General features: G+C 71.5%; 58 protein-coding genes (2 of these 58 running past the window's edge). 39 read left to right on the top strand and 19 right to left on the bottom strand.

Going from position 1 to position 55,707, the window contains the following annotated elements; all coding sequences use genetic code 11:
* Positions 1-1,415, top strand: partial view of an ATP-dependent chaperone ClpB gene (gene clpB / locus IE325_RS36100; RefSeq protein ID WP_190074373.1) — the 3' portion only. It extends 1,183 nt beyond the left edge of the window; the window shows 1,415 of its 2,598 coding nt (coding positions 1,184-2,598); its start codon lies off the left edge, out of view; it ends in the stop codon at positions 1,413-1,415.
* Between the two features lie 185 nt (positions 1,416-1,600).
* A complete protein-coding gene (locus tag IE325_RS36095; RefSeq protein WP_190074372.1) occupies positions 1,601-2,128 on the top strand; it encodes a YbjN domain-containing protein in 528 nt (175 codons plus the stop codon).
* A gap of 97 nt (positions 2,129-2,225) precedes the next feature.
* On the opposite strand, the gene IE325_RS36090 is transcribed toward IE325_RS36095, so the two are convergent.
* The gene (locus tag IE325_RS36090) at positions 2,226-3,419 is read right to left on the bottom strand and encodes a pyridoxal phosphate-dependent aminotransferase (protein ID WP_190074371.1); all 1,194 of its coding nucleotides are present in this window, start codon (positions 3,417-3,419) and stop codon (positions 2,226-2,228) included.
* 140 nt (positions 3,420-3,559) lie between these two features.
* Between IE325_RS36090 and IE325_RS36085 the strand changes: the two genes are divergently transcribed.
* From IE325_RS36085 to kynU, 11 genes are all read left to right on the top strand, one after another.
* Positions 3,560-3,805 carry a hypothetical protein gene (locus IE325_RS36085; RefSeq protein WP_190074370.1) on the top strand — a complete coding sequence of 82 codons (246 nt, stop codon included), beginning with the start codon at positions 3,560-3,562 and terminating at the stop codon, positions 3,803-3,805.
* Positions 3,806-4,179: 374 nt separating this feature from the next.
* Positions 4,180-4,737, top strand: a complete 558-nt coding sequence (locus IE325_RS36080) for a DUF2617 family protein (RefSeq protein WP_190074369.1) — start codon at positions 4,180-4,182, stop codon at positions 4,735-4,737.
* A gap of 77 nt (positions 4,738-4,814) precedes the next feature.
* Positions 4,815-6,458, top strand: a complete 1,644-nt coding sequence (locus IE325_RS36075) for a polyamine aminopropyltransferase (RefSeq protein WP_190074368.1) — start codon at positions 4,815-4,817, stop codon at positions 6,456-6,458.
* Between the two features lie 101 nt (positions 6,459-6,559).
* On the top strand, positions 6,560-7,405 hold the full coding sequence (locus IE325_RS36070; protein ID WP_190074367.1) for an SRPBCC family protein: 846 nt from the start codon (positions 6,560-6,562) through the stop codon (positions 7,403-7,405).
* Between the two features lie 177 nt (positions 7,406-7,582).
* Complete coding sequence (locus IE325_RS36065) at positions 7,583-8,377, top strand: aldose epimerase family protein (RefSeq protein WP_190074366.1); 795 nt, start codon at positions 7,583-7,585, stop codon at positions 8,375-8,377.
* 10 nt (positions 8,378-8,387) lie between these two features.
* Complete coding sequence (gene pyrE / locus IE325_RS36060) at positions 8,388-8,936, top strand: orotate phosphoribosyltransferase (protein WP_190074365.1); 549 nt, start codon at positions 8,388-8,390, stop codon at positions 8,934-8,936.
* 140 nt (positions 8,937-9,076) lie between these two features.
* Positions 9,077-10,099, top strand: coding sequence for a class II fructose-bisphosphate aldolase (gene fbaA / locus IE325_RS36055; RefSeq protein ID WP_190074364.1), 1,023 nt, complete (start codon positions 9,077-9,079; stop codon positions 10,097-10,099).
* Positions 10,100-10,156: 57 nt separating this feature from the next.
* The gene (locus IE325_RS36050) at positions 10,157-11,623 is read left to right on the top strand and encodes an MFS transporter (protein ID WP_190074363.1); all 1,467 of its coding nucleotides are present in this window, start codon (positions 10,157-10,159) and stop codon (positions 11,621-11,623) included.
* Positions 11,624-11,775: 152 nt separating this feature from the next.
* The gene (locus IE325_RS36045; protein WP_190074362.1) at positions 11,776-12,189 is read left to right on the top strand and encodes a DUF3151 domain-containing protein; all 414 of its coding nucleotides are present in this window, start codon (positions 11,776-11,778) and stop codon (positions 12,187-12,189) included.
* Between the two features lie 148 nt (positions 12,190-12,337).
* A complete protein-coding gene (locus IE325_RS36040) occupies positions 12,338-13,198 on the top strand; it encodes a tryptophan 2,3-dioxygenase family protein (RefSeq protein ID WP_190074361.1) in 861 nt (286 codons plus the stop codon).
* Entirely contained in the window at positions 13,191-14,378 is a 1,188-nt protein-coding gene (gene kynU / locus IE325_RS36035; protein WP_190074360.1) for a kynureninase, read from the top strand. Before IE325_RS36040 ends, kynU begins: the two co-directional genes overlap by 8 nt.
* A gap of 157 nt (positions 14,379-14,535) precedes the next feature.
* On the opposite strand, the gene IE325_RS36030 is transcribed toward kynU, so the two are convergent.
* The gene (locus IE325_RS36030) at positions 14,536-15,138 is read right to left on the bottom strand and encodes a TetR/AcrR family transcriptional regulator (protein WP_190074359.1); all 603 of its coding nucleotides are present in this window, start codon (positions 15,136-15,138) and stop codon (positions 14,536-14,538) included.
* Between the two features lie 219 nt (positions 15,139-15,357).
* Here IE325_RS36030 and IE325_RS36025 point away from each other — a divergent pair, with 219 nt between their 5' ends.
* The 9 genes from IE325_RS36025 (at position 15,358) to IE325_RS35985 (ending at position 24,632) form a co-directional block, all read left to right on the top strand.
* Entirely contained in the window at positions 15,358-16,242 is an 885-nt protein-coding gene (locus IE325_RS36025; RefSeq protein ID WP_190074358.1) for an alpha/beta hydrolase family protein, read from the top strand.
* A 208-nt stretch (positions 16,243-16,450) separates the two neighbouring features.
* Positions 16,451-17,491: an alpha/beta hydrolase gene (locus tag IE325_RS36020; RefSeq protein WP_190074357.1), complete on the top strand. Its 1,041-nt coding sequence runs from the start codon at positions 16,451-16,453 to the stop codon at positions 17,489-17,491.
* Positions 17,484-18,728, top strand: a complete 1,245-nt coding sequence (locus IE325_RS36015; RefSeq protein WP_190074356.1) for an acyltransferase family protein — start codon at positions 17,484-17,486, stop codon at positions 18,726-18,728. The genes IE325_RS36020 and IE325_RS36015 overlap by 8 nt, the downstream gene beginning before the upstream one ends.
* On the top strand, positions 18,721-20,097 hold the full coding sequence (locus IE325_RS36010) for a sensor histidine kinase (protein WP_190074355.1): 1,377 nt from the start codon (positions 18,721-18,723) through the stop codon (positions 20,095-20,097). The genes IE325_RS36015 and IE325_RS36010 overlap by 8 nt, the downstream gene beginning before the upstream one ends.
* Positions 20,094-20,768 carry a response regulator gene (locus tag IE325_RS36005; protein WP_190074354.1) on the top strand — a complete coding sequence of 225 codons (675 nt, stop codon included), beginning with the start codon at positions 20,094-20,096 and terminating at the stop codon, positions 20,766-20,768. The genes IE325_RS36010 and IE325_RS36005 overlap by 4 nt, the downstream gene beginning before the upstream one ends.
* Positions 20,769-20,902: 134 nt before the next feature.
* Entirely contained in the window at positions 20,903-22,225 is a 1,323-nt protein-coding gene (locus IE325_RS36000; RefSeq protein WP_190074463.1) for a sensor histidine kinase, read from the top strand.
* Positions 22,222-22,887: a response regulator gene (locus IE325_RS35995; RefSeq protein WP_190074353.1), complete on the top strand. Its 666-nt coding sequence runs from the start codon at positions 22,222-22,224 to the stop codon at positions 22,885-22,887. Before IE325_RS36000 ends, IE325_RS35995 begins: the two co-directional genes overlap by 4 nt.
* A gap of 44 nt (positions 22,888-22,931) precedes the next feature.
* Positions 22,932-23,375: a VOC family protein gene (locus IE325_RS35990; RefSeq protein WP_190074352.1), complete on the top strand. Its 444-nt coding sequence runs from the start codon at positions 22,932-22,934 to the stop codon at positions 23,373-23,375.
* 51 nt (positions 23,376-23,426) lie between these two features.
* Complete coding sequence (locus tag IE325_RS35985) at positions 23,427-24,632, top strand: cytochrome P450 (RefSeq protein ID WP_190074351.1); 1,206 nt, start codon at positions 23,427-23,429, stop codon at positions 24,630-24,632.
* Here the strand turns inward: IE325_RS35985 and IE325_RS35980 are convergent.
* Entirely contained in the window at positions 24,614-25,258 is a 645-nt protein-coding gene (locus IE325_RS35980) for a TetR/AcrR family transcriptional regulator (protein ID WP_190074350.1), read from the bottom strand. The two genes, IE325_RS35985 and IE325_RS35980, sit on opposite strands and share 19 nt — an antisense overlap.
* Before the next feature lie 109 nt (positions 25,259-25,367).
* On the opposite strand from IE325_RS35980, the gene IE325_RS35975 reads away from it, so the two are divergent.
* Complete coding sequence (locus IE325_RS35975; RefSeq protein WP_190074349.1) at positions 25,368-26,288, top strand: alpha/beta fold hydrolase; 921 nt, start codon at positions 25,368-25,370, stop codon at positions 26,286-26,288.
* Between the two features lie 12 nt (positions 26,289-26,300).
* Here IE325_RS35975 and IE325_RS35970 read toward each other — a convergent pair whose 3' ends face one another.
* The 3 genes from IE325_RS35970 to IE325_RS35960 form a co-directional block, all read right to left on the bottom strand.
* On the bottom strand, positions 26,301-26,564 hold the full coding sequence (locus IE325_RS35970) for a hypothetical protein (protein ID WP_190074348.1): 264 nt from the start codon (positions 26,562-26,564) through the stop codon (positions 26,301-26,303).
* An 86-nt stretch (positions 26,565-26,650) separates the two neighbouring features.
* Positions 26,651-28,255, bottom strand: a complete 1,605-nt coding sequence (locus tag IE325_RS35965) for an ABC transporter permease (protein WP_190074347.1) — start codon at positions 28,253-28,255, stop codon at positions 26,651-26,653.
* A complete protein-coding gene (locus IE325_RS35960) occupies positions 28,252-29,154 on the bottom strand; it encodes an ABC transporter ATP-binding protein (RefSeq protein ID WP_190074346.1) in 903 nt (300 codons plus the stop codon). Before IE325_RS35960 ends, IE325_RS35965 begins: the two co-directional genes overlap by 4 nt.
* 158 nt (positions 29,155-29,312) lie before the next feature.
* Between IE325_RS35960 and IE325_RS35955 the strand changes: the two genes are divergently transcribed.
* Positions 29,313-29,810: a GbsR/MarR family transcriptional regulator gene (locus IE325_RS35955; RefSeq protein WP_373315281.1), complete on the top strand. Its 498-nt coding sequence runs from the start codon at positions 29,313-29,315 to the stop codon at positions 29,808-29,810.
* Positions 29,811-29,815: 5 nt separating this feature from the next.
* On the opposite strand, the gene IE325_RS35950 is transcribed toward IE325_RS35955, so the two are convergent.
* The gene (locus IE325_RS35950; RefSeq protein WP_190074345.1) at positions 29,816-30,682 is read right to left on the bottom strand and encodes a diacylglycerol kinase family protein; all 867 of its coding nucleotides are present in this window, start codon (positions 30,680-30,682) and stop codon (positions 29,816-29,818) included.
* A 195-nt stretch (positions 30,683-30,877) separates the two neighbouring features.
* Between IE325_RS35950 and IE325_RS35945 the strand changes: the two genes are divergently transcribed.
* Entirely contained in the window at positions 30,878-32,161 is a 1,284-nt protein-coding gene (locus tag IE325_RS35945) for an adenylosuccinate synthase (protein WP_190074344.1), read from the top strand.
* A 79-nt stretch (positions 32,162-32,240) separates the two neighbouring features.
* On the opposite strand, the gene IE325_RS35940 is transcribed toward IE325_RS35945, so the two are convergent.
* Complete coding sequence (locus IE325_RS35940) at positions 32,241-32,615, bottom strand: peptidase inhibitor family I36 protein (protein ID WP_190074343.1); 375 nt, start codon at positions 32,613-32,615, stop codon at positions 32,241-32,243.
* Between the two features lie 231 nt (positions 32,616-32,846).
* Between IE325_RS35940 and IE325_RS35935 the strand changes: the two genes are divergently transcribed.
* Positions 32,847-33,137, top strand: coding sequence for a hypothetical protein (locus tag IE325_RS35935; protein ID WP_190074342.1), 291 nt, complete (start codon positions 32,847-32,849; stop codon positions 33,135-33,137).
* Between the two features lie 16 nt (positions 33,138-33,153).
* Here the strand turns inward: IE325_RS35935 and IE325_RS35930 are convergent, their stop codons facing one another.
* The 5 genes from IE325_RS35930 to IE325_RS35910 all read right to left on the bottom strand — a co-directional run bounded on the left by IE325_RS35930 (position 33,154) and on the right by IE325_RS35910 (position 38,849).
* Complete coding sequence (locus tag IE325_RS35930) at positions 33,154-33,804, bottom strand: putative DNA-mimic protein (protein WP_190074341.1); 651 nt, start codon at positions 33,802-33,804, stop codon at positions 33,154-33,156.
* An 87-nt stretch (positions 33,805-33,891) separates the two neighbouring features.
* The gene (locus tag IE325_RS35925; protein WP_190074340.1) at positions 33,892-36,345 is read right to left on the bottom strand and encodes a dolichyl-phosphate beta-glucosyltransferase; all 2,454 of its coding nucleotides are present in this window, start codon (positions 36,343-36,345) and stop codon (positions 33,892-33,894) included.
* Entirely contained in the window at positions 36,342-37,043 is a 702-nt protein-coding gene (locus IE325_RS35920; protein WP_190074339.1) for a GntR family transcriptional regulator, read from the bottom strand. The genes IE325_RS35925 and IE325_RS35920 overlap by 4 nt, the downstream gene beginning before the upstream one ends.
* Before the next feature lie 129 nt (positions 37,044-37,172).
* On the bottom strand, positions 37,173-38,528 hold the full coding sequence (locus tag IE325_RS35915) for an aspartate aminotransferase family protein (protein WP_190074338.1): 1,356 nt from the start codon (positions 38,526-38,528) through the stop codon (positions 37,173-37,175).
* A 108-nt stretch (positions 38,529-38,636) separates the two neighbouring features.
* Entirely contained in the window at positions 38,637-38,849 is a 213-nt protein-coding gene (locus IE325_RS35910) for a hypothetical protein (RefSeq protein ID WP_190074337.1), read from the bottom strand.
* A gap of 166 nt (positions 38,850-39,015) precedes the next feature.
* On the opposite strand from IE325_RS35910, the gene IE325_RS35905 reads away from it, so the two are divergent.
* From IE325_RS35905 to IE325_RS35885, 5 genes are all read left to right on the top strand, one after another.
* A complete protein-coding gene (locus IE325_RS35905; RefSeq protein WP_190074336.1) occupies positions 39,016-39,624 on the top strand; it encodes a type 1 glutamine amidotransferase family protein in 609 nt (202 codons plus the stop codon).
* The gene (locus IE325_RS35900; RefSeq protein ID WP_190074335.1) at positions 39,621-40,079 is read left to right on the top strand and encodes a MarR family winged helix-turn-helix transcriptional regulator; all 459 of its coding nucleotides are present in this window, start codon (positions 39,621-39,623) and stop codon (positions 40,077-40,079) included. Before IE325_RS35905 ends, IE325_RS35900 begins: the two co-directional genes overlap by 4 nt.
* A gap of 78 nt (positions 40,080-40,157) precedes the next feature.
* The gene (locus tag IE325_RS35895; protein WP_190074334.1) at positions 40,158-42,152 is read left to right on the top strand and encodes a serine/threonine-protein kinase; all 1,995 of its coding nucleotides are present in this window, start codon (positions 40,158-40,160) and stop codon (positions 42,150-42,152) included.
* A 155-nt stretch (positions 42,153-42,307) separates the two neighbouring features.
* The gene (locus IE325_RS35890) at positions 42,308-43,846 is read left to right on the top strand and encodes a PstS family phosphate ABC transporter substrate-binding protein (RefSeq protein ID WP_190074333.1); all 1,539 of its coding nucleotides are present in this window, start codon (positions 42,308-42,310) and stop codon (positions 43,844-43,846) included.
* A gap of 75 nt (positions 43,847-43,921) precedes the next feature.
* Positions 43,922-45,313: a M20/M25/M40 family metallo-hydrolase gene (locus IE325_RS35885; RefSeq protein WP_190074332.1), complete on the top strand. Its 1,392-nt coding sequence runs from the start codon at positions 43,922-43,924 to the stop codon at positions 45,311-45,313.
* Positions 45,314-45,330: 17 nt separating this feature from the next.
* On the opposite strand, the gene IE325_RS35880 is transcribed toward IE325_RS35885, so the two are convergent.
* Positions 45,331-46,083, bottom strand: a complete 753-nt coding sequence (locus IE325_RS35880) for an SLATT domain-containing protein (RefSeq protein ID WP_190074331.1) — start codon at positions 46,081-46,083, stop codon at positions 45,331-45,333.
* 303 nt (positions 46,084-46,386) lie between these two features.
* On the opposite strand from IE325_RS35880, the gene IE325_RS35875 reads away from it, so the two are divergent.
* From IE325_RS35875 to IE325_RS35865, 3 genes are all read left to right on the top strand, one after another.
* On the top strand, positions 46,387-46,731 hold the full coding sequence (locus IE325_RS35875; protein ID WP_190074330.1) for a YbaB/EbfC family nucleoid-associated protein: 345 nt from the start codon (positions 46,387-46,389) through the stop codon (positions 46,729-46,731).
* 82 nt (positions 46,732-46,813) lie between these two features.
* Complete coding sequence (gene recR, locus IE325_RS35870; protein ID WP_030053254.1) at positions 46,814-47,413, top strand: recombination mediator RecR; 600 nt, start codon at positions 46,814-46,816, stop codon at positions 47,411-47,413.
* Positions 47,406-48,068 (top strand): DUF5063 domain-containing protein, encoded by a 663-nt coding sequence (locus IE325_RS35865; RefSeq protein WP_190074329.1) that lies wholly within the window; start codon positions 47,406-47,408, stop codon positions 48,066-48,068. The genes recR and IE325_RS35865 overlap by 8 nt, the downstream gene beginning before the upstream one ends.
* Before the next feature lie 7 nt (positions 48,069-48,075).
* On the opposite strand, the gene IE325_RS35860 is transcribed toward IE325_RS35865, so the two are convergent.
* Positions 48,076-48,915 (bottom strand): PhzF family phenazine biosynthesis protein, encoded by an 840-nt coding sequence (locus IE325_RS35860; protein WP_190074328.1) that lies wholly within the window; start codon positions 48,913-48,915, stop codon positions 48,076-48,078.
* 155 nt (positions 48,916-49,070) lie between these two features.
* On the opposite strand from IE325_RS35860, the gene IE325_RS35855 reads away from it, so the two are divergent.
* From IE325_RS35855 to IE325_RS35840, 4 genes are read left to right on the top strand one after another with little or no spacing between them, the layout of a single operon-like run.
* The gene (locus IE325_RS35855) at positions 49,071-49,487 is read left to right on the top strand and encodes an SsgA family sporulation/cell division regulator (RefSeq protein WP_190074327.1); all 417 of its coding nucleotides are present in this window, start codon (positions 49,071-49,073) and stop codon (positions 49,485-49,487) included.
* 59 nt (positions 49,488-49,546) lie between these two features.
* Positions 49,547-49,948, top strand: a complete 402-nt coding sequence (locus IE325_RS35850; protein WP_229912254.1) for a hypothetical protein — start codon at positions 49,547-49,549, stop codon at positions 49,946-49,948.
* Entirely contained in the window at positions 49,945-50,796 is an 852-nt protein-coding gene (locus IE325_RS35845) for an NB-ARC domain-containing protein (protein ID WP_190074326.1), read from the top strand. The genes IE325_RS35850 and IE325_RS35845 overlap by 4 nt, the downstream gene beginning before the upstream one ends.
* 16 nt (positions 50,797-50,812) lie before the next feature.
* Positions 50,813-51,892, top strand: coding sequence for a DUF7779 domain-containing protein (locus IE325_RS35840; RefSeq protein WP_190074325.1), 1,080 nt, complete (start codon positions 50,813-50,815; stop codon positions 51,890-51,892).
* Between the two features lie 2 nt (positions 51,893-51,894).
* On the opposite strand, the gene IE325_RS35835 is transcribed toward IE325_RS35840, so the two are convergent.
* The gene (locus tag IE325_RS35835; RefSeq protein WP_268256382.1) at positions 51,895-52,617 is read right to left on the bottom strand and encodes a sulfite exporter TauE/SafE family protein; all 723 of its coding nucleotides are present in this window, start codon (positions 52,615-52,617) and stop codon (positions 51,895-51,897) included.
* A gap of 172 nt (positions 52,618-52,789) precedes the next feature.
* Between IE325_RS35835 and IE325_RS35830 the strand changes: the two genes are divergently transcribed.
* Positions 52,790-53,308, top strand: a complete 519-nt coding sequence (locus tag IE325_RS35830; protein ID WP_190074324.1) for an SgcJ/EcaC family oxidoreductase — start codon at positions 52,790-52,792, stop codon at positions 53,306-53,308.
* Here IE325_RS35830 and IE325_RS35825 read toward each other — a convergent pair.
* The 3 genes from IE325_RS35825 to IE325_RS35815 form a co-directional block, all read right to left on the bottom strand.
* A complete protein-coding gene (locus IE325_RS35825) occupies positions 53,274-54,644 on the bottom strand; it encodes a sensor histidine kinase (protein ID WP_190074323.1) in 1,371 nt (456 codons plus the stop codon). The genes IE325_RS35830 and IE325_RS35825 overlap by 35 nt on opposite strands.
* Positions 54,641-55,339 (bottom strand): response regulator transcription factor, encoded by a 699-nt coding sequence (locus IE325_RS35820; RefSeq protein ID WP_190074322.1) that lies wholly within the window; start codon positions 55,337-55,339, stop codon positions 54,641-54,643. The genes IE325_RS35825 and IE325_RS35820 overlap by 4 nt, the downstream gene beginning before the upstream one ends.
* A 79-nt stretch (positions 55,340-55,418) precedes the next feature.
* Positions 55,419-55,707, bottom strand: the 3' portion of a protein-coding gene (locus IE325_RS35815; RefSeq protein WP_190074321.1) for a cytochrome P450. Its footprint extends 899 nt past the window's final position; the window shows 289 of its 1,188 coding nt (coding positions 900-1,188); its start codon lies beyond the right edge, outside the window; it ends in the stop codon at positions 55,419-55,421.

Here is a 55,707-nt window from a genome sequence, read left to right as displayed (position 1 = left end):
TCGTCGACGAGGCCGCCTCCCGGCTCCGTATGGAGATCGACTCCTCGCCGGTCGAGATCGACGAACTCCAGCGCTCCGTCGACCGGTTGCGCATGGAGGAACTCGCCCTCGACAAGGAGACCGACCCCGCCTCCCGCGAGCGCCTGGACAAGCTGCGCCGCGACCTCGCCGACCGGGAGGAGGAGCTGCGGGGCCTCAACGCCCGCTGGGAGAAGGAGAAGCAGTCCCTCAACCGCGTCGGTGAGCTGAAGGAACGGCTGGACGAAACCCGCGGCCTGGCCGAACGCGCCCAGCGCGACGGCGACTTCGACTCCGCCTCCAAGCTGCTGTACGGCGAGATCCCCGCCCTGGAGAAGGAGCTGGAGGCCGCCTCCGCCGCCGAGGAGGAGGTCGCCAAGGGCACCATGGTCAAGGAGGAGGTCGGCTCCGACGACATCGCCGACGTGGTCGGGGCGTGGACCGGCATCCCCGCCGGGCGCCTCCTGGAGGGCGAGACGCAGAAGCTGCTGCGCATGGAGGACGAGCTGGGCAAGCGGCTCATCGGCCAGTCCGAGGCCGTACGGGCCGTCTCCGACGCCGTACGCCGCACCCGCGCGGGCATCGCCGACCCGGACCGCCCCACCGGCTCCTTCCTCTTCCTCGGCCCGACCGGCGTCGGCAAGACCGAGCTCGCCAAGGCCCTCGCCGACTTCCTCTTCGACGACGAGCGGGCGATGGTCCGCATCGACATGAGCGAGTACGGCGAGAAGCACAGCGTGGCCCGACTGGTCGGTGCGCCTCCCGGCTACGTCGGCTACGAGGAGGGCGGCCAGCTGACCGAGGCCGTGCGGCGCAGGCCGTACAGCGTGATCCTGCTGGACGAGGTCGAGAAGGCCCACCCCGAGGTCTTCGACATCCTCCTCCAGGTGCTGGACGACGGACGGCTCACCGACGGCCAGGGCCGCACGGTCGACTTCCGCAACACGATCCTCGTCCTGACCTCCAACCTGGGCAGCCAGTTCCTGGTCGACCCGATCACGAGTGAGGAGGAGAAGAAGGAGCAGGTCCTTGAGGTGGTCCGGACCTCCTTCAAGCCCGAGTTCCTCAATCGTCTGGACGACCTGGTCGTCTTCTCCGCCCTGGACAAGGTCGAGCTGGCCCGGATCGCCCGGCTCCAGATAGACCGCCTCGCGAAGCGGCTCGCCGAGCGCCGGCTGTCCCTTGAGGTCACCGACGAGGCGCTGGCCTGGCTCGCCGACGAGGGCAACGACCCGGCCTACGGCGCCCGCCCCCTGCGCCGCCTCGTCCAGACCGCCATCGGCGACCGGCTGGCCAAGGAGATCCTGGCCGGCGAGATCAAGGACGGCGACACGGTCCGGGTGGACGCCTTCGGCGACGGCCTGATCGTCGGCCCGTCGACGGGCAAGACGCTCTAGCCGCGCGCATGGCCGGGCCCGCCACCACCCCGGTGGCGGGCCCGGCTCAGTTCTGCTGGTCATGACCGTGTCACCGTGCAGTGACCGGATCGAGTCAGCCCAGGGCTGACCGGACCCGTCAGGGCTTGCCACCCCCCTCCCCGCATGGGGGAGGATGGCGGAATCCGTACGAAGGGAAAATCACGGTGAGCATCGACCCGTCCTCGATTCCGAACTTCGGGGGGCAGCAGCCGCAGTCCGGGCCGCCGCCCGGCCCCGTGGTCCCGGATCAGGACCTCGTGAAGCAGCTCCTCGACCAGATGGAGCTGAAGTACGTCGTCGACGACGAGGGTGACCTCGCGGCGCCGTGGGAGCAGTTCCGTACGTACTTCATGTTCCGCGGCGAGGATGACCAGCAGGTCTTCTCGGTGCGGACGTTCTACGACCGGCCCCACAAGATCGACGAGAAGCCTCTGCTCCTGGAGTCGATCGACGACTGGAACCGCCGGACGCTGTGGCCCAAGGTCTACAGCCACACGCACGACGACGGCACCGTCCGCCTCATCGGCGAGGCGCAGATGCTGATCGGCACCGGTGTGAGCCTGGAGCACTTCGTCTCGTCGACGGTCAGCTGGGTGCGGGCCGCCATCGAGTTCGACAAGTGGCTCGTCGAGCAGCTCGGCCTGGAGCAGGAGATCAACGACGCGGACAAGCCCGAGGACGACGAGGAGTAGCCCTCGGCACGGCTCGGACGGAGCCCGACCGGGACACGGCCACCCTGGCCGCGTGCCGGGCGGGCTCCTGCCGTTTCCGCCCGCCCCGTCCCGCTCCTCACATGGCCCGCAGCCGCTTCGCCGCCTCCTCCAGCACCTCCGTGCGCTTGCAGAACGCGAACCGTACGAACGGCGCCCCCTCCTCCCGGTGGTCGTAGAAGACCGCGTTGGGGATGGCGACCACCCCGGCCCGCTCCGGCAGCGCGCGGCAGAAGGCGAAGCCGTCGCTCTCGCCGAGGGGGCGGATGTCGGTGGTGATGAAGTAGGTGCCGGCGGTCCTGAACACCTCGAACCCGGCCTCCGCGAGCCCCGCCGCCAGCACGTCCCGCTTGGCCAGCATGTCCGCGCGGAAGGCCGTGAAGTAGCTGTCGGGCAGGGCGAGCGCCTCGGCGACCGCGTACTGGAACGGGCCCGACGAGACGTACGTCAGGAACTGCTTCGCCGAGCGCACCGCCGTGACCAGGGCGGACGTCGAGGTCACCCAGCCGACCTTCCAGCCGGTGAAGGAGAAGGTCTTCCCCGCCGACCCGATCGTCACCGTCCGCTCGCGCATGCCAGGGAAGGTCGCGAGCGGCAGATGCCCGGCGTCGTCGAAGACCAGGTGCTCGTACACCTCGTCGGTCACCACCAGCAGATCCCGCTCCACCGCCAGCTCGGCGATCGCGGCCAGCTCCGCCCGGGTGAGGACGGTGCCGGTGGGGTTGTGCGGGGTGTTGATCAGCAGCAGCCGGGTACGGTCCGTCACCGCCGCCCGCAGCTCGTCCAGGTCGAGCCGGAAGCTGGCGCCCTCGTCGAAGTGTGGGCGCAGCGTGACCGGCACGCGCGTTCCGCCCGCCATGGCGATACAGGCCGCGTAGGAGTCGTAGTACGGCTCCAGGGCGATGACCTCGTCGCCGGGCTCAAGCAGGGCGAGCAGCGCGGCCGCGATGGCCTCGGTGGCGCCCGCGGTGACCAGGACCTCGGTGTCGGGGTCGTACGCCAGGCCGTAGCGCCGCTCCTGGTGCGCGGCGATCGCGAGGCGCAGCTCGGGGACGCCGGGGCCCGGCGGGTACTGGTTGCCGCGCCCGTCCCGCAGCGCCCGCACGGCCGCCTCACGGACCTCCTCGGGCCCGTCGGTGTCGGGGAAGCCCTGCCCCAGATTGATGGACCCCGTGCTCAGGGCCAGCGCGGACATCTCGGCGAAGATCGTCGTCCCGAACTCGGCGAGCCGGCGGTTGAGCAGCGGGCGGGAGATGGAGGTCATGCGGGTCATCCTGCGCTCAAGCTCTGGAGTTCCTCAACTCTGCTTTGGGCTTCGCAAGGGCCGGGCATCTGACTGCCACGCACCGAGCGGGAGGCGCCCACGGGGGGACGTCTCGGGCCGCTTCGGGGGAACGGAAGGAGGCTGACGCCATGGGTACGTTCTTCGTGGTGGCGCTGGTCGCAGTGGTCGTTGTGGTGATCGTCAAGTCCGCCGCCGGCAGCGGCCGCACCCGCAGGGGGCGTTCGCGCAGCGGCAGCTGGTGGGCCGGCGGGGGCGGTGGATCGTCGTCGTCCTGCGGGGGTGGTGGCTCCTCCTGTGGTGGCGGCTCGTCCTGCGGAGGCGGGTCGTCCTGCGGTGGAGGAGGCGGGGGCGGATGCGGTGGCGGAGGCAGCTGACACGGGGCAGCTGAGCTCCCCGAGCAGGGGGAACCGCATCCATGAGGAGCGGGGCCGGTGTCTGGGACCGGCCCCGCTTTCGTATATCGAGTACGTGCCCCGGCGCACGCCCCGTACCCATCGGCGCACGCCGGAGTTGAACAGTTGAGCTGATAAGCCCTCTGAGGGATGGAAACCCTACGAACTTGGGTAAAAACGCTGTGGCGGCGCCCTAGTTCATGATTCAGTGAAATTCACCAACGCAGCCCCTCGGACGTCCCGCGGACCCCTTCCGACCGGCCGACCCATGGGCTGACCGGGCCGATCCCCCGGTGCCGGCCGGGGCGCGCCGGAGACCCACACCTCCCTTTCTTGCGTGCTTGCGGAGCCGACCCATGCTCACGACCCTGAACACCGCCTATACCGACACGCGCGCGGCCGATCTCGCCTGGGCCCTGGGGCGCGAGCCGCTGCCCGCGCTGGCCACGCTCGACCTCGAACTGACCGGTGCGAAGCTTCAGTTGAGACTGCTCGGCGCGTCCCACCAGGTGCTGCTGGAGGAGCAGCGCGGCATCTGTTCGGAGACGGTGGCCTGTATGCCCGGCAGCAGCACACCCCTGCCGCTCGGAGTGGCCAAGCGGGTGGGCGACTGGGAGTACGAGTTCGCGGCCCGGGTCGAGCTCCTGTCACCGGGTCAGTTCGCGGGCCGCGCCCAGGAGTTGCTCGCCCTGGTCGCCGACCATCCGCACGGCCTCGCCGGCGTCTTCCCCGGCAGCCCGCACGCCTTCACCGCGATGCTGGCCCAGCACCACGAGGGGCAGGTCCACTGGCGCACCTGGCACGCGTACCCGCAGGACGGGCAGTTGGTGGCGACGCGGACCAGGGTGGGAGCGCGGTCCTCGGCGGCCGCCGCCCGGCGCCGGGCGGCGTCATTCAGCCCGACCGGCGTCTGAGAACACAAACGTCCCGCTCCTCAACACCACACGTGTGGGTGACGAAGCGTACCCCGGCAGTGACGTACGGTCGCAGCGTGATCGAACCGCACGCGCCCGCCCCACCCGGCACACCGCCGCCCTGGGGAGGCCCCGCGCGGCTTCCGGTCCGGCCCGGCACCGGCCGGTTCCTGGTCCTCGCGGGCGTCTTCGTCTGCGCGGCCTGCGGACTGGTGTACGAACTCGAACTCGTCGCCCTCGCCGCGTACTTGATGGGCGACTCCGTCACCCAGGCCTCCGTCGTGCTGTCCGTCATGGTGTTCGCGATGGGCATCGGCTCCCTCGCCGCGAAACGCCTGCGCCCGCACGCCGCGGCCGGCTTCGGCGCCATCGAGGCCCTCCTCGCCCTCGTCGGCGGCTGCAGCGCGCTCGCCCTGTACGCCGTCTTCGCCTGGACCGGTGACTGGGGCGGCATGTGGGCCAATGGTCCGCGCGCCCTCCTCGTCGCCTTCTCCCTCACCATCGGCCTGCTCATCGGCGCCGAGGTCCCCCTGCTGATGGAGCTCATCCAGCGCATCCGCCGCCAGGACGCGGGCGGCGCGGTCGCCGACCTCTTCGCCGCGGACTACGTCGGCGCCCTGGTCGGCGGCCTCGCCTTCCCCTTCCTCCTCCTGCCCCTGCTGGGCCAGCTGACCTCCGCCCTGATCACCGGCGCCGTCAACGCCGTCGTGGGCGGCGCGCTCGTCCTCGGCCTGTTCCGGCGCGACCTCACCCGCCGCGCCCGCTGGCTGCTGGTGATCGCCAACGTCACCGTGCTCGGCGTCCTCGCCTCCGCCGCCGTACTCGTCGACGACTTCGAACGCGCCGCGCGGCACGCGGTGTACGGACAGGACGTACGCGTCGCCCTCCAGACCGGGATCCAGGAGGTCGTCATCGCCGGCGGCACCGACGGCCGCCCCCTCGACCTCTTCCTCGACGGACGGCTGCGGGTCAGCGGCCGTGAGGCCCGCCGCTACCACGAGGCGCTGGTCCACCCCGCGATGAGCGGCGAGCACACCCGCGTACTGATCCTCGGCGGCGGCGACGGACTCGCGGCGCGCGAGGTGCTGCGCCATCCCGGGGTGCACCGGGTCGATGTCGTCGAGGTCGACCCCGGCGTGGTGCGGCTGGCCCGCCACGACCCTCCGCTGTCCCGGCTGAACGGGCGTGTGTACGACGACGAGCGCGTCCATGTCATGACGGACGACGCGTTCGGCTGGCTGCGGGCGGTGCCGCCGGACACGTACGACGTCGTCATCTCGGACCTGCCCGACCCCGGCATCACCGCCAGCACCAAGCTGTACTCCCAGGAGTTCTACGGCCTCGCCCGCCGCGCCCTGACACCGGATGGCATCCTCGCCGTGCACGCCGGGCCGGTCTCCTCGCGCCCCCGTGTCTTCTGGACCGTCGACACGACCCTCCGCGCGGCGGGCCTGCGCACCGCGCCCTACCGCGTCCAGGGCCGCGGCTCCGGCTTCACGGCCGGCCCCGACCGCTCGACCGGACCGACCCTGGCCCCCCAGGACTGGGGATTCATCCTGGCGGGGCGGGAGGAGCGGCCCGCGCTGCGGCTCTCGGCGGAGGAGGGGGCGCCCCGGCCGGCGACGCTGACGGAGGAGGGGCTGATCGCGGACTCGTGGGCGCTGGAGGGGAGGCGGATGGTGGGGCTGGGGGCTTCGACGCTGGTGCATCCGCGGTACTGAGGGGGACCGGTGGGGGAGGGTACGCCCGGCAGGCGGGTGTCCGGTGAGAATCCCGGGATGTGTGGGTGCGGTTCTCGCCATGCTGGGTAGGCTCGATCGGCATGGAGCATGAGGTGTTCGTTCCGGTTGCGGCGGAGCAGCTCAGGGAGGTGCTGGCCGATCCCGTACGGGTCGCCCGGGCGGTCCCCGGGCTCCAGCAGGACGCCGGGGCCGAGCCCATCGCCGGACGGCTGAAGGTACGCGTCGGCGGCCACACCATCACCTATCGGGGTGCTGTGCGGGTGACCGCGCGGGAGGACGGTACGTACGCCGTCGAGGGCGACGCGACCGAGGCTCGCGGGAGCGGGTCCGTGAAGCTGACGCTCACCCTGCGTGTCGTGGCGGCCGAGGGCGGGTCCACGGTGGGGTTCGAGGGGACCGCGTCGGCGGACGGGCGGATCGCGGAATTCGATGCGGAGGCTGTGGGGGCGGCTGTTGTTCGGCTGCTGAATCGGTTCGGGGGGCAGTTGGGGGTTGTTGCGAGGGAGGCGGAGGCGGGGGCGGACTCGGGTTCGGACTCTGGCTCTGACTCTGGTTCTGATTCGGTGGAGGCTGTGGAGGAGGCGCTGGCGCCCGGGGAGTTCGAGACGCGGGTGACCAGTGACTTCGAGACGACGCCGGACGCGGACGACGCGGCGGTGCCGGGGGACTCGGAGCCGGCGCCCCGGGCGCGGGAGGGTGCGGGTGGGGAGGAGCCGCCTGTCGCCGAGGCCGCGCATGCCCGGCGGACGATGATCGGGCGCAGCGCGGAGGAAGTGGACCATGCGCCGCCTCGGGGGCGGTATGCGCCTGTTCCGGCGCCGCAGACGGTGGCGCCGAACTCGACGTTGCGGTGGGCTGCGCCCGCGGCGGCGTTGGTGGTGGCTTCGGCGATCGTGGTGGGGCGGATGCTGCGGCGGCGGCGCTGAGTTTTTTTCTCGCCCCCGCCGCCCCTACCCGTCCCATCCCGGGGGCTGCGCCCCCGGACCCCCGCTGCCGGCCCTGAACGGGCCTTGTCCTCAAACGCCGGACGGGCTGAAAGATCGCGGGCCGGCGCTGAGGGGTGTGGCCTTCTGGGGGCATGGGCGTCCCAGTAGGGTCTTCCCGTGAGTAACGAACACATCACGCTGACCGCGGGTGACGCGGAGGTGGACGTGCTGCCGGGGAACGGTGGGCGGGTCGGGGGGCTTCGCGTCGGGGGGACGGAGTTGTTGCGGCAGGGGGAGCGGTTCGGGTGTTTCCCGATGGTTCCCTGGTGCGGGCGGATCCGGGACGGGCGGTTCCTCGATGGGGCCGAGGTGCGGCAGATGCCGCTCAACGCGCCGCCGAACGCCATCCACGGCACCGCCCGCGACGGCGCCTGGAAGGTCGCCCGGGTCACCGGGGACGAGGCCGTCATCACGTACGACCTGGTCGAGCCGTGGCCGTATGCCGGTCGTGTCACGCATGTCGTCGCGCTCACTCCGGACAGTCTCACGCTCACCATGTCCGTCGAGACGCACGGGGCGTCCTTCCCGGCCCAGATCGGCTGGCACCCCTGGTTCAACCGCAGCCTGGGCGACGGCGGTGAGGATGTGCGGCTGGACTTCGCTCCCGCGTGGCAGGAGGAGCGGGGGGACGATCATCTGCCGACCGGCAACCGGATCGAGCCGAAGCCGGGGCCCTGGGACGACTGTTTCGGGATGCCCGGCGGTGTCGACGTCACGCTCACCTGGCCGGAGCGGCTGGAGCTGAAGGTGAGCAGCCGGGAGGAGTGGGTCGTCGTGTACGACGAGCAGGACGCCGCCGTGTGCGTCGAGCCGCAGACCGGCCCGCCCAACGGGCTCAACACCATGCCCCGCCTGGTCACGCCCCTGGAGCCGCTGGAGGCCACGACCCTCTGGAGCTGGCGCCGCCTCTAAGCTGGGCGGCATGACTGACGTACGTGGCGAGCTGTTGCAGCAGATCAAGGACAAGGCCGTGGTGCACGGCAAGGTGACCCTGTCGTCGGGGCTGGAGGCCGACTACTACGTCGACCTTCGCCGCGTCACCCTTGACGGGGAGGCCGCTCCGCTCGTCGGGCAGGTGCTGCTCGATCTGACGGCGGAGCTGGAGTTCGACGCGGTGGGCGGGCTGACCATGGGGGCCGACCCTGTCGCCGGTGCCATGCTGCATGCCGCCGCCGCGCGCGGTAAGCGGCTGGACGCCTTCGTGGTGCGCAAGGCCGCCAAGGCGCACGGCATGCAGCGCCGGGTCGAGGGGCCGGACATCGCGGGGCGGCGCGTGCTCGTCGTCGAGGACACCTCCACCACCGGGGGTTCGCCGCTCACCGCCGTCGAGGCCGTGCGGGAGGCAGGTGCCGAGGTCGTCGGGGTCGCGACGATCGTCGACCGGGCCACCGGCGCCGCCGAGAAGATCCAGGAAGGCGCGGGAGTGCCGTACCTGTTCGCGTACTCCAAGGACGAGCTGGGCCTGGACTGAGACGGCGCTCGGAGCATCCCGGTTCGTCTGGAAAGATGGGGCCGACGACGACGTCACACACCCCCCAAGGTCTAGGTCAGGGCCGTAAGAAACAAGCAGTAACGCTGCACGTCAACCCGCACACTCCAAGGAGCGGACAGATGCCCATCGCAACCCCCGAGGTCTACAACGAGATGCTCGACCGGGCGAAGGCAGGCAAGTTCGCCTACCCGGCCATCAATGTGACCTCGTCCCAGACCCTGCACGCGGCCCTGCGCGGCTTCGCGGAGGCGGAGAGCGACGGCATCATCCAGATCTCCACGGGTGGTGCGGAGTTCCTCGGCGGCCAGCACAGCAAGGACATGGTGACCGGCGCCGTCGCCCTGGCCGAGTTCGCGCACATCGTCGCCAAGAAGTACGACATCACCGTCGCCCTGCACACCGACCACTGCCCGAAGGACAAGCTCGACGGGTACGTACGTCCGCTGCTCGCCGTGTCCGAGGAGCGGGTCGCGCGCGGTGAGAACCCGCTCTTCCAGTCGCACATGTGGGACGGCTCGGCCGAGACCCTCGCCGACAACCTCTCCATCGCGCAGGAGCTCCTTGAGCGCGCCCGCGCCGCGAAGATCATCCTTGAGGTCGAGATCACTCCGACCGGCGGCGAGGAGGACGGCGTCTCGCACGAGATCAACGACTCGCTGTACACGACCGTCGATGACGCGATTCGTACCGTCGAGGCCCTGGGCCTTGGCGAGAAGGGGCGCTACCTGCTCGCCGCCTCCTTCGGCAACGTCCACGGTGTGTACAAGCCGGGCAACGTCGTGCTCCGCCCCGAGCTGCTCAAGGAGCTCAACGAGGGCGTGGGCGCCAAGTACGGCAAGGCGTCCCCGTTCGACTTCGTCTTCCACGGCGGCTCCGGCTCCTCCGAGCAGGAGATCGCGACCGCGCTGGAGAACGGCGTCGTCAAGATGAACATCGACACCGACACCCAGTACGCCTTCACGCGTCCGGTGGCGGCCCACATGTTCCAGAACTACGACGGTGTCCTCAAGGTCGACGGCGAGGTCGGCAACAAGAAGACTTACGACCCGCGCACCTGGGGCAAGCTCGCCGAGGCGAGCATGGCCGCGCGTGTGACGGAGGCCTGCGGCAACCTGCGTTCCACGGGTACGAAGATCAAGTAGAGCGAGATCCACGACGAGCCCGGTGCTACGGCACCGGGCTCGTTGTATATGTGGGTCATGCCCGATGTCAGGTTGGCCTCGCCGCAAGGCAAGTGGATCCTGCTCACCACCGTCCTCGGCTCCAGCATGGCGATGCTGGACTCGACCGTCGTCAATGTCGCCCTCCCCCGGATCGGCGAGGACCTCGACGCCGACCTGGCGGCGCTCCAGTGGACCGTCAACGCGTACATGCTGACGCTGGCCGGGCTGATCCTGCTCGGCGGTTCGCTGGGGGACCGGTACGGGCGGCGCAAGATCTTCGTGGTGGGTGTGGTGTGGTTCGCCGTGGCCTCCCTGCTCTGCGGCCTCGCGCCGAACGTCGGCGTGCTGATCGCCGCACGGGCCCTGCAAGGAATCGGCGGCGCGCTGCTGACGCCCGGCTCCCTGGCCCTGATCCAGGCGTCCTTCCATCCCGACGACCGGGCCCGGGCGGTCGGTCTGTGGTCCGGGTTCGGGGGCATCGGGGCCGCAGTGGGCCCGTTCCTGGGCGGCTGGCTGGTGGACGGGCCGGGCTGGCGCTGGGTGTTCCTCCTCAACGTCCCGCTGGCGCTGCTGTGCGCGCCGATCGCCGTACGGCACGTCCCCGAGTCCGGCGACGGAACGAAGCACGGCCGGTTCGACGTGCTCGGCGCGTTCCTCGGCGCCGCGGCCCTCGCCCTGGTGACCTATGCGCTGATCGAGGCGCGGGACGGCTCGCTGCTCGTGGTCCTCAGCGCGGTCGGCGGTGTCGCGGCCGGGGTCGCCTTCGTGTACGTCGAGCGTCGCCGCCCCGACCCGATGATGCCGCTGGACATCTTCGGATCCCGCCAGTTCACAGCCGTCAACCTCGTCACGCTCTGCGTCTACGCGGCCTTCGGCGGCTTCTTCTTCCTCGCCGCCCTCCAGCTCCAGGTCGTGGCCGGCTACTCGGCCCTCGGCGCCGGTACGGCGCTGCTGCCGACGACCGCCCTGATGCTGCTGTTCTCGGCCCGCTCGGGTGCCCTCGCCGACCGGATCGGCCCGCGCATCCCGCTGACGGTCGGCCCACTGCTGTGCGCGGCCGGGATGCTGCTGATGCTGCGGGTCGGCCCCGACGCCTCCTACCTCGCCGACGTCCTCCCCGCCCTGCTGATCCTCGGCCTCGGCATGGTCACCCTGGTGGCGCCCCTGACGGCGACGGTCCTCGCCTCCGTCGACACCGCCCGCGCGGGGCTGGCCAGCGGCGTCAACAACGCGGCGGCGCGGGCGGCGGGGCTGGTGGCGGTGGCCGCGCTGCCGCTGCTGGCCGGGATGGGCGAGGAGGCGTATCGGTCGGCCGGGGCCTTCGACGACGCGTTCGGGCGGGCGATGGTGATCTGTGCGGGAGTGCTGGTGGTGGGGGCGGGGGTCGCCTTCGCGACGGTGCGGCCGCTGCCGCCGGGGTGCCGGCGTCCGGAGTGCCTGCATCACGGGAGTGTGATGGCGCCGCCGTTGGAGGGGGAGCGGAGCCGGGGGCGGTTGGGGTAGGGGGGTGGGTGCGGGCCGTACGGGTTTCGCCCCCGCCGCCCTTACCAGCTGAAAGATCCAGCCCCGCCGTCGGCACCTGAAACTCAGGCCGTCGCCCCCCCGGACCCGGCCACCACCCCGCCGTACCCACCCCATGGGCCAGACTGGACCCCATGGCCATTCACGAAGACCTTCTCGGGGGCCCGCCCCCGACCCACCTCCCCGACGACCCCGAGCCGCGTGAGCTGCTCGCCGGTGGCACCGCTCCCGCGGACGTCGCCGCGAAGTACCCGACCTCCTCCCTGGCCTGGGCCCAGCTGGCCGACGAGGCCTTCGAGCGGGGCAGCGTCGTGGAGTCGTACGCCTATGCCCGTACGGGCTACCACCGCGGTCTGGACGCGCTGCGCAGGAGCGGCTGGAAGGGCCACGGCCCCGTCCCCTGGGAGCACGAGCCCAACCGCGGCTTCCTGCGCGCCCTGCACGCCCTCGCCCGGGCCGCCGGATCCATCGGCGAGCAGGAGGAGTACGAGCGCTGCAGCCAGTTCCTGAAGGACTCCTCGCCGACGGCGGCCCAGACCCTGGGCTAGCCCGCAGCACCCTCGCGAGGCCCGCCGATGTGACCAGGCGGGCCTTGCGCCGTCCCGGGTGATACCTGAGGATGCCGGGTGGGGACCGGGGCCCCTTTGTCGATAACGGCAGGGCGGACCGCTACCCGGAGTTACACAGGAGACAGCAATGTCCCACCAGGCTCATCAGCCCGTGGATATGTCCACGGAGGCGCAGGAGCCCGAGACCCCGCATCTCGACTTCGCCGGTACGACGCCCTACGAGGACTACGTCAAGGCGGATGTGCTCACCCACCTCCAGCACACCCTCTCCGACGATCCCGGAGAGATGGTCTTCCTGGTCACGACCCAGGTGATGGAGCTGTGGTTCACGGTCATCGTGCATGAGTGGGAGACCGCCGCGCATGCCCTGCGCGAGGACCGGCCGGGCGTGGCGATCGACGCCCTGAAGCGTTCCGTACGGGAACTGGACGCCCTGAACGCCTCCTGGAAGCCGCTCGGCCAGCTCACCCCGGCCCAGTTCAACGCGTACCGCAGCGCCCTCGGCGAGGGCTCCGGCTTCCAGTCGGCGATGTACCGCCGGATGGAGTTCCTGCTCGCCGAGAAGTCCGCGTCGATGCTCGTCCCGCACCGCGGCGCCCCCCGCGTCCACGCGGAACTGGAGAAGGCCCTGCACGAGCCCAGCCTCTACGACGAGGTGCTCCGCTTCCTCGCCCGGCGCGGCTGCGCCATCCCCGAGGCCGTCCTCAAGCGTGACATCTCGCAGCGCTACGAGCCGTCCGACGAGGTCGAGGCCGCCTGGACCGCGATCTACGCGGGCGACCAGAACGCCGAACTCGCCCGCCTGGGCGAGGCGTTGACCGACGTCGCCGAGCTGGTGTGGCGCTGGCGCAACGACCATCTCGTCGCCACCCGGCGCGCGATGGGTGCCAAGGCCGGCACGGGCGGTTCCGCCGGGGTGGCCTGGCTGGAGAAGCGCGCGCGGAAGAACGTCTTCCCCGAGCTGTGGACGGCGAGGTCCCATGTCTGAGCTCGGCGAGAGGGCGGCCGCACTCGACGCCGCCGACGAACTGGCCGGCAGCCGCAAGCAGTTCGTGATCGAGGACGACGTCGTCTATCTCGACGGCAACTCGCTCGGCGCCCTGCCCGCGCATGTCCCCGGCCGCGTCGAGGACGTCGTACGCCGGCAGTGGGGCGAGCTGCGTATCCGCTCCTGGGAGGAGAGCGGCTGGTGGACCGCGCCCGAGCGGATCGGCGACCGGATCGCCCCGCTGGTCGGCGCGGCGGCGGGCCAGATCGTGGTCGGCGACTCGACAAGCGTCAATGTCTTCAAGGCGGTTGTGGCGGCGGCCCGGATGGCCGGGGAGGACCGTGACGAGATCCTCGTCGACGCGACCACCTTCCCCACCGACGGCTACATCGCCGAGTCGGCGGCCCGGATGACCGGCCGTACGCTGCGACCGGTGACCCCGGCGGACGTGCCGGGCGTGCTGAGCGACCGTACGGCCGCGGTGTTGCTGAACCACGTCGACTACCGCACCGGCAGACTGCACGACCTGCCGTCCCTCACCGCCGCCGTGCACGCGGCGGGCGCGCTCGCCGTCTGGGACCTGTGCCACAGCGCGGGCGCGCTGCCGGTCGGGCTCGACGAGCACGGCGTGGACCTGGCGGTCGGCTGCACCTACAAGTACCTCAATGGCGGCCCGGGTTCACCGGCGTACCTGTACGTGCGCCACGCCCACCAGGACCGCTTCGACTCCCCGCTCCCCGGCTGGAACTCGCACGCCGACCCCTTCGGCATGCGCGCCGACTTCGAACCGGCCCCCGGCGCCCTGCGCGGCCGCGTCGGCACCCCCGACATCCTCTCCATGCTCGCCCTGGAGGCGGCCCTGGAGGTCTGGGACGGTGTGTCGATCGAGGCGGTGCGGGCGAAATCGCTGGCGTTGACGGACTTCTTCCTGGAGTGCGTGGCGGCGTACGTGGGCGAGGGCCGCGTGGAGTCATTGACGCCGCCGGCCCACGAGCGGCGCGGCAGCCAGGTCGCGCTGCGGTGCCCGGACGCGGGGGACGTGATGAAGCGCCTCATCGAGCGAGGGGTCGTAGGCGACTTCCGACACCCTGATGTACTCCGGTTCGGTTTCACACCGCTGTATGTGGGGTTCGCGGATGTGGAGCGGGCAGGGCGGGTGTTGGGGGAGGTGTTGGGGTAGCGGCGGCGCTGATCCGGGGCGCGAAAGCGCCCTGGAGGGGCCCGGGGCTGTGTCGTATTTGCGGCTCCGCCGCGTGGGCGCGACCATCCACAACGTCGCCGCAGCCGCACGACGGGAAATCGTGGCACCCCCTGCGGCGACGCCACCCCACCGCCCCTCACCCCACATACACCCCCGCCACCGCAGCCGCATACGCCGCCCGCGCGGCCCGCTCCGCGGCGGGTTCACCGGGAACCTCCCCGGTCGTCAGCAACTGGTAGTAAAGCGGCGCCGACACAGCCCGTACGACCGCCCCCGCATCCGTCCCGACGGGCAACTCCCCCCGCGCCACCCCCTGTTCCACGCACGGCGCCCACTCCGCCACCCGCACCTCGTAGAACCGCCGCAGCGCCTGCGCCGTACGCGCGTCGCAGGTCGCGGCGGCGATGACGGCACGGAACAGCGCGCCCTGCCGCGGATCGGCGAGCGTGCGCCGCACCAGCGCCGCGTTGGCGCGCAGGTCACCCAGTACGGATCCGGTCTCCTCGCGCGGCAGCGACTGCTCGGCCATGTCGGCGAGCAGATCGGCCACCAGCCCCGTCACCGAGCCCCAGCGCCGGTACACGGTCGTCTTGCCGACCTCCGCGCGGCGGGCGACGTCCGCGAGATCGAGGCCGGCGAAACCCTCCTCCGCCAGTACATCCCCGGCCACCCGCAGCACGGCCGTACGGACACGCGCGGTACGCCCTCCGGGACGCACGGTGCCGGGTTCGGCGGACATATCGGCCTCCTTTCGGCCTCCTTGAAGTGCGACACCAGCGTAACGAAACGATAGAACCGTTTAACCCTCACCGAGCGTGACATCCACGTGTCCGCGCACGTGACGGGCCTGGTACCGTCCCCGCCAACGGCCGAACACGCGCCGAATCCGCACATGGTCCGCCATCCCGCCACCACGGTGCACTCGCTCAATTCTGTTTCGTCGCTGAGAGGTTGGAGCATGCCGGACGACGCCGCCGCTGCCCGGGACGCCGCCGAGGAGGAGTCGGCCTTCTCGCACCCGCCCGTCGATCCCGACGCCATCGCCTCCTACGGCGACCACCCCGACCAGGTGATCGACTTCTACGCGCCGCGCGGCGAGCGTGCGGCGAGCGGGGTTCCGGCTCCGCTGGTCGTCCTGCTGCACGGCGGGGCGTGGCGGGCCCCTTATGACCGGCGGCATGTCACGCCGTTCGCGGACTTCCTGGCGCGGCGGGGGTTCGCCGTGGCGAATGTGGAGTACCGGCGGGGGGCGGACGGGGGCGGCGTCGGCGTCGACGCGGTCGCCGGGCGTTGGCCGGACACCTTCGACGACGTCGCCGCGGCGGTGGACGCGCTGCCCGCCCTCGTACGGGAGGCGCTTCCGCAGGCCGATGCGCGCCGGATGCTGCTCACCGGCCACTCCGCCGGCGGCCACCTGGCCCTCTGGGCCGCGGCCCGCCATGTCCTCCCGGCGGACGCCCCCTGGCGCACCGGTCGGCCCGCGCCCCTGCGAGGTGTGGTCGCGCTCGCCCCGATCGCCGACTTCGCGGTCGCCGACAAGCTGGACGTCTGCGGGGGCGCGGCACGCCAACTCCTCGGTGACGGCGAGGAGTTCGCGGAGCGGCAGCCGTACACCGACCCCGCGTTCCTGCTCCCGACGGGCATCGCGACGACGCTCGTCCAGGGCCGGAGCGACATCGTGGTCCCGCCCGCGGTCGCCGAGTCGTACGCGGACGCGGCGGCGAAGGCGGGGGAGATGGTCGGCCTGACGCTGCTGGAGGACGTCGGCCATTTCCCGCTGATCGATCCGGCGGCGGACGCGTGTGCGGTGGTGGTGGAGGAGATCGCGCAGCTGGCGTGGTGAGGGAGGGGGTCCGGGGTCCGCCCTTCCCTTTCGGCCCACCTTTCCCTTCCGGACCGTCCTCCCTTCGGAGGCGTCCCCCTCATACCCGTAATACCTGAGAGCTACGTCGCAGATGAGCTCCCTGGCGTGACGCGGACGACGAGTCCGGATCCGTAACTTCCCATCCAGACAAGCCCGATGGCCGGGCGGACTGGAAGGGAAGACGACCATGGGGCGTACGACGGGGGCGGCGGCCGCGACGCCGGACGAGACGCCCGACACGACGGCCAAGGCGCGTAGGATCCGCGCCCCCCGTGCCTCCCGCTGGCGCCGAGCTCTCCTCGCCGCCCTCATCACCACCGCCGTGGTGGCCCCTCTCTCCGGCGCCGCCCGCCCCGGAATACCGGCCCCGGCCCCTGCCCTCCTCCCCGCGCCGACCGCGGCGACGCTGGACCGGACATACGAGGCCAACCGTGCCAACGCCGCCGAGGCGTCCCGCATGGCCGAGGCCCACGGCGACCGGGACCGTGCCGTCGCGGACCGTGCGATGGCCGACCCGTCCCGCCGGTTCCTCACCTTCGACGGGCGCGGGTCCGGCCTCGCCACGGAGGTCTTCGGCGACCTGGCCCACGCCGACCGGGTCGCGGTCCTGGTCCCGGGTTCCGACACCTCCATCGACACCTACGACCGCTTCCGCGACGCCGCCCGCGCCCTGCACGTGCGGCTCACCCGGGAGGCCCCGAAGGGCACGGGTACCGCGGTGGTGGCCTGGCTCGGCTATGAGACGCCGGGCACGGTCAGCACCACGGTCACGACGACGGGCCGGGCCGACCAGGCGGCCCCGAAGCTGCGGGAGTTCATACGGCAGCTGCGCGCCCTCACCGGCCGGGACGCCCATGTCTCGCTCCTCTGCCACTCCTACGGCTCGGTGGTGTGCGGTCGCGCCGCCTCCGGCCTGGACGTGGACGACCTGGCCCTGGTCGGCAGCCCGGGCACCGGCGTGGACACGGCGGGTGCCCTGCACACCCCGGCCCGCGTCTGGGCGGCCCGCGGCGGCGACGACTGGGTGGCCGAGGTCCCGCACATCCGCCTCGACCTGTTCGGGACGACCGTCGGGTTCGGCACCGACCCGCTCTCCCCGTCCTTCGGCGCCCGTGTCTTCGCGGCGGGCGACGGCGGCCACAGCGACTACTTCCGGCCGGGGTCGACGTCCCTGGCCAACCTGACCCGGATCGTCCTGGGCGAGACCTCGGAGGTGTCCCATGACTGAGTCGACGACGGCCGCGCGTCTGCGCGGCGCGTGGAAGGGCGTCCACCGAGGCATCCACCGGGGCGCCGCCCAGGTCGACACCGCCACCCCGGCCGACCGGGACCGGGCCGTCGACGCGCTGCGGGCCTTCGCCATCCTCGGCGTCGTCCTCGGCCACTGGCTGGTCACGGCCCTGGTGGCGGACGGCGGCGGCACGGGCCTGCACACCGCGAGCCCGCTCCAGCACCTGCCCTGGCTGGCCCCGATCTCCTGGGTCTTCCAGACCCTCGCCGTGTTCTTCCTGGTCGGCGGGCATGTGGCGACCCGCGGCTACACCTCGGCCCGGGCGCGTGGCACGACGTACGGGCAGTGGCTGAGGTCCCGGCTTTCCCGCCTGTTCAAACCGGTGGCGGCGGTCCTGGTCCTGTGGACGGTGGCATCGGTGCTGCTGCTTCTGTCGGGCACGGACGTCGACACCGTCCACACCCTGTGCAAACTCGCGCTGTCCCCGCTGTGGTTCCTCCTGGTCTTCGCGGCACTGACGGCGGCGACACCGCTGCTGCGCCGCCTCAACCCGCTCTGGCCCCTGGCCGTCGTCCTCCATGTGGACCTTCTCCGCTTCGGACTGGGCGGCCCCGACTGGCTCGGCTGGGTGAACCTGGCGGCGGGCTGGCTGGTGCCGTTCACCCTGGGCGCGGCCTGGACCCGGGGCGAGCTGGAGCGCCGGCGCGCGGGCTGGATCCTGCTGACGGGCGGCGCGGCGGCGACGGCCGCGCTCATCGCCTGGGCGGGCTATCCGGCGTCCATGGTCGGCGTCCCCGGCGCCGGCATCTCCAACCTCAACCCACCGACGCTGGCCGCCGTCACCTTCGGCCTGGCGCAGTGCGGCCTGGCGCTGCTCCTGCGCGGACCGCTGCGCCGCGCGATGCGCCGGCCCCTGGCCTGGGCGGCGGTGGCGCTGCTCAACCTCTCCGCGATGACGATCTTCCTCTGGCACCAGACGGCCCTGATGGCCACCACGGCCACGGCCCTGACGGCAGGTCACCTCCCCGGCCTGCACACCGTCCCCGACGACCTCGGCTGGGTGGCGGCCCGGCTGGCCTGGCTGCCCCTGTTCACCCTCGTCCTGGCCCTGTGCTGGGCGGCCTTTCGCCACTACGAACAGGGCCCGCGCCGTCGGTCCGGCCGCCGCTCCACCGTCGTCCGGTCCCATGCCGCCTCTCCCGGCACCGAAGCGGAGGTACGCCACCATGTCTAGGGTTGGTCCCGTGACGGAGACGGGGAGCCGGCACGCGTTCATGAGCCGCGTGCGGCGCTGGCTGAGGGTGCTGCGCGACGACCTGTGGACCTTCAGGGCGGACCCGCTGCCGCCCTCCGTGTGGCTGCGCTGGCTGCCGCACGGCGTGCTGTGCCTGGCCGCGCTCGGCATCCTGATCGGCGACGTGGCACAGCTCATGGACAACGGACGGCTGGCCTTCGGACTGGCCTTCCCGGTCGCGATCGCACAGGGCGGCGCGGTGGTGCTCGCCCTGAGGCGGCCGATCCCGGCCTGGTGGCTGTCACTGACGGCCACGGTGATCTCGGCGCTCGCGGTGCGGCTGAAGCTGCTGTCCGGTGACGCGCACGACTTCACCTGGCCGTGGACGGCAGCCGGGCTCATCGCGCAGCTGCTGGTGCTGCTGCTGCTCTCACTGCGGGTGCCCACTCGGGTGTCCGCCGAGGCACTGGGCCTGACCCTGCTGGTCACGTATTTCTTCCAGGGACTGCTGGGCGCGCCGGACTACACGAGCACCGGCGTGGCCGCCGGGTCGCTGTTCGCGGTGGCCGTGGTGCTCGGCATGGCGCTGCGCGGCCGCAGGGAGGCCCGCACCCAGCTCGTCGAGCAGGAGACGCTCACCGCCGAGGAGCGGGCCCGGCGCACCGTGCTGGAGGAGCGCAGCCGCATCGCCCGCGAACTGCACGATGTGGTGGCCCACCACATGTCCGTCATCTCCATCCAGGCCCAGGTGGCCCCGCACCTGGTGGAGAACCCCTCCGACGAGCTGAGGGAGAACCTCGCCGGCATCCGGCAGAACGCCTTGGACGCCCTCACCGAACTGCGCCGCGTGCTGGGCGTCCTGCGCTCCGAGGCCCCCGACGGCATGGACGGCGCCTACGGGCTCGGCGAGCCCGGCACCGGTCTCGCCCCCGACGCCCCCCAGCCCGTGCTCGACCGGCTCGACGCCCTCATCGAGAACACCCGGGCCGCCGGACTGGACGTCGTCACCGACATCAGCGGCACGGCGCCCCCGTACCCGACGGGGGTGGAGCTGTCCGCGTACCGCATCATCCAGGAGGCGCTCAGCAACGCCCTTCGGCATGCGCCGGGGTCGACGGTGCGCGTCGAGGTCTCCCATGACTTCCACGGTCTGCATCTGGGCGTCGTCAACTCCCGTCCGCAGCGACCGGTTCCGCCCTCCGCCGGTGCGGGACACGGACTGCTCGGTATGCGCGAGCGAGCCGCGATGCTGGGCGGGCACGTCACCGCGGCCCCGACGCAGCAAGGCGGTTTCGCGGTCTCGGCCTTCCTCCCACGGGGCGACGCCCCGCCCGCTCGCCCATCCCCGACAGGAGAACCGACCCCATGACGAGCAGCCCCATCCGCGTGGTCATCGCGGACGACCAGCAGATGGTCCGGCAGGGATTCTCCGTGCTGCTCAACACCAAGCCCGACATCGACGTGGTCGGCCAGGCCGTCGACGGCCTGGACGCGATCGAGAAGGTCGCCGAGCTCATGCCCGATGTCGTCCTGATGGACATCCGCATGCCCGAGCTCGGCGGCATCGAGGCGACCCGCCGCATCACGACCACGACACCGCAGATCAAGGTGCTGGTGCTGACGACGTTCGACCTCGACGAGTACGTCTACGAGGCGCTGTGCGCGGGTGCCTCGGGGTTCCTCCTCAAGGACGCCTCCGCCGACCAGCTGGCGGAGGCGGTGCGCGTCGTGGCGGCCGGCGACGCCCTCCTCGCGCCCGCCGTCACCCGCCGTCTGATCGTGGAGTTCTCCCGGCTGAACAACCGTCCCCGCGCCCCGCTGAAGGACCGCGTCGGCGATCTCACCGAGCGCGAGACGGAGGTCCTCGCCCTGATCGCGCAGGGCCTGTCGAACGCGGAGATCGCCGAGCGCCTCGTCGTGGCCGAGCAGACGGTGAAGACGCATGTGGGCCGGATCCTGGTGAAGCTGGGGCTGCGGGACCGTACGCAGGCGGCGGTGTTCGCGTACGAGTCGGGGCTGGTGCGTCCCACCGGGTACTGAAAGGGGCGCGGGCCGCGCTCGACCAGCGGTGATACCTGTAGTACCTGAGATGGATCCGCCGGAACCCCTCTCACTGGGGACGACCGCGACACGGCCGGGCGCCTACCGTTCTGTACGTGACCGAGACGACTCAGATGCCGAGCCCGCCGCCGGGGGACCCGGCCAAGCCGCGCAGCCCGGAGTTCCGGCTGGCCGCGAACTCCTTGCAGGGGCTGCGGCAGGACCTGTTCCACGACGCCTTCGCGTACCGCCCGCTGCCGCTCAGGAGCGTCGACGGCCCGGTGACCCGGCGGCTGCCGGGCCGGCTGAGGGAGTACGCGGCCTGGCTGCCGCACGCGGTGATCGTCACGGCCGCCCTGTTCGCCGTGCTCATCGCCGCGACCATCAGCGACCGCATGGTCGTGGTGCTCGGCCCGATCACCGCGATCCCGATCCTGCTGACCATGGTCCGGCCGGTCGTAGCGTTCTGGGCGTCCATGGCCGCCACCCCGGTCAGTGTGCTGTTCGGCGGCTCGACGGGTGACTGGCCGTGGCCGCCCGCCGCCTTCATGGTCCATCTGACGGTGCTGACGGTCGTCGCGATACGCACCAGGCCGCGCACCGCGGCGTACATGTGGGCCGTCACCGGGGCATACGCCTTCCTGGCGGAGGCGGTGCTCGGCCGCGGCCCCTACTACGGCAGCAACGCCGGGCCGATGATGGTGATCTCCGCGCTGATCCTGCTGGTCGTCGCCGTCTGGCACACCCGCAAAGAGGCCCGCCAGGAGGTGACCGCGCAGCAGACGGTGACCGCGCACGAGCGTTCCCGGCGCACTCTGCTGGAGGAGCGCACCAACATCGCCCGCGAGCTGCATGATGTGGTGGCCCACCACATGTCGGTCGTCGCCATCCAGGCCGAGGCCGCCCCCTACCGGGTGGAGAACCCGCCGCCGGAGCTGGAGCGCGCCTTCGCCACCATCCGGGAGAACGCGGTGGCGGCGCTCACCGAACTGCGCCGCGTCCTGGGCGTCGTCCGCGCCGAGGACTACGAGGCGCCGGACGCCCCGCAGCCCACCCTCGCCGACCTGGACGGGCTGCTGGCGAACGTGCGGGACACGGGCCTGGCGGTGGAGAAGACGGTGACCGGGGCGGTGCGCGCCCTGCCGCAGGGCGTGGAGTTGTCGGCGTACCGGATAGTGCAGGAGGCGCTGAGCAACAGCCTGCGCCATGCGCCGGGCGCGACCGCCAAGGTGGAGATCGGCTATGTCCTCGGCGGTCTCGGCCTGCGCATAATCAACGGGCCGCCGCCCGCGTCGGCCCTGCTGAAGCCCTCGCCGGGCGCCGGGCACGGCATCACCGGCATGCGGGAGCGGGTCACCATGCTGAACGGCGAGATGACGGCCGGCGCGACGGACGAAGGTGGGTACGAGGTGACGGTGTTCCTGCCGGTGACGGCGACGACCGAGGACGGCTCATGACCATCCGCGTGCTGATCGCGGACGACCAGATGATGGTGCGCGAGGGTTTCTCGGTCCTGCTGAACGCGATGCCGGACATCGAGGTCGTCGGCGAGGCCGTCAACGGCCGCGAGGCGGTGGACCGGGTCCGTGAACTCGCCCCGGACGTTGTGCTGATGGACATCCGTATGCCGGAGCTGAACGGCATAGAGGCGACCCGTGAGATCGTCGCGGCCGACAGTGCGGCCAAGGTGCTGGTGCTGACCACGTTCGACCTCGACGAGTATGTGTATCAGGCGCTGCGCGCGGGAGCCTCCGGCTTTCTGCTCAAGGACGCCTCGGCACGGCAGCTCGCCGACGGGGTGAAGGTGGTGGCGGCCGGCGAGGCCCTGCTCGCCCCCTCCATCACCCGGCGGCTGATCACGGAGTTCTCCAAGCTGTCCGACTCCCCGCGCCTGATGCCGTCCGCGCACGCGGCGTACGGGGATCTGACCGAGCGGGAGACGGAGGTCCTGGTGCTGATCGCGCAGGGCCTGTCGAACTCGGAGATCGCCGAGCGGCTGGTGGTGGCCGAGTCGACGATCAAGACGCATGTCAGCCGGATCCTGGTGAAGCTGGGGCTGCGGGACCGTACACAGGCGGCCGTGTTCGCCTACGAGGCGCGGCTGGTCACACCGGGCTGAGCCGCCGGGGGCCGGAACAGGCCCGAGGCCCTACGGTGAGGAGCATGGAACAGCGCATCACTCTGATCACGCTGGGAGTCTCCGATCTGGCCCGTTCCAAGGCCTTCTACGAGGCGTTGGGCTGGCGCGGCCAGGAGGTCGCGGAGACCGTCTTCTTCCAGGCGGGCGGCCTGGGCCTGGTGCTGTGGGGCCGGGAGAAACTGGCCCGGGACGTCGGCTTGGAGCCCGGCCCGCCGCCGACCGCAGGCGGCTTCGGCGGCATCGCCCTCGCGCACAACGTCCGTTCGGAGGCGGAGGTCGACGCGCTCCTGGCGGCGGCGGAGGGCGCGGGCGGGACGATCACGAAACCGGCGGCGGTCAACGAGATCGGCTTCTACTCCAGCGCCTTCACCGACCCCGACGGCCACGCCTGGGAGATCGCCCACAACCCCGGCTTCCCGCTCGCCGAGGACGGCACGGTCACGCTCCCCGACTTCGGCGCGCCGTAGAGAACCAGGCCGCCCCTGGTCAGACCGCGCGCCCCGGGCTAGCGTCCGTTCATGGCAGCTTTCGATCCGTGGGACCCGGCGTTCCTCGCCGACCCGTACCCGGCCTACGCCGACCTGCGTGCCCGGGGTCGCGTGCACTACTACGAGCCCACGAACCAGTGGCTGGTCCCGCACCACGCGGATGTCTCGGCACTGCTGCGCGACCGGCGCCTGGGCCGGACGTATCAGCACCGTTTCACCCACGAGGACTTCGGCCGCACCGCGCCGCCGCCGGAGCACGAGCCGTTCCATGTCCTGAACGACCACGGGATGCTGGACCTCGAACCGCCGGACCACACGCGGATCCGCCGGCTGGTGTCGAAGGCGTTCACGCCGCGCACGGTGGAGCGGCTGCGGCCGTATGTGGACCGTTTGGCGGGGGAGCTGGTGTCCGGCCTGGTCGAGAAGGGCGGCGGCGACCTGCTGACGGACGTGGCCGAGCCGCTGCCGGTGGCGGTGATCGCGGAGATGCTGGGCATCCCGGCGTCGGACCGGGCCCCGCTCCGCCCGTGGTCGGCGGACATCTGCGGGATGTACGAGCTGAACCCGTCGAAGGAGACGGCGACCAAGGCGGTCCAGGCGTCGATCGAGTTCTCGGACTATCTCCGCGAGCTGATCGCGGCCCGCCGCAAGGAACCCGGCGACGACCTGATCTCCGGTCTGATCGCGGCGCACGACGAGGACGACCGCCTCACCGAGCAGGAGATGATCTCCACGGCGGTCCTCCTGCTCAACGCCGGCCATGAGGCTACGGTGAACGCCACGGTCAACGGCTGGTGGGCGCTGTTCCGCAACCCCGGCCAGCTTGCCGACCTGCGCGCCGACCACTCCCTGATCCCGACCGCGATCGAGGAGCTGATGCGCTACGACACCCCGCTCCAGCTCTTCGAACGCTGGGTCCTGGACGAGATCGAGATCGCCGGCACCACCGTCCCGCGCGGCGCGGAGATCGCCATGCTCTTCGGCTCCGCCAACCACGACCCCGACATCTTCGCGTCCCCCACCACCCTGGACCTCACCCGTGAGGACAACCCCCACATCTCCTTCAGCGCGGGCATCCACTACTGCATCGGCGCACCCCTGGCCCGTATCGAGCTGGCCGCGTCGATGAAGGCCCTGCTGGAGCAGGCCCCGACCCTGCGCCTGGCGGCGGAGCCGGAGCGCAAGCCGAACTTCGTGATCCGGGGGCTGGAAGGGCTTCAGGTGGAGGTGGCCTGAGAAGGCGGAGGCGGGCCCTGCGGCCGGAAGATCCGGTCAAGACCGTGCCGCAGGACCGCAGTCGCCGCCTCCGGGCCGCGCTGGCCCACCAGGATGGCGGTGCCGAGCCCCGCGGACAGCGCGAGCAGGCCGATCGCCTCCAGCCGCGGCTCGACACCGGGTCGTAGCAGGTCCGCGTCCCGCGCCTGCTGGAGCAGACCGGCCACGGCGTCCTCGGCGGCGTCGGGCTTGCTGATGAAGGGCTGGGCGGCCAGCGCGGGGTCGGTCACCGACAGGACGGCGTACGAGGTGTAGAGGTGGTGGAAGGTACGGCTCTCCGCGTCGACCGGCAGCGCGGCCATGAGCAGCGCCTCGATCGTCGCGCGGGGACCGGGACCGTCCCCGCCCTCGATGGCCCGTAGCCGTTCGGAGACCCGCCGCCCGAAGCGCTCGGCGAGCAGTTCCAGCCCGTAGAGCAGCAGCTTCTCCTTCGTCTCGAAGTAGTACTGGACCAGCCGGAGCGACACACCCGCCTCCGCCGCCACGTCCCGCATCCCCACGGCATGCAGCCCCCGCCGACCGGCGACGCGGACCAGCGCGTCCCCGATCTCGGTACGCCGCTGCGCGTGGTCCACCCGCCTGGGCATCGCCCGCTCCTCCACTCGTCGTCTGCCGCCGCCCGGCCCCTTTGATGATACGGCCGTACCATCATCATGGTACGTTCGTATCACGAAACCGAGCCCTGGGGAGGCGGCCATGCCCGAGACCACTGCCCGACCCCGACGCCGGCCCGACGTGGGCCGATACGTCAGCGACGCCTGGCGGGAGCGTCATTTCGCGGCCTGCGACGCCGTGTACGCCCTCGGGGCGCCGGTCGCGCGGGAGCAGGACGTGGAGACGTCCTTCGGCACCACACACGTCTACCGCTACGGCCCCGTGGGCCCGGCCGCCGGAGCGGACCGTACGCCGGTCGTGCTGGTCCATGGCGCGGGTTCGTGTTCGGCGATGTGGTACCCGAACACCTCCGCCCTCAGCGCCGACCGTCCCGTCTACGCCCTCGACACCCCGGGCGACCCCGGCCGTAGCGTCCAGCGCGAGGCCATCCACCAGCCGGAGCGCGCCGCGCGGTGGCTCGACGAGGCGATCGCCGGGCTCGGCCTGGACCGCGTCCATCTGGTCGGCATCTCCTACGGCGGCTGGCTCGCCCTGAACCAGGCACACCGCGCGCCCGCCCGACTGGCCTCGGTCACGCTGCTCGACCCCGGCGGCCTGGAGAAGGTGGGCCTGCGCTTCTTCGGCTGGCTCTTCGTGAGTCTTTTCGCGGCCGCCGCGCCGAAGAGGCTGCGCCCACGACTGGCGGCCTGGCTGGCACAACCGGTGCTCGTCATGCCGGAGCTGCTCACGATGACCAGAACGGGCGTCCGCGCCTACCGCATCCGCCGCCCCGCCCCGCTGCCCCTGTCCGACGCCGAACTCTCCACCATCCGCACCCCGCTCCACCTGGTTCTCGGCCAACGCAGCCTGCTCCTGCACCCGAAGCGGCAGTTGGAGCGCGTGCCTCGCCTGATCCCGGGCGCCCGCGCGGAGATCGTCACCGCCACCGGCCACGCACCGCAGATCGACCACGCGGATCAGGTCAACGACCGGATGCGCACGTTCATGGCATCCGTCGACTGAGGCCACTCGCGCTCAGTCCGCCCGACGCCCCGTCAGCCGAGCGAGCAACACAACCACCAGCCCCGGCACCGCGGCTCCACCCACGGCCACCAGCGGCAGTTCCACCAGAACCGCGACATAGTCGGTGCCCTCCCCCTCGAAGCCGCCACCCAGATGCCGGCGCGTACGGCCCGAGGACGCCCAGACGAACAAGGCCGCCACCGACCCCAGCGCCGACAGCACGCATCCGGCGCAGGTCAGGGTGTTGCGGCGGTCCTGTGCATCTCGTCGGCCCATGACCACAGGGGACGCGCATGGTTCCTTCCCGGTTCTACGACGGGGAGGAACCATGCGCATCGCATTACGGGGCAGGCCTTCCGTACTTACGTCGTCAGATCCCGGCGTCGCAACCCCGCGAGCCCCGCCGCGACCAACCCTGCCGCCAGGGCCAGGAGCGCCAGCACCGGCCCCCACTCCATCTCCCCACCCGGCAGCTTCGGCAGATGCCCGAAGGGGGAGAGGTCCAGTACCGCCTGGGGGGCGTCCAGCGCAGGCCCCACCCAGCCGATCAGCAGGACTGCCCCGGCGACACCCCACGCAGCCATCGCCGCGCGCGGCAGCACCCCGTACAGCAGTACCGTCAAGCCGCCGATCAGCCAGATCGCCGGGAGCTGGACCAGGCAGGCGGCCAGAATGGGGCCCACCTCCTTGCCGTAGCCGACCGCGAAGCCCAGGCCCGCCAGCAGCATGATGAGGGCGGAACCGGCGAAGGCGATCACGAGGTGGCCGGCGGCCCAGCGCAGGCGGCCCACCGCGTTCGCGAGGATCGGTTCCGCTCGCATGGAGGTCTCCTCGCCGTGCAGGCGCAGCACCGACGCGACCACGTACAGCGCGGCGATCAGGCCCAGCATGCCGATCATCGCGGCCAGGAACGCGTCCGTCAGGCCGGACTGGCCGCCCATGCGCTCGAAGATCTCCCGAGCGTTCTCGTTGTCGCCGACCAGGTCGGCCGCGCCTTCCGTCAGACCGCCGTACACCACACCGGCCAGGAAGAAGCCGATCGACCAGCCCAGGACGCTGCCGCGCTGCAACCGCCAGGCCAGCGCGCCCGCCGTGCCGAGACGGCCGAGCGCCGGGCCCGGACGGGCGGGCAGGAAGCTCATGCCGACGTCCCGGCGGCCGGCGAGCTCGTACGCCACGACACCCTGGACCAGGGCCGCGCCCGCGAACAGCAGCAGCACCCACCAACGCTCCTCCGCGAACGGCCGCAGATTCTCCAGCCAGCCCAGCGGCGAGGCCCAGGTCAGGGCCGACGAACCGTCGTCCGACGCCGAGTCGCCCGCCGCGCGCAGCACGAATGCCGCGCCCAGCAGCCCGGCCGTCAGGCCCCGTGCCAGCCGCGCGCTCTCCGTGAACTGGCCGACGATCGCCGCCAGCGTGGCGAAGACCATGCCGACCCCGGCGAGGCCGAGTCCGAGGGCGAGTGCTCCGCTGGTGCCCTGGCCCGCGAGACCGGCCGTCACCAGCAGCGCCAGTACGGCGTTCGCGACCGCCGCCGTCAGCAGGGCGGCCGTGAGCGAGGCCCTGCGGCCCACCATTCCGGACGCCACCAGCTCCTGGCGGCCGCTCTCCTCCTCGTCCCGGGTGTGCCGTACGACGAGGAGCAAGCTGACCACGGCCGCGAGCGCGCCCGCGTAGACACCGACGCGCCAAGCCGTCAGCGCGCCGATGGAGTCGTCGAAGACCGGGCCGATCAGGGCGCGGAAGGAGGCGTTGGTGGCGGTGTTCTGGATGAGGTCGGCGCGTTCGGCGGGGGTGGCGTAGAGGTTCTCCAGGGTGTTCGGCATGGAGAGGATCATCAGGGCGTTCACGCCGACCCAGATCGGGATCATCACGCGGTCGCGGCGCAGGGCGAAGCGCAGGAGGGTGCCGGTGCCCGCCAGCTGACGGCTGCCGCCCGGCCGTACCTTGTAGGCGGTGGCGGTCATCGGGCCACCTCGCTCAGGTCCGCCTGGTAGTGCCGCAGGAACAGCTCCTCCAGCGTGGGCGGCGTCGAGGTCAGGGAGCGCACTCCGGACTCGCTGAGCGAGCGCAGTACGGCGTCCAGCTTGTCGGTGTCGACCTGGAGGCGGACGCGCTGTCCCTGTACGTCGAGGTCGTGGACGCCGGGGAGATGTGACAGTCCGTTGGGCGGGCCCGCCAGCTCGGCGGAGACGCTGGTGCGGGTCAGATGGCGCAGGTCGGCCAGCGAACCGCTCTCGACCGTACGGCCCTTGCGGATGATGCTGACCCGGTCGCAGAGCTCCTCGACCTCGCTGAGGATGTGCGAGGACAGCAGGATGGTGCGGCCCCGGTCCCGCTCCTCCTCGACGCAGCGCTGGAAGACCTCCTCCATCAGCGGGTCCAGACCCGAGGTCGGCTCGTCGAGGATCAGCAGGTCGACGTCGGAGGCGAAGGCGGCGACGAGGGCGACCTTCTGCCGGTTGCCCTTGGAGTAGGTGCGGCCCTTTTTGGTCGGGTCGAGCTCGAAGCGCTCGATCAGCTCGGCGCGGCGCCGGGAATCCAGCCCACCGCGGAGCCGCCCGTAGAGATCGATGACCTCACCCCCGGAGAGGTTGCGCCACAGGGTCACGTCTCCCGGCACGTAGGCGATCCGGCGGTGCACCTCCACCGCGTCCGTCCACGGGTCGCGGCCGAGCACCTGGACAGCGCCGGAGTCGGCGCGCAGCAGGCCGAGCAGGACGCGGATCGTGGTGGACTTTCCGGCGCCGTTGGGCCCGAGGAAGCCGTGGACCTCGCCGGTCTCGACGTCCAGGTCGAGGCCGTCCAGCGCGTGCGTCTTGCCGAACGACTTGTGCAGTCCGGAGACGGTGATTGCCTTCGTCATGCTTCAGAACGTACGCTTCTTTCAGAAATTTGTGAAGTTAAGGAAACGTATAAATCGCGGATAGACTCGGGGGCGGTGCGCGACCTGGGCGGATGCTTGGCGACGGCTCGGCGATGGCTTGGCGATGGCCGGGCGGATGTTGGGGAGATGATCTACGGATGATGGAACCGAGTGAGGCGGGGCGGGACCCCGAGGCGGTGTCGAAGTTCGTGGAGGCCTTCGCGGCGCAGCTGGTCGAGGCCGGGATGCAGCGGATGGCGGCGCGCGTGTTCGCCGCGCTCCTCGCCTCCGACTCCGGCACCATGAGCTCCGCCGAACTCGGCGAACAGCTCCAGGTCAGCCCCGCCGCGATCTCCGGCGCGGTGCGCTATCTCGCCCAGGTCCACATGGTCTCCCGCGAGCGCGAACCGGGCTCCAGGCGCGAGCGCTACCGGGTGCACAGCGACCAGTGGTACGAGGCGCTGACCAACCGCGACGCGATCCTCCGGCGGTGGGGCATGACGTTGCGCGAGGGCGTCGACAGTCTGGGGGCCGCTACGCCCGGGGGGCGGCGGGTCGCCGAGACGCTCGCGTTCTTCGAGTATCTGGAGGGCGAGCTGGGCCTGCTGATGGAACGGTGGCGCGAGCACCGGGACCGCACCTTCCGGACCCCGTAAGCGCCCTACCGCTCCGGCAGCACCAGCCGCAGCGCCCCTTCCCCCACCGTCCAGGTCCGCCGCCGCACCGGCCCGGAGACCGCCGTGTCCGCCCGGTACCGGAAATGCGCGCCCGACACGGTCACCGTCCGCCCCTCCGCGCGCAGCGGCGTCGCCTCCGCGCCCACCGACAGCGGGCGCACCTCCACCTCGGCCACGCCCGAGGCACCCGGCGTCACCGACACCGCCTGCACCGGCTGGTCGAGGTCCACCAGCGTCGCCCCGTCGACCTCGACGCGCAGCCGCGAGTGCCCTGCGGCCCCGGGCATCGCCGTGCCCCGCGTCGCCGGCACCAGCGTCCGTACCAGCGACTGGCAGGTGCGCAGCCACGGCCGCCCCGCGCCCGGCCCCACCGCGCTCGCCCCCGCCGGCGGCACGGCGGGGTCCCGTATCGGCGGGATCCGCAGCCCGCCCAGCACCACCCCGTCGCTGTCGTCGACGAGCAGATCCAGCCGCCGCTCCACCCCGTCCAGGACCGCCCGCGCCGCCGCGACCGCGCCCGTGGGCACCCCCAGGGATCCGGCCAGCGACAGCGCGCCCCCGACCGGCACCACCGACAGCACGCATTCGGCCAGCTGCCGCTGCCGGTGCAGCAGCGCCACCGCGCGGGTCAGCGCCCCGTCGTCGCCGACGACCACCGGCCGGCGCGACCCGCGTTTCGCCAGCGCGCGGGCGAACTCGTCCGGATCCTCCGGGAGGCACACTTTCGTCGCCGCACCCGCGCTGAGCACGTCTTTCGCGATCCTCACGGACTCGCCGTCCGTCCTCCGGGCGATCGGATCGATCACCACCAGCAGCTGATCGGACATCGCGAAAGTCGCCACCTCGGCCATGCCTCGCTTCCTCGGGTAGCATCTTTGTGCAAGAGCCCCTTGCGCTATTGCGCCAGGGGCTTCGTCTATTCCGGGGCCATCCGGTCCGGCGGTTCGCGGCCAATGACGGTCGCAGCCGGCGGTGGTGCACGCGGCGGAACACTACGCGTGCGCCCCTGACCTTGGACATGCCCCGCCCGGAAGGGGTGTACGCGCGTGCCCGCACTTGTGCTGCTCGGTGCTCAGTGGGGTGACGAGGGTAAAGGGAAGGCCACCGACCTGCTCGGCGGATCCGTCGACTACGTGGTCCGCTATCAGGGCGGCAACAACGCCGGCCACACGGTCGTCGTCGGCGACCAGAAGTATGCCCTCCACCTTCTCCCCTCCGGCATCCTCTCGCCGGGGTGCACCCCGGTCATCGGCAACGGCGTCGTCGTCGACCCGTCGGTCCTGCTCTCCGAGCTGAGCGGTCTGAACGAGCGTGGCGTCGACACGTCCAAGCTCCTGATCAGCGGAAACGCGCACATCATCACGCCTTACAACGTGACGGTGGACAAGGTGACGGAACGCTTCCTCGGAAAGCGGAAGATCGGCACCACCGGCCGCGGCATCGGCCCGACCTACGCCGACAAGATCAACCGCGTCGGCATCCGCGTCCAGGACCTCTACGACGAGTCGATCCTGACGCAGAAGGTCGAGGCGGCCCTCGACGTCAAGAACCAGGTCCTCACCAAGCTCTACAACCGGCGCGCGATCGCCGTGGAGCAGGTCGTGGAGGAGCTGCTCGGCTACGCGGCGAAGATCGAGCCGTACGTCGCCGACACCGTCCTGGTCCTCAACCAGGCCCTGGAGGACGACAAGGTGGTCCTCTTCGAGGGCGGCCAGGGCACGCTCCTCGACATCGACCACGGCACGTATCCCTTCGTGACGTCCTCCAACCCGACCGCGGGCGGCGCCTGCACGGGCGCGGGCGTGGGCCCCACGAAGATCAGCCGTGTCATCGGCATCCTGAAGGCGTACACGACCCGAGTCGGCGCCGGCCCGTTCCCCACGGAACTCTTCGACGAGGACGGCGAGGCCCTGCGCCGCATCGGCGGCGAGCGCGGCGTCACCACCGGCCGTGACCGCCGCTGCGGCTGGTTCGACGCGGTGATCGCCCGCTACGCGACCCGCGTCAACGGCCTCACCGACTTCTTCCTCACCAAGCTCGACGTCCTCACCGGCTGGGAGGAGATCCCGGTCTGCGTGGCCTACGAGATCGACGGCAAGCGAGTCGAGGAACTCCCGTACTCCCAGACCGACTTCCACCACGCGAAGCCGGTCTACGAGACCCTCCCGGGCTGGTCCGAGGACATCACATCGGCCAAGTCCTTCTCGGACCTGCCGAAGAACGCCCAGGACTACGTCAAGGCGCTGGAGGAGATGTCCGGCGCCCCGATCTCCGCGATCGGCGTGGGCCCGGGCCGGGACGAGACGATCGAGATCAACTCGTTCCTGTAGTCAGCAGACAGGCCAAGGGCCGGTCAGGGACATGGGTGTCCTTGACCGGCCCTCGGGCGCTGGAGACGGGTTCAGCGGCTCAGCACTCGCCGCGCCAGACGACCTTCTTCGCGGTGATCCCGACGTAGTTCATCTTGTGCGGGCTGTCCGGCGGGTAGTGGAAGCACCTGGTGAAGGTGTTTCCGTTGTACTGCCAGGTGAAGTTGACGTGGTCGAATCCCGGCTGAGGATTGCCGTTGTTGTAGACGGACTTGATGCCGGAGATCGTGCCGGACCAGTTGCTGTACCTCGCGTACATCGTGCCCGTCTGGTTCTGTCCGGTGTACATGCAGAAGGCGCCCGGCGGGCAGGCCGCGGTGGCGCCGACCTCCCCGGCGGCGGCGGTACTGGAGAGACCGGCGGTCGCTGCCAGTACGCCGGTGGCCGCGAGCATGCCGATGGTCCTCAAACGCATGGTGTGTACCCCCCTGATCAGGCTGTATCGACCAGACCAGCATCCATGGGGGGCCTCCGGGGAGGAACCTATGACGGCGGAGGGTCACAGGCCTTGACATCCACGAAGGGCGTCAGCCGGTGCCCTCCCCCCCTCTCTCTGCCCGGACGGAGCAGTCAACGGGCGAAGCGTGCATACCACCCATAACGTGAAGCCGTACGACTCCCCGGCGATCAGAAACGAAGGTGTGTCATGCGCGTGCTCCTCCAGGCCCATCTCGACACCGAGAAGACGAACGACCTCATCCACAGCGGCAAGATGCCCCAGGTGATGCAGGAGATCGTCGCGGCTTTCAAGCCGGAGGCCTCCTACTTCACGGCCACCGGCGGGGTCCGCACGATGTTCCTGGTGTTCGACATGCAGGACTCCGCCCAGATGCCGCCGCTCACCGAGCCGCTCTTCGAGAGGTTCGGCGCCGAGGTGGACTACACGCCGGTGATGAACGCCGACGATCTGCAGAAGGGGCTGTCCCAGATCAAGTAACCGGGTGACCGGTAGGTCAGCTGAAGACGATCATCGAGCCCTGCGCCAGACTCCGGGTCGCCGCCGCGTGCAGGCCCAGCCAGACATGCCGCTCACGGGCGAAGGGGCTCGGGTCGTAGGGCGCGGGGACGGCCGGTTCCTCCAACTCCGTGGGAGCCAGCGGGGCCTGGGGCGCGGCCGGTGGGTTGGCCGGGTCGATGCCGATCACCGGGGCCACGAACTCCAGCTCGCGCAGGAGGGCCTGCGAGGAGCCCAGGGGGCCGCCGCCCGCGAGGAGCTCGTCGTTGGAGAGCGGGCCGGGGAAGTCGACCGGGACGTAGGCGCCCGCGTGGTCGTAGTGCCAGACCAGGTGCGACTGCTGGGCCGTCGACTCGAACATCTCCAGGAGTTGCTCGTAGTCTCCGCCCAGATCGTCGACCGGGGTCACCGCGAGACCGCACACCTGGAGCAGATACGCCCGGCGCAGGAAGTGCAGCGCGTCGTAGTCGAAACCGGCGACCGGCGCGACATCGCCGGACAGGCCCGGCATGTACTGGTACACCGGCACCGGTGGCAGCCCGGCCTCGGCGAGCACCTTGTTGTATTGCGCGAGTTCCTCGGCGAACGGGTTGTCGGGGGTGTGGCACAACACATCGACAAGCGGTACCAGCCACAGGTCACAGGCCAAAAGAGCGCTCCTCGCACACGTCGCGTAGCACGTCGGTCAGGGAAGGGTAATCGGTGCGGGTCGGGGGCGGATCCCCCCGTGCGGCCCTCACCCAAGTCCCCGCATGTGCAGATCCCATACCCAGACACCGTTGACCCACCTACCGGGCTTCCCCACCAGCTTCTCCACGGTCTCACGCAGCGCACGGCCGTTCGGCTGCGGGGCCAGCACCAGCACACCCGCCTTCCAGTACGCCAGATCCGCCCGGGCCTGCGCCCGCCAGGAGCCGTTGACAGGCGGGACCTCCCCCGAGTTGCGCACCTCGCGCAGCAGGTTGGAGGTGAAGCGGGGCTCGGCGCCGTAAATGCCGACGCGTTCGTCGCCGTAGGGGCCGTTGAAGTAGCCGCCCGCCAGCCTGAAGCCCAGCCCGGCCTCGGTCTGCCAGTGCAGCGCCTCCGCGTCGGAGGGGTCGGGCAGGGGCACGGGCACGAGGGATTCGCCGTCTCGGACGTACGACTTCCAGGTGCCGTTCGCGATGAAGGCGGGGACGGCGGTGCGGTCTACGGCTCTCAGCGGGGCCGGGATCAGGGGGAGCAGGGCGAGGGCTATGGCGAGGAGGCCGGCGTAGCGCGTGGTCGGGGTGCGGTGGGCCGCGAGCAGCCGGTCCACGGCTATGGCGAGCAGCATGCCCAGCGCGGGGGCGCAGATCATCGCGACCCGGCTCTCGATGACCGCCTCGAAGAGCGGTCTGTCGGCGAGGAGTTCCCAGGGGCCGGGGAGGGTCACGTCGGTGCGCGGGACGCGGATCTCCCGGCCCAGGGACAGCACGGCCGCCGCCACCGCCGTGAACGCCAGCGCCTTGACCAGGGGCCGCTTCCACAGCCGTACGAGAATCGCGAGGGCGAGCAGGGCTAGGGGCCAGCCGTAGAAGGCGTTCTGCTCGGTGGTGTTGAAGGCCAGGGCGTTCGCGGTGTCGGCGTCGCCCGCGAGCCAGGAGCGCTCGGCGAAGGAGAGCAGGGCGAGGGGGCTGTTGAAGGAACGGGGGTTGTGCTCGATGTCCGTGTAGCTCTGCGGACCGGCGAACTGCCAGACCAGTGGGTAGACGATGAGGGGCAGGCAGACCGAGGCGCCGATCAACAGGCCTCGTAGGAGTGGGCGCCATGTGGCGCGGGCCCTGTCCCTGCGTACCGCGGCGTACGCGGCGGCGAACAGCAGCATGCCCAGCGCCGCCAGCAGCAACGGCTCCTCGCCTAGGAAGACCTGGTACGCCGCCATCAGGCCCAGCACCACCCCGTCCCGTACGACCCGGGTGCCCGCGCACAGGCGCAGGGCGCGGTCGATGATCAGCGGGATCATGAAGAGGACGACGAAGTTCGGGTGCGCGTGGGCGTGGCTGACCATGGGTGGGGCGAAGGCGGCCAGGGCGGCGCCGAGGAAGGCGGCGGTCCGGCTGGGGGCCACGTACTTGACGATCAGCCAGTACCAGGCGGCCGCGGTGGCGGCGAGGCCCAGCGTCATCACCAGGCTGAGGGTGACGGCGGGGCCCGCGAGCAGGGTGAGCGGCGTGAGGGGCACGGACATGCCGAGCATGACCGTGTTGGCCATGAGGTTCACGCCGTCGGGGAAGCCCTGGAGGTCGGTGAAGAGGGGGTTGCGGAAGTGGGCGATGTTGTCCGCCGTCACCGCGAAGAACCACTCCCACTGGTTCTGGTCGCGGAGGGAATCGGGGAGATAGCGGTGGGCGGGCGCGAAGAAGCGGCCGGAGTAGAGGGCCACCGACATGAGGAGGAAGAGGAGGGTGGCGTAGAGGTCGGCGGGGCGGGCCGAGCGGGCGGCGATGCGGGTGAGTTCGGTCAGGGCGCGGGCGTAGTCGAGGGGGCCGACCTTCGAGCCGGGACGGTGCGACCAGCGGACGGGGACCTCGGCGATGGGCAGGCCCGCGCGGTGCAGGTGCCGTAACACCTCCACGTCTATGCCCCAGCCGTTGACGCGGGAGGCGGCGTAGGCGTCGCGGGCGCGGTCGCCGTCGAACAGCTTGAAGCCGCACTGGGTGTCGTGGATGCCGGGGAGGGCGGTACGGCGGATCAGTACGTTCCCGGCGCGGCCCAGCAGTTCGCGTATCCGGTGCTGGCGGTCGCCGATGACGGCGCCGGGCACCGAACGGGAGCCGATCGCCGCCGAGTTGCCCTCGCAGAGCGCCTTGTCGAGACGTTCCAGTTCCTCGATCGGCGTCGCGAGGTCGGCGTCCGTGACGAGTACGCGGCGGCCCCGGGAGGCGGCCACGCCGAGGCGCAGGGCGTGGCCCTTGCCGCGGTTGCGGGGGGAGGTGACCAGGCGGACACGGGGGTCGCCGCGGTCGGTCACCAGGTCGCGGGTGGCGTCGGTGGAGCCGTCGTCGGCGACGACGATCTCCCAGGCCCCGGCGTCGGCGCCGAGGTGGCCGGCGATCGCGTCGAGGGTGTGGGTGAGGCGGTGTTCCTCGTTGTAGGCGGGGATGACCACGGAGAGATCCGGCGGGCCCGCTTCCTGTTCGTGGATCCGCGGGCCCCCGTCATCGCTCATTCGGACGCCAGCCGCTCGATCAGGGCGAGCGAGTCCGCGTCATGGGCGGCGATGATCGAACGGGCCGACGGCAGGTCGCGGCGCATCAACGCGTCGACCAGCTCGGTGTGGCCGGACCACAGGTGGCCGCGCAGATCGTCCAGGCGGCGCAGATGCTGGACCGCGCAGACCCAGGACTGCAACCGCAGCCGGTGCAGGAAGTCGGCGAGATAGGGGTTGCCGAACAGGGCGGCGAGCTCGCGCCAGAAGCGCAGGTCGTAGCCGATGAGCACGGTGAGGTCGCCGGCGATCGCGGCGCGCTGTGCCTCCTCGGCGCGGCGGCGTACGCCTGCGGCGGCGGCGAGGACGCGCGGGTTGTCGGGGCCCCGTTGGCCGCCGGGGTCCGCGGCCACGACCTGGAACATGCCGTCGATGACCAGGCCTCGGGCCTCGACGATGCCCCGGTAGTCGGCGACGGAGTACTCGTGGACGCGGAAGCCGCGGTGCTGGTCGGCCTCCAGGAGGCCCTGTGCGGCGAGGTCGACGAGTGCCTCGCGGACCGGGGTGGCGGAGACGCCGTACTGTTCGGCGATCTCCTTGACGGTGAATTCGCGGCCCGCCTGGAGGCGTCCGGCCAGTACCTCGTCCCGCAGCGCGTCCGCGATCTGCTGGCGCAGGGTACTTCGCGTGACGGAGCCGTTGCCGCCGGTGCCGGGCATGGTCAGAGCGTCTCCCGTCGTCGCGATGAGGTGGCGTGCACGTATATGTCTACGAGCACGCCACCTTACGCGTTCGGGTGCCGGCCGATGTTTCCCCGACCAGAGCCTTTTCTCCGCCCCCGCCGCCCCCTACTCCGTGTACTCGTCCGCCACCCCCAGCGCCGCGTCCAGCGCTGCCAGGCCCTCCTTCAGTTCGGGCTCGGTCACGTTGCACGGGGGGACCACGTGGGTGCGGTTCATGTTCACGAACGGCCAGAGGCCCCCGGCCTTCGCGGCCGAGGCGAACGCGGCCATCGGGGCGTTCGCCTCGCCGGTCGCGTTGTAGGGGACCAGCGGTTCGCGGGTCTCCCGGTTCCGGACCAGTTCGAGCGCCCAGAACATGCCGACGCCCCGTACCTCGCCGACGCACGGGTGCCGCTCGGCCAGGTCGGCCAGCGCCGGGCCGAGGACCTCCGTACCCAGGCGCGCGGCGTTCTCGACGACGCCCTCCTCGGCCATGACCTCGATCGTCGCGACGGCGGCCGCGCAGGCCAGGGGATGGCCCGAGTAGGTGAGGCCGCCGGGATAGGGGCGGCGCGCGAAGGTCTCCGCGACGGCCCCGGAGATGGCCACCCCGCCCAGCGGTACGTATCCGGAGTTCACGCCCTTCGCGAAGGTCATCAGGTCCGGCGTGACATCGAACAGATCCGCCGCGAACCACTCACCGGTCCGCCCGAACCCCGCCATCACCTCGTCCAGGACGAAGACGATCCCGTACTTGTCGCAGAGCTCACGCACACCGGCGAGATATCCGGGCGGCGGGATCATGATCCCGGCCGTCCCCGGCACCGTCTCCAGGATGATCGCGGCGATCGTCGACGGCCCCTCGAAGGCGATCGTCGTCTCCAGGTGCTCCAGCGCCCGGGCGCACTCCTGCTCCTCGGTCTCGGCGTAGAAACGGGAGCGGTAGAGGTACGGCGCCCAGAAGTGCACGACCCCGGCCGTCGCGGAGTCGGAGGCCCAGCGGCGCGGGTCGCCGGTGATGTTCACGGCCTGCTGGGTGCCGCCGTGGTACGAGCGGTACGCGGAGAGCACCTTCGGGCGGCCCGTGTGCAGCCGGGCCATCCGCATCGCGTGCTCCACGGCGTCCGCGCCGCCGTTGGTGAAGAAGATCCGGTCCAGGTCACCCGGTGTCCGCTCGGCGATCAGCCGCGCCGCCTCCGACCGCGCCTCGACGGCGAACGCCGGCGCGAAGGTCGTCATCCGCGCCGCCTGCTCCTGGATCGCGGCGACGACCTTCGGGTGCTGATAGCCGACGTTGGTGAAGACGAGCCCGCTGCTGAAGTCGAGATAGCGCCTGCCGTCGTAGTCCCAGAAGTACGACCCCTGCGCACCGGCGACGGCGAGCGGGTCGATGAGCTCCTGCGCGGACCAGGAGTGGAACACATGCGCACGGTCCGCGGCCTTCACGGCGGCGCCGACCTCGGGATTTGGCTGAGGGGTCATGCGGCCGAGCGTAGGAGCCGGTGCCGTGGGCGCGATATCGGCGTCCTGTCTGCGGTCCGGGGGTTTCCGCGACAGGTTGTCGACACGCGGCAGGGGCCGGAACCGGCGTCAGAGGCGGCCGGGGGTCACCAGGTCCTCCAGCAGCTTGCCCACCACCGACCTCGGGACGGTCCCGTCCGAACCGTTCGTGGAGGTCGAGCCATGGGTGTCGTTGACGCCCTGGAAGACGCCGAAGTCGAGGGGGCCGTCGTCGGCGGCGGCGGGGATGGCGGCGGCGAGGAGAGCGGCACCGGCGAGGGCGGCGGCAGCGATGATCTTCATGGCCTGATCAACGAGGGGATCGGCGGCAGGATGCCCTGTTATGCACCTTTGGCGGAGGAGGCCTGTTCCGATGATTGACAGCAGGCTGTCGAAGTGACAGCATATTGTCATCTTCGGAACCTCGAGGGACCTTGAGACACCTTGAGGGGCGATCAGAGGAGTGATCATGAGCAGCCGCAAGCCCGTGTACCTCGCCGTCTATGACACCCTCGCCGACTGGGAACCCGGCCACGCCACCGCGCAGCTGGCCCGCGCCGGATACGAGATCCGCACCGTCGGCCCCACCCGCGAACCCGTCACCACCGTCGGCGGCCTGCGCATCCAGCCCGACCTGGCCCTGGACGACGTACGGCCGTCCGATGCCTGTCTGCTGATCCTCCCCGGCGCCGACCTCTGGGACACGGGTGACGATCTCGCCCCGTTCGCCCACGCCGCCCGCGCGTTCCTGGACGCCGGAGTGCCCGTGGCCGCGATCTGCGGGGCCACCGCCGGGGTGGCGCGCGAGGGGCTGCTGGACGACCGGGACCACACCAGCGCCGTCTCCTTCTACCTCGCCGCGACCGGATACGGCGGCGGCGAGCGGTATGTGGAGGCCGATGCCGTCACCGACGCCGGGCTGGTCACCGCCGGGCCCACCGAACCCGTCGCCTTCGCCCGGGAGATCCTGCGGCTGCTGAAGGTGTACGACGACGAGGCCGTCGATGCCTGGTACCGGCTGTTCCACGACTCCGACGCCGAGGCCTATGCCGTACTGGAGAAGGCCGGGGTCCTGTGAGCCGCGAACGTCAGGATCTGCTCAGCCGTGGTGCGCTCGGGGTCTTCCGGCTCAACGGCCAGTTCCTCGCGGTCGCCGAGGAGTTGGCGAGGCCGGCCGGGCTGACGGCGGCGTGGTGGCAGGTGTTGGGGGCGGTACTGGGGGAGCCGTTGTCCGTCTCCGGGATCGCCCGGGTCATGGGGATCACTCGGCAGAGCGTGCAGCGCATCGCCGATCTGCTGGTGGAGAAGGGGCTCGCCGAGTATCGGCCCAATCCGGCCCATCGCCGGGCGAAGCTTCTCGCGCCCACGGAGGAGGGGCGGGCAGCCGTCTCCCGTATCGGTCCCGGGCATGCCGCCTTCGCGGACCGGCTGGCGGAGGCCTTCGGGGAGGCGGAACTCGCCGATGCGGTAAGGGTTCTGGAACGGATGTCGAAAGTGCTCGACCAGATCGCCGGTCCTGTTACGGAACCGTAGGGACCGGGCCGCTCACCTCGCCAAATGCCGCACTATCGTGGGGCCGACGCATAGGCGGGGGCTGGTTGGGGGCGTGGGATGGAGAAGCTGGGGCCGGGGGATCCGCAGCAGATCGGGGCGTATCGGCTGCTGGCGCGGCTCGGTGCGGGCGGCATGGGGGACGTCTATCTCGCCCGGTCGGACCGCGGCCGTACGGTCGCCGTGAAGCTCGTGCGGCGGGAGCTGGCCTCGCAGGAGGAGTTCCGGGCCCGGTTCAGGCAGGAGGTGCAGGCCGCGCGGCAGGTCGGCGGGTTCTGGACCGCGCCGGTGCTCGACGCGGACACCGAGGCCGAGGTGCCCTGGGTCGCCACGGGGTATGTCGCCGGGCCGAGCCTCCAGCAGGTCGTGGGGCATGACCATGGGGCGCTGCCCGAGCGTTCGGTACGGATTCTGGCGGCGGGGCTGGCGCATGCGCTGAAGGACATCCACGCCGCGGGGATAGTGCACCGGGATCTGAAGCCCTCGAACGTCCTGGTCACCATCGACGGGCCCCGCGTCATCGACTTCGGGATCGCGCGCGCCCTGGAGACGGTCGACGAGAGCGGGCTCACCCGCACCGGCGCGCTCGTCGGGTCGCCGGGGTTCATGGCGCCGGAGCAGGTCCGGGGGGACCGGATCACGCCCGCTTGCGATGTGTTCTGCCTCGGCTCGGTCCTCGCCTACGCCGCGACCGGCAGGCTGCCCTTCGGCTCCATCGACAGCGGCGCCCACGCCGTGATGTTCCGGATCGCTCAGGAGGAGCCCGACCTGGAGGGTGTGCCCGAAGGAGTCGCCGAACTCGTACGGGACTGCCTCCGCAAGACACCCGGCACCCGCCCCACCCTCGACCGGATCCTCGAACGCATGGGCGCGGAGGACACCGTCTCCGGCGGCCGCTCCCGCGATCCGTGGCTGCCGAGCGCGCTGGTGGCGCAGTTGGGGCGGCATGCGGTGCGGTTGCTGGACGCGGAGGATCCGGTGGGGGGTGGAGGGACGGTCGGGCTTGGAGCGCCGGTCGGGACTGCTGGTTCGGAGGGGGAGGGGGCCGGGGGTTCGGACACCCCTCAGCGTCAGGACACTCCGGCGGAGGCGGGCGCGCCCCACTCCGCCGAACCCACCCCCGCCGCCTCCCCCGAACACTCCCCGGCCGCCCCGCCGACGCCGCCCGACCAACTGCCCACCATGGCCGCGCCCCAGAACGGCCCGACCCCGCCGCCGGGCCCGCCCGCCCCGCCCGCCGGTGCCTTCGGAGACGCCGCCGCCCCCGGCGGCACCCCGGCCCACCCGGCGTACGGCTTCCCGCAGCAGCACCCGCAGCAGCCGGCGTACGGCGCCCCCCAGCAGTCCCCGCACCAACCCCCGCACCAACCGGCGTACGGCTACCCGCCCGCAGGCCCGACCCCACCGCCGCCGCCCTACGGTTCCGCCTCGCCGTACGGCCCCACCCCGCCCTACAACCCGCCCCTGCCCTACCTCCCCGCCCCCCAGCCCGAGCCACCCCGCCGCAGCAGTCGTTCCACGGTCGCGCTCGTCCTCGTCGCGCTGGTCGTCGCGCTCGGTGCCGGTGGTTCGGTGTACGCCCTGATGAACGGTGACGGTGACGACCGGGCGGACGGCGGTCCCTCGCCCACCCCGACCGCGACGGCCACGCCCACCCCCGGCCCGAGCACCCCTACCCCCACCGACCCCGCGCCCGGAGACGGCGCCATCCCCGCCTCCTTCCTCGGTACCTGGACGGCGTCGATCGACAACGACACCGGTCAGAACACCCGCCGGCTGACGATCCGGCAGGGCGAGGTGGGTGACACGGTGCTCACGCTCGTCGCGGACGGTCCCGCCGGGACCGGCACCTACCACTGTGAGTTCGAGGCGGCGCTCACCGAGGCGCCGGTAGGGGACGGGCCGTTGGAGATGGGTGCCTCCACCGTGACGGCCGGTGAGCCGGCCACCGCGTGCTCGCCGGGGGGAGCCACCCGGGTCACATTGTTGTCGGACGGCAGGCTGCAGCGGGTGAATCCGAGCAGCGGGGAGAAACTTACGTACACCAAGCAGTGAGGGTGAAACCCCTGAAGCGCCCGTGAAGCCCTTGGAGCCCCTGAAGTCCCGTTACCTGTGAGGCAGTTGAACGTCCGGCGAACTTCCCCGTCCGGACACCGCCGGTGAGTCCGAACGGACGTACGGTGACCCCACGCTAGTGGCGGGGGCACCACGTGGAGTGGCTGAGCGCAGAGAACATCGTGGCCGTGGGTACGGCGGTGCTCGGTGTCGTCGCGTCGGGCGTCATGGTCTGGTACGAGCGACGGGTGCCGCGCCGGAAGCGGATCGGCTATCGCGTCCAGATGGACAACCCCATAGGCGACCACGGCAGGTCGGGGCGGGCTGGGGGTCCCCCCTCTGGGGGAGTACGGCTCGGCCTCTTCGACGCGGACATGGACGACGCGACGCTCGTGCTGCTGCGCGTCGAGAACGACGGCTCGCAGAGCATCGACCGCGACGACTACACCGGCCCCAGCCCGCACGGCCTCACCGCCGTCTTCACGGACCGCACCATCCGCGGCGTCTCGGTCACCCAGCCCACCGACATCGACCACCTCATGGACCACTTCACCGAGCAGCGCGGCTTCGGCTACGAGGGCAACCGGCTGCGGGTGCCGCGCGTGCCGCTCAACCCCGGTGACCACTACAAGCTGCTCGTCCTGCTGTCCGGCGGTGACGTGGGCAGTGACATTCGGCTGCGCGGCGGCATCCGGGACGGCGAGGTGCATCCCAACCGCAGTGCCACGCCGGACGACAAGGCGCCGATGTTCAGCCCGCCGGCCAGGATCTTCACCGGTCTGCTCACCCTCTCCGTGCTCGCCCTCGCCGGCATCGTCGTCTTCCGTGACGGCAATCCGATCGAGTGCGAGCAGGGCGAGTTGACGGTGATCGGCTCGACCGCCTTCGAGCCGGTGGTCTCGACGCTGGCAAGGCAGTACGAGGGCAAGTGCGCGGGTGCCGAGATCCATGTGGAGGCGCGTGGCAGCGAGGCCGGGGTAGCCGAACTCGCGGAGTCGAAGGACAAGTCGGTCGTCGCGTTCTCCGACGGTCCGCTGGGCGAGCGCCTCGGTCTGAAGGGGAAGAAGGTCGCGCTGTCGGTCTTCACGCTCGTCGTCAACGACGGGATCGACCTCGGCCGGGCCGGGCTGTCCGTGCGGCAGGTCCAGGAGATCTACAAGGGGCGGTACAAGCGGTGGGGCGAGGTGCTGCCGGGGGCCGACGAGAGGACGGCCGCCCTGCCCATCGTGCTGGTCAGCCGCAGCGACAGTTCGGGGACCCGGCAGGTGTTCCAGGACCGGGTGCTGAAGGGATGGGAGAAGGCGCAGAGCACCTCACTGGACTGCGAGCCCTCGCAAGGCCCGCTCACCACCGTCACGCGCTGCGAACTCGCCGGCACCTCCGACGTCCTGGACCGCATCGCCGAGCAGCCCGGTGCCATCGGCTACAGCGAACTGACCGTCGCCGCCCGGCACAAGGGCGTGACGACGGTGCCGCTGGACGGCGACCGGGCCGACGTGGACGAGATCGAGCGCGGGGACAGCGCCTATCCGTACCGCGACATCGAGTACGCCTACACCTACGGCACGGCGGCCGACGACTCGCTCACCGCAGGGTTCCTGGCCTATCTGGACAAGGAGAGCAGCAGGCAGGCGATCCGGACGCGGGGGCATCTGCCGTGCGGGACGCCGGTGGGGGTGCGGCTGTGCCGCTGAGGCGCCCTTGCCGCTGGTTGCCATGTACACAACCATGACGGGGGTCGGCCGGCATCGGCAGCACCGGGAGGACCCATGCGCCCCAGCCCCAAGAGAAGAACAGTCCTGACTGCCACGGCGGCCACCGCGGCGGCGCTGACGACGACGGGTACGGCCGAGGCGGCCGACCGCTCGCCGGTGACGGCCCAGCGCCCCACCCGCGAACTCCGCGCCCTCCTCCGCGAGATCGACCCCGCCCGCATCGAGGCCACGATCCGCCGACTCGTCTCCTTCGGCACCCGCCACACCCTCTCCGTCCAGGACGACCCCCGCCGGGGCATCGGCGCGGCCCGCGACTGGCTGCTTGCCGAGCTGAAGTCGTACGCGGCGGCCTCCGGGGGCCGGATGACGGCGGAACTCCAGTCGTACGTCCAGGAACCGGCGCCCCGCATCCCCACCCCGACGAAGATCACGAACGTCATCGCGACCCTGCGCGGATCGATGACGCCCGAGCGCGTGTACGTCGTCTCCGGGCACTACGACTCCCGGGTCACCGACGTCATGGACGCCACCTCCGACGCGCCGGGCGCGGACGACGACGCCTCGGGGGTGGCCGTGGTCCTGGAACTGGCGCGCGTGATGGCGAAGCGCCGCCCGGCGTCGACGATCGTGTTCGCGGCGGTGGCGGGGGAGGAACAGGGCCTGTACGGATCGGCTCACCTGGCGCAGACGCTGAAGGCCGCGGGCACGGACGTCCAGGGCATGTTCACCAACGACATCGTCGGCAGCGCCACGGCGGACGACGGCACCCGCGACCCGTACACCATCCGTCTGTTCGCCGAGGGCGTCCCCTCCTCCGAGACCCCCGAACAGGCGGCGATCCGCCGCTCGGTGGGCGGCGAGAACGACTCGGCGACCCGCCAACTGGCCCGTTTCGTGCGCGATGTGGCCGACAACGACGCGACCGGCATGCGCATCCGCACGATCTACCGCCGCGACCGCTACCTCCGCGGCGGCGACCACATCCCCTTCCTCGAACGCGGCTACCCGGCCGCCCGCTTCACCGAGCCCGCCGAGGACTTCGCCCACCAGCACCAGGACGTCCGCGTCGACGACACCGGCAAGCAGTACGGCGACCTGCCGGAGTTCTGCGACTTCGCCTTCACGGCGAGGGTGGCCCGCGTGAACGCGGCCACGCTGTGGACCCTGGCCCAGGCCCCGGGCACCCCGAAGAACCCTCGGATCATCACCAGCAACCTCACCAACTCCACCAGTCTGACCTGGGCGAGAGGCCCGGAACCGGATCTCGCCGGCTATGAGGTCGTCTGGCGTGAGACGACGGCCCCGGAGTGGACGCACGTCGTGCCGGTGGGCGAGGTGACGGCACACGAGGTGGACCTGTCGAAGGACAACGTGTTCTTCGGGGTGAGGGCGGTGAGCCGGGCGGGCCTGCGCAGTCCGGTGGCCTTCCCGGCCCCGCAGTCGTGAGCGCGGTTACGGAGCCCTCAGCGCGGCTCGGGCGGTCGCTGGCGTGGCATGTTCGGGCGGGTGCCGTTGGTGGGGGGCAGCGCGAAGCGGGCCAGTGCCGCGGCTGCGTCGGGGCGGCTCGCGCCCGGCACCGCTGATTGGATGCCGAGGGGCGCCGACCCGGTACGGAACTCCACCATCCAGTCCGCCGTCTCCGCCCGCATCAGCTCGGTCACGTCCTCGGAGAACCGGCGCAGCACACCCAGGCACCGCTCGGCGGCCTCGCCCGCCGTGCCCTCGGCCGGGCCGAGCACCTCGCGCACGCTCTCCGTGGCCCAGTCGAACTGGAGCACCTGAAGGCGCCGCTGCACGGCCTGGGCCGTGGCGACGTCCCTTATCCAGCCGGAGGTGACACCGAAGAAGCGGTCGGTGCCCAGACAGGCCACGGCCAGCAGAAGGGCGAGGTATCCCCAGGGGGTCGCCCCGTCCGCGACGCCGGTCAGGTCCAGCAGGGGCAGTGCGGCGCCGATCACCGCTCCGCCCGCCGCCCCGCCCCGCAGCGCCCGCGCCGTGCGCCGCTTCCACACCCGGTCCGCGAGATACCACGCCGCCGTGTCCAGCGCCCCGCGCTCGGCCCACCGGTACAACTCGTCCAGCCGCAGTGCCGGCTCGCCCCAGTCCCCGTGTGGGAAGGCCCGCCCCGTCAGATCGCCCGGCCGCAGTCCGGCCGCCCCTTCACCGCCCCGCCACTCCTGAGGCGACCTGTCGGGCTGCATCTCCGGCTGACCCACCCGGCACTCCCTACTGTCACGGTGCGTGACATCACGTACGGTCTGCGTACCGGGTTTGACCCCCCGCAGTGCACGGAACGTCACGCGACACCTGAGGCTGACGCGCCGGACCCTTCCTACCGCCCAATGGGTGGCGAAGAGATGCCTTTCGCCTCTTTTACCCCCGGAAGTGGGTCTTGATCAGGTATAGGACGCCTATTCCTCCAGGTTCTCTCTCACTCGAAAGAGTGCTGGGGCGACGGCCACGCAGACCACGTAGGCTCGTGCTGAACGGGAAACGCGTACACACGCAAGGAGCTGATCGTGATCCCCGGTGGTGGCCAGCCCAATATGCAGCAGCTGCTCCAGCAGGCCCAGAAGATGCAGCAGGACCTGCAGCGGGCGCAGGAAGAACTGGCGCAGACCGAGGTCGAGGGCCAGGCGGGCGGCGGTCTGGTGAAGGCGACCGTCACCGGTTCCGGCGAGCTCCGCGCGCTGAAGATCGACCCGAAGGCGGTCGACCCGGAGGACACCGAGACCCTCGCGGACCTGGTCATCGCGGCCGTCCAGGCGGCCAACGAGAACGCGCAGAACCTCCAGCAGCAGAAGCTGGGCCCGCTGGCCCAGGGCCTGGGCGGCGGCAGCGGAATCCCCGGCCTGCCCTTCTGACGTTCCCGGCGCGCCTTCCTTACAGGGGGCGGCGCCAACTACCGTACGTACCGTAAGGAACCCCAGGAAGGACGGCAGTCCGTTGTACGAAGGCGTGGTTCAGGACCTCATCGACGAGCTGGGTCGGCTGCCCGGCGTCGGTCCCAAGAGCGCGCAGCGGATCGCCTTCCACATCCTCCAGGCGGAACCGACGGACGTACGGCGCCTCGCCCAGGCCCTCATGGAGGTCAAGGCGAAGGTCCGCTTCTGCGCGACATGCGGGAACGTCGCGCAGGAGGAGCTGTGCAACATCTGCCGCGACACCCGACGCGATCCCGCGGTGATCTGTGTGGTCGAGGAGCCCAAGGACGTCGTGGCGATCGAGCGGACCAGGGAGTTCCGCGGCCGCTACCACGTCCTGGGCGGAGCGATCAGCCCCATCGAGGGTGTGGGTCCCGACGACCTGCGTATACGAGAACTTCTCGCGCGGTTGGCCGACGGGACGGTCACGGAGCTGATCCTGGCGACCGACCCGAACCTGGAAGGCGAGGCCACGGCCACGTACCTCGCCCGCATGATCAAGCCCATGGGCCTGAAGGTCACCCGCCTGGCCAGCGGCCTCCCGGTGGGTGGCGACCTGGAATACGCGGACGAGGTCACTCTCGGCCGCGCCTTCGAGGGGAGACGACTCCTAGATGTCTGACGCCACGCTGCACGCGACCGAGCAGGACCCGGACGACTTCGCGGTCCAGATCTCGGACCAGATCGAGAGCTTCCTGGTCGCCGTCACGGAGGTCGCGAAGGGCGACGAACCGGGCTCGACCGTGCCCTTCCTCCTCCTGGAGGTCTCCCAGCTGCTGCTGGCCGGCGGCCGCCTCGGCGCCCACGAGGACATCGTCCCCGACGAGCGCTACGAGCCCGACCTGGGCCCCGAGGGCGACGTCGACGAACTCCGCGAGAACCTCGCCCGCCTTCTCGACCCGGTGGACGTCTACTCCGAGGTCTTCGACCCCTACGAGCCCCGCAAGGCCCCGGTCCCGGCCCGGATCTCCGACGACCTGGCCGACGTCATCACCGACCTGCGCCACGGCATGGCCCACTACCGTTCCGGCCGCACCACCGAGGCCCTGTGGTGGTGGCAGTTCTCCTACTTCTCCAACTGGGGCTCGACGGCCTCCGCGACCCTGCGCGCCCTGCACTCGGTCCTGGCCCACGTCCGCCTGAACCAGCCCCTGGAGGAGCTGGACGGCCTGGACACCGACCAGGGCGTGATGGGCGACGAGACGCTGGAGTTCGAGGCCGGGAAGGTCATGGCGGAGGAGATCGGGGAGCAGTTGGGGCTGAAGCCGGCCAAGTAGCCGCGGTTCAGATCCGTACGGCCGTGCCGGTCACGCCGATGCCCGTGCCCGGCTCCGCCGGTACCGTCACGGTGATCGTGCTCGGCCTGCCCATGTCCACGCCCTGATGGATCGTCAGGGTGGCGGGCGTGGCGACGAGTCCGAGCTCCCGCAGATATCCGCCGAACGCGGCCGCCGCCGCACCCGTGGCCGGGTCCTCGACGACACCGCCCGGCGGGAACGGGTTCCGTGCGTGGAACACGGTGGGCGACTCCCGCCAGACCAGGTCGACCGTCGTCCAGTCCTCGCGGGCCATGAGGGCGCCGAGCGCGGCCATGTCGTAGTCCAGGTCGGCCAGTCGCTCCCGGGTCGAGGCGGCGAGGACGGGATGCCGGGCCCCGGCGAAGGCGACGCGCGGCGGGAGCGCCGGGTCCAGGTCGGTGGCCGACCAGCCGAGGATCGCGAGCAGTTCGGCGAGGTCGGCTTCGGCGATCGGCTCCGTACGCGGCGCCACGCTGACCAGCGTCGCCGCCACCCTGCCGTCCGCCGTCCGGTCGGTGGTCACGGTGACCGGGCCCGCCTTCGTCCGCAGCAGCAGTCGGCCGGTGCCGTGCCGCTCCGCGTGGGCGACGGCCGTGGCGATCGTCGCGTGCCCGCAGAACGGGACCTCGGCCAGCGGGCTGAAGTAGCGGATGCCCAGCGTGCCGTCCTTGCCGCCCGGCACGACGAACGCCGACTCCGAGTAGCCGAGTTCGGCGGCCACCGCCAGCATCGCCTCGTCCTCGACCCCGGTGGCGTCGAGCACCACACCTGCCGGGTTGCCTCCGGCGGGGTCGCTGCTGAAGGCCACGTAGCGCGAAATCTCCATCCATGGACGGTAACCGCACCGCCCCGCGCCCGGAAAGTGACGCAGGTTACAGAGAAAGACTCCTGAAGCGGCGTAATGCACGGGGGCCTCGGAACGTCTCACTGGAACAACGGTCACACCCGGCCGCTGCCCCGCCCCCGAATCGGAGCCCGCCCATGCACGTCACCCTGGAGCAGCCGACCGGCGCCCGTCTCGTCACCGACTCGGGTCAGGAGATCGCGATACCGGCCACGCTGCGCTACACCTCCGGCGATCCGTTGGCCGTGCACATCGACTTTCCACCGCATGCCACCGTCGACGGCGAGGCCGTGACCTGGACGTTCGCCCGAGTACTGCTGGGGGAGGGGCTGCGGGGGCCCGCCGGGCTCGGGACCATACGGGTGCGGCCGTGCGGGGCGGCCGACACGTATGTGGAGATCCACTCGCCGGTCGGCCTGGCCGTGCTGCGCTTCGCGACCTCGGATCTGTTCCGGTTCCTGGCCCGTACGTACACCGTGATCGCGCCCGGTGAGGAGACCGTGGGGGCCGAACTGGACCATGGACTGACGGCGTTGTTCGGCGGGCGAGTGTGATGTGGGGTTTCCGGGGAGCCCCTCACCCCTTACGCCCGGACTGCTCCATGATGGGGGCCATGGCGACTCGGTCAAAGGCGTTGGTGTGGGCGGGAGTCGGGCTCTGCGTCGCAGGGGCCGCGGGGTTGATCGTCGGCGGTGTGCTGAATGTCGACGCGGCCGATCCCTGGGCGAGCGTGGCCGGGGGAGCGGCGGGGCTGCTCGGGCTGGCGGTGACGCTGTATGCCTTGCTCGGGTCGGCGCCCACCCCTTCCTCGTCCGTTAAGGCCAGTGGTGCGCGGTCGGTCGCCGCGGGCGGGAGTATCGGGACCGTGTCGACGGGGAACGGGGCGACGGGAGGGGCCGCGCCCACGATGCCCACCTCGCCGTCCCGGCCGAGCGGACCCGTCAACTCCTCCGGGGAGCGGTCCGTCGCGGCCGGGGGTGACATCGGTTCGGTGTCGACGGGCGACGACGCGTGAGCGGGGCGGCGGAGGCGTCCGGGGCGCGTGCGGTCGCCGCGGCCGGGGGCATTCGGCAGGCCCTCACCGGGGACGGGGCCGTCGCACACTACGTGGAGACGTCCCTGACGCTGCCGCCGGAGGCGCTGGAGCTACCGCCGCACGCACCGCCGCACCTGGTCAACCTGCCCGAGCGGACCGGCCTGTTCATCGGCCGGGAGCCGGAACTCGCCCGGCTGGACGTGTCGTTCGAGGGCACGGGCGGTGTCGTCGTGCAGGCCGTGCACGGGCTCGGCGGCATCGGCAAGTCGACGCTGGCGGCGAAGTGGGCCGCGGGGCGGACGGGGGCGTACAACCCGGTCTGGTGGATCACCGCCGAGACGCCGGACGACCTGGAGGCCGGTCTCGCCGACCTCGCCGTGGCACTCCAACCCGCCCTGCGGGACGTGCTGTCACAGCAGGCGCGGAGCGAACGCGCCGTGCAGTGGCTCGCGGAGCACGAGGGCTGGCTGCTGGTGCTGGACAACGTCGCCGATCCGGCGGACGTACGGCAGCTGCTGGGGCGGACGACCGGCGGGCGCTTCCTGATCACCACGCGGCGCGCCTCGGGGTGGCACGGGATCGCCGAGCCGCTCTCGCTCGATGTGCTCGAACTGCCCCAGGCCGTGGAGCTGTTCGAGCGGATTCATGGCGGTACGGCCGACGCGGTCGAGGAGTTGTGCGGCGAGCTGGGGTGTCTGCCGCTGGCCGTGGAGCAGGCCGCCGCGTACTGCGCCGAGGCGCGGATCACGCCGGGCCGCTATCGGGAGTTGCTCGCGCTCCATCCCAGGGCAGGTCCTCGCGAACTCGGCCGAGGGCGCGGACGGTGAGCAGACCATCGCCCGGGTGTGGCGGGTGACCATGGACCGGCTGGCGGACACGCCGGTCGCGGAGCGCATCCTGCGCGTCATCGCGTGGTGGGCGCCGGACGGGATCCCCCGGTCGTACCTCGCCCCGCTGGCCGACGCGCCCGACGTCACGGAGGCGCTGCGGCGGCTGGCCGCGCACAGCATGATCAGCCTGCGCGAGGACGGGACCCTCTCGGTGCACCGGCTGGTGCAGGCGGTGGCGCGGACGGGGGCAGGGGCCGAGGAGACGTACGACGAGGCCGCCCGGCTGCTGGTGGAGCAGGGGCTGCCGTGTGAGAACGTCGCCCTCTGGATCACACACGTGGCGACGCTGTTCGAGTACTACGACCGGGACAGAGTGCCGCCGGAGCTCTGGGTCCTGGTGCCCATGTACATCGGCGATGTCCAGCCGACCGCCGACGAGGCCATCATCGAGCGGTACGAAGAGGCGCTGTACCGCGCCGAACGGTTCCTGCCCTCATACAGCCGTATCACGGTGGCCGCCCGCCGTCGGCTCGCGGACTGCTGCTGGGTGGCCGGCGATCACGACCGCGCGGCACGGCTGCTGTCCAAGAACCTGACCGCGACGAGCGTCGTGTTCGGACGCAAGGCACCAGAGACGATCGAGACGGGTACCGCGCTGGCCCGGCTGAAGCTGCAACGCGGGGACCTGGGCGGAGGACTGGCTCAGGCCGGGGTCAGTGCCCAGCTCGCCGAGCGCACCCTCGGGGACGGTTCCCCGGAGGCCCTGCGAGCCCACGCGGTCGTGGCCGAGGGATGGCGGCTGAAGGCCCAGGCGAAGCCGAAGCGTTCCGCGAGGTTCGCGGTCACCAAGATCGAAGGGCTGCTGGAGAAGGCCGTACGGGCGCAGGGCGAGGACGGCGAGGCGGCCCTGCACCTCATGTTCACGCTCGGCGAGGTCCGCGAGGCGGCGGGCGATGTCGCCGGGGCGATCCGGGTGACCGAGGAGTATCTGCGGAAGCGCCCGGTGCCGGAGGACGGGGTGGACACCCAGGATGCCCAGGGCCTGGCGGCGCGTCAGCGCCTCGAACGGCTCCGGGCTCCTCACCCCGACTGAGGTCACAGCCCCCACACCCCCTTCCCCACCGTCACGACCCCACCCACCAGCGCCAGCCCCAGCACCAGCCCCCGGGCCCGCCGTTCCGACGTCCGCGCGGCCAGTACCCGGCCGGCGAACCCGCCCGCCACCATGGCCGCGACCACCGTCCCCCACCGCCCCGCCCCCAGCTCCGGCACCCCGTTCGCCGCCACCGAGAACGCGTTGACGACCACGCCGTAGAACTGCGCGTTCGGCACGAACTCCCGTACCGTCCACCCGGCGTTGACCGCGTACAGGGACACTGGCGGGCCGCCCACCCCGGCGGCGGAGTTCATGAATCCGCCGACCGCCCCGGCCGCCACCGCGCCCTTCGTGCCGCGCAGGGAGGGGAGTCGGGCGCCGCGCAGGACGAGTAGTACGGCGATCGTGACCAGGCCGCCCATGGTCAACAGCAGGACGGGTTCCGGGAGTTGACGGGTCAGCCACGCCCCCGCCGGGACCGTGCAGGCCGCCGCGACGCACAGCGGCACCATCGCACCCGCCCGCACCTGCCGCCAGCCGCTCGCCAGGCCCACGACGCTGATCGCGCCGCACGCGAAGTTGGCGAGGACGACGCCTTCGGCCGGTCCGAGCAGCAGTACCAGCGCCGGTACGGCGACCAGCGCGAAGCCCATGCCGGTCAGCCACTGGACGCAGGAGCCCAGCAGCACGATGCCGGCCAACAACCCCTCGGTGCCGCCCACTGCACCACCCCACCCCTTCGGGAGAGCACTCCCTCGTCGCTTTGTGATCGTACGGTCACACACTGCGAGTTGGACGCGTCCTGTCCCGGGGCTGTACGTCCGCTGCACGGGCCCTAACCGGTGTCCAGCGAGTCTGGAGTCACTTCCCCACCAGACCCGAACTGGAGATGCGATGACTCGTCGTTCGATCAGCAAGCGCGCAGCCATTGTCACCGCCACGGCCGTGATCGCCGTCGGCACCTTCGCCGCCGGTGCCGCGGTCGCCGGGCCCGGATGGGGCGACGGCGACACTCGTCACGGCAAGCCCAGTGAGAAGGAGATAGCCGGCCTCTTCGACCGGTGGAACAGCAGCCTGCAGACCGGTGACCCGGAGACGGTCGCCGACCGCTACGCCCGTGACGCCGTCCTCCTCCCCACCCTCTCCAACCAGGTCCGCTCCGACCGCGCCGGCATCGTCGACTACATGGAGCACTTCCTGGCGGACAAACCGGTCGGCAAGAAGATCGAGACGCACATCAACGTCCTCGACGGGAACTCCGCGATCGACGCCGGTGTCTACCAGTTCACGCTCACCGACCACGAGACCGGTGAGAAGAAGGTCGTCAAGGCCCGCTACACCTACGAGTACGAGAAGCGCGGCGGTGACTGGCTCATCGTCAACCACCACTCCTCGAAGATGCCCGAAGGGTGATCGTCACCTTCAGCCCGCCCCCGGGAGCGTCCCCGAGGGTCACGGCCCCGCCGTCGTCCGTCACCAGCTGCTTGACGACGGCGAGGCCGAGCCCGGAACCGGCCTTCCCGGTCAGGCCCTTGCCGCGCCAGAAGCGGTCGAAGGCACGGGACTTGTCGGTGTCCGACATACCGGGGCCCTCGTCGAGGACCGAGAGAACCACTTCAGCGCCCTTCGGCTCCACCTGGACCGTGATCGTGCCGCCGTCCGGTGACACCTCCAGGGCGTTCGAGAGCACGTTGTCCAGCACCTGGTCCAGATGACCGGGGCTGGTCAGCACGAGCGGCCGGCCGTCGGCACTCCCCCTGAGCGTGATGGTGACTCCACGCTCGTCGGCGGCCGGTCTCCACACCGCCAGCCGCTCCCGCACGATGTCCAGCAGGGGCAGCGGCTCCGCCGCCGTCACCTTGGCCTCGGCCCGCGCCAGCACCAGCAGGCCGTTGACCAGGCGGCTCATCCGGACGACCTCGGCCGTCGCCTGTTCCACGTCCTCCTTGACGAAGTCGTCGTCGACGCCGTCCGCGATGTTGTCCAGCGACAGCCTGAGCGCCGTGAGAGGAGTACGGAGCTGATGCGAGGCGTCCGCCACGAAGATGCGCTGGGACGCGACCAGCGTGTCCAGGCGTTCCGCGCCCTGGTTGAGGGTGCGGGCGAGGGTCTGGGTCTCGGGCGGGCCGGTCACGGGGGAGCGGGCGGTCAGATCGCCGTCGCTGAACTTGCTGGCCATGTCGTTGAGCTGGCGCAGCGGCCGGGTGATCCGGCGGGCCGCCGCGGCGCCGATCACCGCGGCCACCCCGAGGACGACCACCGCGAGTCCGGCGCGGAAAGCCCAGATCTGCCAGAGGCGGCCGGTCATGCCGCTGGTCGAGTACAGGACGCGTACGGCACCGCTGACCTGCTCGGAGCCGGTCGCCCTGGCGGGGACCGTGATCTCCAGCTCGGGGCCCCAGATGAAGGAGGAGCCCCAGTCGGTCGTGGGCTTGCCGTCCTCGAGTGCCCTGGTCAGGGCCGCGTTCCCGGCCGGGCGCAGCAGGTTCGGGGCACAGTCCGGGTTGCCGGTGACCTCGACCTCACCGGGTGTCTTGTCGCCGTAGGCGGTGGCCATCTGCTGGAGGGCCTGGCAGGAGGCGGGGTCGCCGTTGCCCAGCAGGATGGCCATGGTGTTGGCCTCCCGCATCACGGACTCCTTGGTCTCGCTGCGCAACTGGGCGGTGAGCGAGAAGGCCACCGGCACGGTGAACAGGGCCACGGCGACCGCGACGAGCAGGATGTAGCTGCGGACGAGCTGACGGATCATGAAGAGCCGCCGTCACTGCCGCCCTTGACGATCTCCAGCCGGAAGCCGACCCCGCGCACCGCCTCGATGGTGATCGCCCCCGCCAGCTTCCGCCGCAGCCCAGCCACATGCACGTCCAGCGTCTTGGTCGGCCCGAACCAGTTCGCGTCCCAGACCGCCTCCATGATCTGCTCGCGCGACATCAGCGCCCCGGGCTCCTCGGTGAGGAAGGCCAGCAGGTCGTACTCCTTGGGCGCGAGCGCCACCTCGTCGCCGTCGAGGCGGACGCGGGCCGCCTTGCGGTCGATGGTGAGGTGGTCGCCGTAGCGGTCGGGTCCGGCCTCGGCGGCAGCGGCCGTACGGGGCTGGATACGGCGCATGACCGCCCGTATCCGCGCGATGACCTCCCGCACCCCGAACGGCTTGGAGACGTAGTCGTCCGCGCCGAGTTCGAGCCCGACCACCCGGTCCGTCTCGTCGCTGCGCGCGCTGATCACGATGATCGGCACATCGCCGCGCTCGCGCAGCGCCTTGCAGACGTCGAGGCCGTCGGTGTCGGGCAGACCGAGGTCGAGGAGTACGACGTCGTAGGGGTCGGTATGGCTGAGCGCGTCGCTGCCCGTGGTGACCCAGGCCACCTCGAAGCCGTAGCGCAGCAGTCCTCGCCGTAGCGACTCGGCGACCGGCTCGTCGTCTTCCACCAGAAGTACCCGCACAGGGCGAACCATAGTGGTTGAACTTTAAAGACGACCGGTCGCCGAGCCAGTGAGCTGCGGATTTCCGTACAAACGGCACTTACCACATGAGTGGCAGCCGCTCCGGGATCCGCTTCATGAAGCCCGTCCGCCACACCAGCTGCTCGATCGGCACCGCCAGCCGCAGCTCCGGCATCCGCTCCAGCAGCGCCCTGATGGCGATCTCGGCGTGTCTGCGGCCGAGGGCGGTGGCGGGGCAGTAGTGGCGTCCGCCGCCGAAGGAGAGGTGGGCGGTGGCGTTCTCGCGGCCCAGGTCGACCGTGTGCGGGTCGGGGAAGGCGGCCGGGTCGAAGTTGGCGCCCTCGACCAGGACCAGTACCAGCTCACCG

Source organism: Streptomyces lanatus (assembly GCF_014655715.1).
GTDB lineage: Bacteria > Actinomycetota > Actinomycetes > Streptomycetales > Streptomycetaceae > Streptomyces > Streptomyces lanatus.
The sequence above is the reverse complement of the archived record's forward strand: the minus strand, read 5'-3'. Positions and strand labels throughout refer to the sequence as shown.

Bases quoted from the DNA above. Each gene is read 5' to 3' on its own strand.
- IE325_RS36090 (WP_190074371.1), bottom strand. From the start codon at position 3,419: ATGACCCGCATGACCTCCATCTCCCGCCCGCTGCTCAACCGCCGGCTC.
- IE325_RS36085 (WP_190074370.1), top strand. From the start codon at position 3,560: ATGGGTACGTTCTTCGTGGTGGCGCTGGTCGCAGTGGTCGTTGTGGTG.
- IE325_RS36080 (WP_190074369.1), top strand. From the start codon at position 4,180: ATGCTCACGACCCTGAACACCGCCTATACCGACACGCGCGCGGCCGAT.
- IE325_RS36070 (WP_190074367.1), top strand. From the start codon at position 6,560: ATGGAGCATGAGGTGTTCGTTCCGGTTGCGGCGGAGCAGCTCAGGGAG.
- pyrE (WP_190074365.1), top strand. From the start codon at position 8,388: ATGACTGACGTACGTGGCGAGCTGTTGCAGCAGATCAAGGACAAGGCC.
- fbaA (WP_190074364.1), top strand. From the start codon at position 9,077: ATGCCCATCGCAACCCCCGAGGTCTACAACGAGATGCTCGACCGGGCG.
- IE325_RS36050 (WP_190074363.1), top strand. From the start codon at position 10,157: ATGCCCGATGTCAGGTTGGCCTCGCCGCAAGGCAAGTGGATCCTGCTC.
- IE325_RS36045 (WP_190074362.1), top strand. From the start codon at position 11,776: ATGGCCATTCACGAAGACCTTCTCGGGGGCCCGCCCCCGACCCACCTC.
- IE325_RS36040 (WP_190074361.1), top strand. From the start codon at position 12,338: ATGTCCCACCAGGCTCATCAGCCCGTGGATATGTCCACGGAGGCGCAG.
- kynU (WP_190074360.1), top strand. From the start codon at position 13,191: ATGTCTGAGCTCGGCGAGAGGGCGGCCGCACTCGACGCCGCCGACGAA.
- IE325_RS36030 (WP_190074359.1), bottom strand. From the start codon at position 15,138: ATGTCCGCCGAACCCGGCACCGTGCGTCCCGGAGGGCGTACCGCGCGT.
- IE325_RS36025 (WP_190074358.1), top strand. From the start codon at position 15,358: ATGCCGGACGACGCCGCCGCTGCCCGGGACGCCGCCGAGGAGGAGTCG.
- IE325_RS36020 (WP_190074357.1), top strand. From the start codon at position 16,451: ATGGGGCGTACGACGGGGGCGGCGGCCGCGACGCCGGACGAGACGCCC.
- IE325_RS36015 (WP_190074356.1), top strand. From the start codon at position 17,484: ATGACTGAGTCGACGACGGCCGCGCGTCTGCGCGGCGCGTGGAAGGGC.
- IE325_RS36010 (WP_190074355.1), top strand. From the start codon at position 18,721: ATGTCTAGGGTTGGTCCCGTGACGGAGACGGGGAGCCGGCACGCGTTC.
- IE325_RS36005 (WP_190074354.1), top strand. From the start codon at position 20,094: ATGACGAGCAGCCCCATCCGCGTGGTCATCGCGGACGACCAGCAGATG.
- IE325_RS36000 (WP_190074463.1), top strand. From the start codon at position 20,903: ATGCCGAGCCCGCCGCCGGGGGACCCGGCCAAGCCGCGCAGCCCGGAG.
- IE325_RS35995 (WP_190074353.1), top strand. From the start codon at position 22,222: ATGACCATCCGCGTGCTGATCGCGGACGACCAGATGATGGTGCGCGAG.
- IE325_RS35990 (WP_190074352.1), top strand. From the start codon at position 22,932: ATGGAACAGCGCATCACTCTGATCACGCTGGGAGTCTCCGATCTGGCC.
- IE325_RS35985 (WP_190074351.1), top strand. From the start codon at position 23,427: ATGGCAGCTTTCGATCCGTGGGACCCGGCGTTCCTCGCCGACCCGTAC.
- IE325_RS35980 (WP_190074350.1), bottom strand. From the start codon at position 25,258: ATGCCCAGGCGGGTGGACCACGCGCAGCGGCGTACCGAGATCGGGGAC.
- IE325_RS35975 (WP_190074349.1), top strand. From the start codon at position 25,368: ATGCCCGAGACCACTGCCCGACCCCGACGCCGGCCCGACGTGGGCCGA.
- IE325_RS35970 (WP_190074348.1), bottom strand. From the start codon at position 26,564: ATGGGCCGACGAGATGCACAGGACCGCCGCAACACCCTGACCTGCGCC.
- IE325_RS35965 (WP_190074347.1), bottom strand. From the start codon at position 28,255: ATGACCGCCACCGCCTACAAGGTACGGCCGGGCGGCAGCCGTCAGCTG.
- IE325_RS35960 (WP_190074346.1), bottom strand. From the start codon at position 29,154: ATGACGAAGGCAATCACCGTCTCCGGACTGCACAAGTCGTTCGGCAAG.
- IE325_RS35955 (WP_373315281.1), top strand. From the start codon at position 29,313: ATGATGGAACCGAGTGAGGCGGGGCGGGACCCCGAGGCGGTGTCGAAG.
- IE325_RS35950 (WP_190074345.1), bottom strand. From the start codon at position 30,682: ATGGCCGAGGTGGCGACTTTCGCGATGTCCGATCAGCTGCTGGTGGTG.
- IE325_RS35940 (WP_190074343.1), bottom strand. From the start codon at position 32,615: ATGCGTTTGAGGACCATCGGCATGCTCGCGGCCACCGGCGTACTGGCA.
- IE325_RS35935 (WP_190074342.1), top strand. From the start codon at position 32,847: ATGCGCGTGCTCCTCCAGGCCCATCTCGACACCGAGAAGACGAACGAC.
- IE325_RS35925 (WP_190074340.1), bottom strand. From the start codon at position 36,345: ATGAGCGATGACGGGGGCCCGCGGATCCACGAACAGGAAGCGGGCCCG.
- IE325_RS35920 (WP_190074339.1), bottom strand. From the start codon at position 37,043: ATGCCCGGCACCGGCGGCAACGGCTCCGTCACGCGAAGTACCCTGCGC.
- IE325_RS35915 (WP_190074338.1), bottom strand. From the start codon at position 38,528: ATGACCCCTCAGCCAAATCCCGAGGTCGGCGCCGCCGTGAAGGCCGCG.
- IE325_RS35910 (WP_190074337.1), bottom strand. From the start codon at position 38,849: ATGAAGATCATCGCTGCCGCCGCCCTCGCCGGTGCCGCTCTCCTCGCC.
- IE325_RS35905 (WP_190074336.1), top strand. From the start codon at position 39,016: ATGAGCAGCCGCAAGCCCGTGTACCTCGCCGTCTATGACACCCTCGCC.
- IE325_RS35895 (WP_190074334.1), top strand. From the start codon at position 40,158: ATGGAGAAGCTGGGGCCGGGGGATCCGCAGCAGATCGGGGCGTATCGG.
- IE325_RS35885 (WP_190074332.1), top strand. From the start codon at position 43,922: ATGCGCCCCAGCCCCAAGAGAAGAACAGTCCTGACTGCCACGGCGGCC.
- IE325_RS35865 (WP_190074329.1), top strand. From the start codon at position 47,406: ATGTCTGACGCCACGCTGCACGCGACCGAGCAGGACCCGGACGACTTC.
- IE325_RS35860 (WP_190074328.1), bottom strand. From the start codon at position 48,915: ATGGAGATTTCGCGCTACGTGGCCTTCAGCAGCGACCCCGCCGGAGGC.
- IE325_RS35855 (WP_190074327.1), top strand. From the start codon at position 49,071: ATGCACGTCACCCTGGAGCAGCCGACCGGCGCCCGTCTCGTCACCGAC.
- IE325_RS35850 (WP_229912254.1), top strand. From the start codon at position 49,547: ATGGCGACTCGGTCAAAGGCGTTGGTGTGGGCGGGAGTCGGGCTCTGC.
- IE325_RS35830 (WP_190074324.1), top strand. From the start codon at position 52,790: ATGACTCGTCGTTCGATCAGCAAGCGCGCAGCCATTGTCACCGCCACG.
- IE325_RS35825 (WP_190074323.1), bottom strand. From the start codon at position 54,644: ATGATCCGTCAGCTCGTCCGCAGCTACATCCTGCTCGTCGCGGTCGCC.